Source organism: Chitinimonas sp. (genome assembly GCF_041904975.1).
Classification (GTDB): Bacteria; Pseudomonadota; Gammaproteobacteria; order Burkholderiales; family Chitinimonadaceae; genus Chitinimonas.
In genome coordinates this window covers 1-43,411 of the sequence record NZ_JAYRLZ010000003.1, presented here as the reverse complement: position 1 = coordinate 43,411, position 43,411 = coordinate 1, and the positions used below count along the sequence as shown (strand labels likewise).

Sequence of the window (43,411 nt, the reverse complement as noted above, 5' to 3'; positions counted from 1 at the left end):
CGCCGGTCGAAAAGAAGAACATGTTCTGGTTTTGGGGCAGTCTGGCCACATCGCCTTACCGTGCCGAAAAGGCGACACAGCACATGCCCTCTTCCCGTCTATCCAGGTTGCCGACTCCTGCGCTCGGCAAAAAACAAAACGCCCGGCTTGGCCGGGCGTTTGAGCGAAGCAAATCCGGTATCAGTGGTGATGGCCGTGCGGGCCATGTACATGGCCGTGCGACAATTCTTCTGCCGATGCGGCGCGTACTTCCAGCACCGAGGCGGCGAAGCGGATGCGCTTGCCGGCCAGTGGGTGATTGCCATCCACCACCACCTTGCCGTCGGCAATTTCGGTGACGGTAAACAGCATGACATCGCCGCTTTCCGGATCATCGGCTTCGAACATCATGCCGACTTCGATTTCTTCGGGGAATACATCAAGCGGCTCGATACGAACCAGTTCGGCATCGTATTCGCCAAAGGCATCGTCAGGCTCCATGGTCACATCGATCTTGTCGCCAGCCGCCTTGCCATGCAGCGCCTCTTCCACCAGCGGGAAGATGCCGTCGTAGCCGCCGTGCAAATAAACCATCGGCTCGCCATCCTGCGTTTCGTCGAGCACTTCGCCGGCCGAGTCGTACATTTGGTATTGCAGCGATACGACCGTGTTCTTTGCGATTTCCATTGGGTTTCCTAGCGTGAGGCAGCCACGTCGGCCTCACGGGCCTCGGCGTGCAGTTGTTGAACCAGTTGAAGAACATCCGCCGCATGCCCGCGGGGGCTTACGTTGTACAGCGCATGGCGCAAGGTGCCGGCGTAATCGACAACGAAGGTGGAACGGATGAGTGCCAATTTTACCACGCCATCGCGTTCCATTTCGCGCAGGGTGTGATACTGGCGCGATACCGCCGTGTCGGTATCGGACAAGAGCCGCACCAACAGGCCATGCCGGTCACGAAAGTCTTCATGGCAGAACGGGTCATCAAGGCTGACGCCCAGCACCACCGCATCGGCCTTGGCATAGCCATCGGCCAGATCGGAAAACTCGATGGCCTCGCGGGTGCAGCCCGGGTCGTTGTCGCGATGGTAGAAGTACAGGACGACAATCTTCTGACCGCGATAGTCCGACAGGCTGACCGGATCCATTGCAGCGTCCGGCAGTTCGAAATCGGGTGCCACGATTCCTGGCTCCAGCATCAGTCGCCTCCTTTGCTCACCGTGCTCCCCCTGCCGCCCTCGGCATCGTGGTGCCTCGGTGCCCTGGCGCCGTCGTGCGATAATCGGGCCAAATTAACGCGACTATAGATCAACGATGTCTTATCCGCCGCTTGGCAATATCACGCCGCAACAGTTCCTCGCCGAATACTGGCAGAAAAAACCCCTGCTGATCCGCCAGGCGGTCACCCAATTCGACTGGCTACCGAGCCTTGGCGACCTGACCGATCTCGCTTGCCAGGACGATGTCGAGTCGCGCCTGGTCGAAGTCAAGGCGGGCAAATGGTCGTGTGAATCCGGCCCGTTCCGGCCATCGCGCTTCAAGAAGCTGGGCAATGCCGACTGGACCGTGCTGGTGCAGAACATGAATCACCACGTGCCTTTCTGTGCCGAGCTACTGTATCGCTTCGACTTTATCCCGCATGTGCGCCTTGATGACCTGATGATTTCCTGGGCGCCAGCCGGTGGCGGCGTCGGGCCGCATTTCGACAGTTATGATGTGTTCTTGCTACAGGTAGGCGGCAAGAAACGCTGGCGCATTTCCTCGCAGACCGATCTGGCCCTGGTGCCCGACTCACCGCTCAAGGTGCTGCAGCGCTTCGAGCCAGAGCAGGAATGGGTGCTCGAGCACGGCGATATGCTCTATCTGCCGCCCAAATATGCCCATGAAGGCGTGTCGCTCGAAGAAGGCATGACCTGGTCGGTCGGCTTTCGCGCCCCGACAGCACAGGAACTCGGCGGTGCCTTTCTCGATTACCTGCGTGACCATATCGAACTGGACGGCATGTACCGCGACCCCGACTTAGCGGCAACCAGCAATCCGGCGCGCCTGCCAGACGACTTCGTCGCCCGCGTCCAGACCATGCTGCAAGGCATACAGTGGGACAAGGACACGGTGGCCGATTTTGTCGGGCGCTACTTCAGCGAACCCAAGTCCCATGTGTTCTACGACAGCCCGCAAGATGATCTGGACGAGGCAGCCTTTGCCCGCCAGCTCGCCAAACACGGCGTGATGCTCGATCTGAAAACGGTAATGCTGTTTGACGATGCACACATCTATATCAATGGCGACACGCTAGACGCCGATCCGGCCTGCCATGGCCAGCTGCGCCAGCTCGCCAATGAGCGCCGCCTGCCGGCCGGTCAATACAGCGCGGCACTGCTCGATGCCTTGTTCGACTGCTACGAATGCGGCTACCTGCATCCGGGCAGTACGGCTGCTTGAGCAAGGCCACGGCACACCAACCCTCTACCTGAAACGCGCCCCACATGTCCAAACACGCCTTCCCCTCTGACTGCCCCTGCGGCTCCGGCAAACCGTATAAGGATTGCTGCTATCTCTACCATATGGAAAAGGAAGGCCCGCCCACTGCCGAAGCGCTGATGCGCTCGCGCTATGCCGCCTTTGTCCTGAAAAAAGCCGACTACCTGCTGTTCAGCTGGCATCCCGATACCCGCCCCGCCAGCCTCGACTTCGATGGCGACACCGCCAAATGGGTGGGCCTGACCATTGTTGGCTGCGAAGGCGGCGGCGTCGATGACGACGAAGGCACGGTGGAGTTCGTCGCCAAATTCAAGATCGGCGGCAAGGCAGCCAAATTGTCGGAAAAAAGCCGCTTCAGCCGGGTAAAGGGCTGGTGGAAATACCGTGATGGCGAGGTCGAAGAGTAAGCAGCCGCTTCACAGGCGTAGCGACTTGTAGACCTTCACACGAGCCGTCGGGGCCGTCGCGCCTTTGCGCGCAATCCCGGCACCAGCAACAAAAAGTTCACCGCATGCGAATTCAGCAACTCCACCAATCGCTGACCGAGATCGGCGCCCTGCCCTGCCATATCGGCCGGATCAATCGCGCCTGGCTCAAGGGTTTGCCGCTCGATAGCGGCACCCGCCATCAGAAGAGCGAGGACTACTTCCCGCTCACCGTCCGGCAGGGCATTGCCGCCATTGCGGCGCAACTGGAGGACCTGGCGCGCATACACAGCCAGCACGAGGCTGGCGATGGCTCGATCCGCCTGTTGGTGGCGCTGAGTGATGGCCAGATGGTGGAAAGCGTGCTGCTGCCGCGCGATGGCCTGTGCGTATCCAGCCAGGTGGGCTGTGCGGTTGGCTGCACCTTTTGCATGACCGGCAAATCCGGCCTGCTGCGCCAGCTCGATAGTGGCGAAATTGTCGCCCAGGTGGTGCTGGCGCGACGTATCCGCCCGGTGAAGAAGGTGGTGTTCATGGGCATGGGCGAGCCTGCGCACAACCTCGACAATGTGGTCGAAGCCATCGAGCTCTTGGGCAGCGATGGCAATATCGGCCACAAGAATCTGGTGTTCTCCACCGTGGGCGATCGGCGCGTCTTCGAGCGCCTGCCCGCGCTGCGAGTCAAGCCGGCGCTGGCTCTGTCGCTGCACTCAAGCCAAGCGGACCTGCGCAGCCAGTTGCTGCCACGTGCACCGCAAATTTCGCCAGACGAACTGGTGGCGCTGGGCGAGGACTATGCGCGCAGGGTGGGCTACCCGATCCAGTATCAATGGACTTTGCTGGCCGGCATCAATGACAGCGAGGCCGAACTGGCCGGTATTTTGCAGCTGCTACGCGGCAAGTTCGGCGTGCTCAACCTGATCCCCTACAACAGCCTGGAATCGGATGAATTCCAGCGTCCATCCGCCCAGCGTATCGACGAGATCAAACGCTATCTGCACAGCCATGGCGTGCTGACCAAGGTACGCAATTCAGCCGGCCAGGATATCGATGGCGGCTGCGGCCAATTGCGCGCACGTGCCAGCGGCCTCATCGATACCAGCCGCCTGCGCCGCCGCCAAGGCAGGCCCGGACAGAACGGCAGCCCGGCCGCTTGATATGCGCCAGCGCACGCTGCTGTCACGTCGTCTTGCAGGCAAGATCCGATGGCAAGGCAAAAAATGTGCGCGAAATCGCGCACGACAAACGGTAAAATGCGCGCCGCAAACTGTTACCCGCCAATCATCAACCCGAGGGAGGAAATGCAGTGACCCAGACCAAAGCATCCAAAGCCCGCACTGGCAGCGAACCAGATACCAGCGTGGCATTGAGCAAGTTGATGAAGGAAGCCCCCACCACGCGCGAGCAGCATAGCGAGCGCATGATCAAACGCGGTGATGTACGCCGCAAGGTGGAAGATTTGCTGCTGGAGAAGTCGACCGCCGACCTCTGGTAGCCGGTGATTCAGACCGGGCCGCTACGCTAGCCCGACTTGACCCGTATTGCCCCTGCTACGCAGGCCAGCAATACGGGTCTTTTCATTTCTGGACTGTCAGTTTCCGCCGCCCAGGAGCGATACCCCACCCGGTATTTGCGGCAAGGATGCGACACTTTTCGACATGGGCAAAACGGCATTTTTCAGTGAATGGCGAAGGCAGAACGCCGCAAGCGCCTGTACTGCGGCCATTTTGCTCGACAGGCGCCTGGCTGCGGCGTAACTTACCTTGATCTGCGCAAGATGTGGCGCAGGCCGACAGTGCGCGGCGGTGCACACTGTCACCTGAACGTCGCATTGGACTGGCATCTTTACTGCCGGAGCAGATCAACCCAGGAGTAAAGCGACATGTCCAAGACCACCAAGGCCCGTGCCGGCGGTGAGCCCGACTCGGCAGCAGCACTCAGTCGTCTGATGAAAGATGCCCCCAGCACCCGCGAGCAGCACACCAAGTGCATGGTGAAACGCGGAGCCGTGCGGCGGCGGATCGAAGACCATCTGCTGGAAAAGGCCAGCAACGATCTGTGGTAAGCAGTACCGAACACTCACTTACGGCCAGCCTTGCTGGCCGTATCGCTATACTTGGCGGCTGTCATTCGTGCCAAAGTCATGAAACCCGCCATCATCCATTTTTCCGATCTCGACCGGCTGGGCAGCTGGATCAAATACCGCAACGGCCTGTGCGACGATTGCCAGGCTACCTGCTGCACCATGCCGGTCGAGGTAAAGCTGGTCGATCTCGTCAGGCTGGGCGTGGTCGACCCGTTCGAAGCCGAGCATGAGCCGGCCAAGAATATTGCCAAGCGTTTGATCAAGGCGCGCATCGTCGGCCAGTTCAACCACAAACACAGCATCTTTACCCTGGCACGGCGCGCCAATGGCGACTGCCTGTATCTGGATGCCGACAGCCGCCGCTGCACCGTTTACGAGCAGCGGCCCAATACCTGCCGCAAGCACCCGCAGGTCGGCCCACGACCAGGCTATTGCGCCTATCGCAACAAATAGCCCAAGGCACGCCCATGCATCCCGCCTTCGACACCGTGAAATTGCGCACCGAACGCTTGCTGCTGCGCCCGATGCGGCCCAGCGATGCAGATGACCTGTTCGCCGTGTTTTCCGACCCAGAGGTGATGCGTTACTGGAGCACGCCGCCCTGGACCAGCCGCGAGCAAGCGGAGCAGCTGATCGCGCGCGATCTGCAAACCCTGGCGAGCGGCGAGCACCTGCGTCTCGGCCTGATCCGCAAGGCCGATGAGCGACTGATCGGCAATTGCTCCTTGTTCAATTTCATGCCGCAGTGCCGGCGCGCCGAAATCGGTTATGGCCTGGCCAGCAATGCCTGGGGCCAGGGCTTGATGCATGAAGCCCTGTCTGCCTTGCTGCACTTTGCTTTTGATACGCTGCAACTGCACCGGCTGGAAGCCGATATCGATCCGCGCAACGCCGCATCAGCCAAGGCATTGACCCGTCTCGGGTTTGAGCAGGAAGGCCTGCTGCGCGAGCGGTGGATAGTTGATGACGAGGTATCGGACAGCGCGCTGTATGGCCTGCTGCGCCGTGACTGGCGCGCGCGCCGCTGAGCCATTGACAGTGTGGATTCGGCAGCCGCGCCGCCATCAGGCAAAATAGCGGCCTGCAATCGCGATTGTTTGCGTTCTCCGAAAGCCGCCATGTCTGCCCGCCCGTTCCGCGTGCTGTCGCTCATCCCGCCGATGACCCAGCTCAATACGCCCTATCCGTCCACCGCCTATCTGACCGGCTTCTTGCGATCGCGCGGCTTCGATGCGGTACAGGAAGATCTGGCACTGGCACTGGTGTTGACGCTGTTTTCCCGCGAGGGCTTGACCGGGGTACGCGATGCCATCGTCAACATACCCAAGCGCGAGCGCAGCGCACTGGCGCACGATTTTGTCGAACACTTCGATCTGTATGCCGGCACCATCGATGCCACCATCGCCTTTCTGCAAGGGCGCGATGCCACCCTGGCACATCGCATCTGCAGCCGCCGCTTCCTGCCGGAAGGGCCGCGATTTGATGCACTGGATGTGTATGTGGACCCGGACGACCCGGATGGCGGCGACCCGCTGGGCTGGGCGTTTGGCGCCCTTGGCAGCTATGACCGTGCCCGCCACCTTGCCACCCTGTATCTGAACGATATCGCCGATGTCGTGCGCGATGCGATCGACCCACGCTTCGAGTTTGTTCGCTATGCCGAATCGCTCGCCATGGCGCAACCGACGTTCGAGCCACTCGCCAGCGCACTGGCCGCGCCACATGGCCTGGTCGATGCCTGCCTGCATCAGCTGACCCTTGCCGCCATCAAGCGCCACCAGCCCGATCTGGTGCTGCTGTCGGTGCCGTTTCCCGGCGCCATGTATGCGGCACTGCGCATCGGCCAGACCATCAAGGCGCATTACCCGGACATCCGTATCTCACTCGGTGGCGGCTTTCCCAATACCGAACTGCGCGAATTGAAAGAGCCACGGGTATTCGACTATGTCGACTTCATCACCCTGGACTCCGGCGAGCGGCCACTGCTGGCGCTGATCGACCATCTGCAGGGCAAGCGTAGCGCGCAGCGCCTGGTGCGTTGCTTTGTGCGCGAAGACGGCGTGGTGCGTTACCACAATTTCATGGAAGCAGATATTCCGTTCGAGGACTGGGGCACGCCAACCTGGGATGGCTTGCCGCTTGATCGCTATCTGTCGCTGCTGGACATGCTCAACCCGATGCACCGGCTGTGGTCGGATGGGCGCTGGAACAAACTGACGGTGGCACACGGCTGCTACTGGAAGAAATGCAGTTTTTGCGACGTCACACTCGACTATATCTCGCGCTACGAAACTGCCAGCGCCACCACCTTGGTCGATCGCATCGAAGCGATCATCGCCGAGACTGGCCAGACCGGCTTTCACTTTGTCGACGAGGCTGCGCCACCGAAAATGTTGCGCGCGCTGGCCGAGGAGCTGATACGCCGCAATGTCGCGATTTCCTGGTGGGGAAATATCCGCTTCGAGAAATCGTTCAACCCGGAGCTGTGCCAGCTGCTGGCCGACTCGGGCTGCATTGCCATTTCGGGCGGGCTGGAAGTGGCGTCCGACCGGCTGCTCAAGCTGATGAAAAAAGGCGTGTCGGTGGAACAGGTGGCGCGCGTCACCCGCGGCTTTGCCGAGGCCGGCATTCTGGTACATGCTTATCTGATGTATGGCTTTCCCACCCAGACGGTGCAGGACACCGTCGATGCGCTGGAATATGTGCGCCAGCTGTTCGCCGCCGGCTGCATCCAGTCCGGCTATTTTCACCGCTTTGTCTGCACCGTGCACTCGCCGGTTGGCCAGAACCCGGAAGAATACGGCGTCACCCTCAAACCGCTGCCACCGGTCAGCTTTGCCAAGAACGATGTCGGTTTTCACGACCCGAGCGGCGTCGACCACGACACCTTGGGTGTGGCACTGAACAAGGCGCTGTACAACTATATGCACGGCATCGGGCTCGACGATGAAGTGCGGCGCTGGTTCCACGGCAAAGTACCGCGCAGCCAGGTGCCCAAGCACTTCATTGAGCGGGCGCTGCAATTTGCTGAACGCTAGCCTTATGAAAGATTTACAACAAATCAAGCAGTTGTAAGGTTAAAATGCTGCTCGCATTTTTTGGGCGCCAGATCGGGCCCGACCGTCAAGTCAGGTTTTCCTATGTCCGCATTATCCAGATTGTTTGCCCGCTTTAGCGGCCTGTTCAAACGCAGCGCGCCTGTCGCCACCCGCGACACCGCGCGTAAATCCGATTCCCGCAGCGGGCGCAGTTCGCGCAGCCGCAGCGCGGGAAGTAGCGGCAGCGCCAATGGCACAAGCGCCAGTGGTAGCAGTCAACCGCGCCGCAACCTGATGGGCAAGGCCACCATCCAGGCCTTGCCGACCTTCCAGGGTTTTGAAATCGACGATATCGAAGTCGTCCAGGGCGAACAGGCAGTGGCCGAAGCCTGCGCCGTGCTGCGCGCTGCCGGCACGCTGGGCTTTGATACCGAATCGCGCCCCACCTTCAAAAAGGGCGAGGCGCCGCAAGGCCCGCATCTGGTCCAGCTGTGTACCAATCAGCGTGCCTATCTGTTCCCGCTGCGCATTACCATGCCTGCGGCACTGCGCGAATTGCTGGCAGATCGCTCGATTCGGAAAGTGGGTTTTGATCTGCGCTCTGATCTTGCCTTGCTCGACGCCAACTTCGGCTTGCGCTGTGGCGGCGTGGAAGACCTGGTACCGCTATTTCGCCGCGCCGGCTATCGCAATACCGTAGGCGCAGTGCAAGCCGTTGCCATTTTGTTCCGCCAGCACTATCGCAAATCCAAGAGCGCAAAAATGTCCAATTGGGCGGCAGCGCAGCTCAATGACAGCCAGCAGCGCTATGCCGCCAATGATGCCTACGTGGCCCTGCGCGCCTATCAGGCACTACGCGAGCGGGCACGGCGGCCAGCCGCCACCGAAGCGGTGGCCGATTCTGCCGTGAACAAATAACAGGCCGCCAACTTGCGTTGCGGCCTGGTAGGCGAAACTATGCAGGGTTGATTCAAGCGCTGGTATTGATACGACTGCCGACTTTCTGACCCTGGCTGTTTACCGAGGGTTTGAGCTCTTGCTGTGGCTCGGCCCGTTTCGGTTTGGGCGCTTCTTCAATCTCGGCACTTTTGCGCCGTCCCTGTGCTGGTGTAGCCTCCTGCAACTGGCGCGACAGGGAGCTGCTGGGTGATACCGAACTCGCTTGCATGTTTTCCTCCTTGGTATGCGCAATGGCTGTCATGTGCAGACCGTTGTATTGAGTCGTAAATCTGCCCGGCTGCCAAGTTCAGACGGACGAACGGCCTGCCCCTGCCTCCCCTGAGTTGCCGCAATTGTGGACCGCCATGCACGAACTTCCCTATTTGCGCGCCTACCCGACCGAACTGCAAGATCAGGTGCGCACCTTGATCGCACGCGAACAATTGGGCGCCCATCTGGCGCGCAAATATCCGGGCCGCCACGATATCCAGACCGATCGCGCCCTGTATGACTATGTCTGCGCCATCAAGCAAGACTGGCTGCGTAATGCCGCACCGATCAACAAGGTGGTGTACGACAGCAAGCTTGATGTCGTTCACCAGGCGCTGGGTTTGCATACTGCCATTTCGCGGGTGCAGGGCGGCAAGTTGAAAGCCAAGAAAGAAATCCGAATTGCGACGCTATTCAAGGATGCCCCGCCGGAATTTCTGCGCATGATCGTCGTTCACGAGTTGGCACATCTGAAAGAGCGCGATCACAACAAAGCGTTCTACCAGCTGTGCGACTACATGCAGCCTGGCTACCATCAGCTGGAATTCGACTTGCGCATGTATCTTACCTGGCGGGAACTGATGCGAAGGACCTGAGCAGGCCTTTCGACAAGATTATTTTGGCAGAACTCTTGGCCTACCCTTGTCATCGCAATATCGCGGCAAAACGCTTCTGCGCAGAGTAATTTCGCAAAATCTTCCGCGTCATATTTATCGCAAACACACTTAAATACATACAATATATAATATTCAAACAATCAATTGAATTGATTGCATAAACAATGGTTTAACACCATCAGTAGTTACCCGAACCGGCAACATATATTGCTTGCGCGCAATGCAAAAATTATTCCGTCAGGACAATGGCGCACCTTAGAAAGGTGGTCACACTGCATCAATCATCGACTGCCATCTTCCCTTTGACAAAGTTGGCAAACAGAGGTTGAACCAAGCTGTTTCCAGTTGCTCAACATGGCCCTGCGTGCAAAAGCACCACTCCCTCACGCAATGAGAGGAGCGGAGAGGAAAGAATAAAGCAGCAACGAATCAATGACATGCTTGCATTAATTTGACTACCCATCTCTCCGAACCGGCTGCATTGACTGAATGCTCGCTTCGCCCAGCACTTCCCGATAAGTAAACAGGACAAGTCAAAAAACCTGTTTGATCAGCAATCCCCTTGCCGAACCATATTCTTTAGCTTGATTTACTAAATATGAATGAGATCTTCACCTCAACAGCACTGAAATCAACCAGCGGTCCGCCCCTGTATCGGAAGGTCTACCAAAGATTCATACGTGCCATTCGTCAGGGCACCCTGGCCCCGGGCCAGCGCGTGCCATCGATTCGTGCCTTGGCTAGCGAATTGCAGATTTCACGCAATACCGTCGAAGTCGCATACGACTTGTTGATAGGAGATGGCTACCTGGAGGCGCGCGGCCAAGCCGGTACGGTCGTATCGCCCACGCTAAACCTGAATCGCGTGGATGCCCAGCCGCCAAGGCCAAGCACCCACGATATGGTGCTACATGAAAAGACTTTACCCTTTCAACTTGGCTTGCCAGCGCTCGATTTGTTTCCGAAAAAACTATGGGCAAGCCTGAACAGCCGGCAGTTACGACTGCAAAGCAAGATGCTGACCTACCCTTCGCCGGCTGGCTATCCACCGCTGCGCGAGGCTATCGCCGGCTACCTGCACCTATCGCGAGGCGTTGATTGCTCTGCGCAGCAGGTATTTGTAACTGCCGGCTATCGCGGGGCGATGGCCTTGTTGTGCCGCACGCTACTGCGACCGATGGACGAAGTGTGGATCGAAGACCCATGCTTTCCACCTGCGCGTCATCTTCTCGCCGGCATGGGGGCACAGCTGGTACCAGTGCCGGTCGATGCGGACGGCATGCAAGTAGACGCCGGCAAAGCCAAGGCCCCCCATGCGCGCTTTGCCCTGGTGACACCAGCGCATCAGAGTCCGCTAGGTGTGTCCCTATCACTGACCCGACGCCTCGCCCTGCTCGCCTGGGCCGCCAGTCACAATGCCTTCGTAATTGAAGATGACTACGACAGCGAATACCGCTACGACGGCCAGCCACTTCCCTCGCTATCCAGCCTCGACGCCAACGACAACGTGCTGTACATCGGCACCTTCAGCAAGGTGCTCAGCCCTTCGCTTCGGCTCGCCTATCTGGTCGTACCGAAGCGTTTGGTTCCACGCTTTAACGACGCCAGCAATACCATCAACGATGGTTGCCCCTTGCTGAATCAAGGGGTGATCGTGGACTTTATCAAGGAAGGTCATTTCACTCGCCACCTACGCCGAATGCGAGCCGCCTACGCGCAGCGCAGGCAAATGGTACTGAACAGCCTGCTCGACGAATTTGGCAGCCGCCTGCATTTCGATGCGCCGGCCAGTGGCCTGCACCTACTTGCCCGACTTTCCGAGGACGAAGACGACCAGCTACTAGCCCACCGCGCGCGCGAACATCACCTGGGCGTCGCAGCGCTATCAGCGCGTAGCGTCGAGCACCACTGCGGCAAAGGCCTGCTGCTCGGTTTTGCCAATATTGTCTCGCCCGAGCAGGCTGCAATACATGCCCGCGATCTTCGCCGCGCCATGTCGGCAATATGACGCCGCGCAGGCGCCAGCGCAGCAGCGCTCGGCGCCTGCGGCACTGAAACCATCGCAACCAGGACCAATCTGCCTTGCCGCCAATCAGGCCAACTGCTTGCCGAGCCGCCTGACCGATTGAGCACAAATTGATATTCAGTCAGGTATCACAGCTGTCGCTTCGATCTGGACCTTAGCCCCCTCCACCATCAAGGATTTGACCTCGAAGGCGCTCATTGCCGGGTAGTGGCCGATCAGATCGCGATAGGCACGTCCGACTTCGCGCGCATCGGCAAAATAGGCTTCTCGATCGCTGACATACCAAGTCAGCCGTACCAGATGCTCGGGTCGCGCCCCAGCCTCGGCCAGCACCGCCACGATATTGTGCAGAGCCTGTATCGCCTGGTCGGCATAGCGCTCACTGCGCAATTGCTCGTCCGCATCCCATCCTAGTTGGCCCGAAGTAAACACCAGCGTGCCGCGCGCTGCGATACCATTTGCATAGCCGCGCGGTCGCGCCCAGTGTGGTGGCTGCAGCAGCTTCATACCAGTATCTCCAGGTCGACCGGTAAGGCTTGCAGGGCATGACGGATGTCGGGCGGTATATCAACCGAGCAGCCATTGTCAAGCGAAGTCTGAACCATCACTTGGCGGCAACGCATGCGCAGCGCACCCGCCACGTGTGCATCGATATCCACTGTCAGTGAGCGTCGACCCAGACGAACCAGTCGCAGATCCATGGTCAGCATGTCGCCCTGGCGAGAGGGGGATGCAAACTCGCATTCCAGCTTGACCAAGGGCAAGCCCAGCCGGCGCGGGCCGATCATGTCAGAAAATGAGACGTCCAGGCCTTCGGTAAACCAATCTTCCACCAGCCAGTTGCTGATCACCAAATACTGCGGAAAGTAGACAATGCCCGCCGGATCGCAGTGCGAAAAACGAACGAGATATTGCTTACTGAAATGCGGTTCTTGCATAGGTACTCCTGCAGGCGGGCAAAACCGCCTTCGCAATGGTGGGTAGTGCTCTATTTGAGGTCCGGCGGTAGACGCCAACGCTTGCGCGCACCTGATCGAAATTGAATAGATCACGGGGATGCGCTGACTGCCGCCGCCCAAGCCCTGATCCTCGCGGGGCCGGTGATGCACCGTGGCAGGGCGCATATACCTAGGCTGCCTTAGGCATAGGCGGCTACATCCTGGCGAACCAGGCTCAGATAATTGGCGAGCATCGCCATCCCGCGTTCAGTCAATACAGACTCTGGATGGAACTGCACGCCAAAGATGGGCAGCTCGCGATGGCGCAAGGCCATGATTTCTCCCAGGCCACCTTGTGCGTCAAGCACATGAGCGGTTGCCTGCAAATCAACCGGCAGGCGGTCGGCCACCAGGGAGTGATAACGTGCGACCTGCACCCCATCGGGCAAGCCGGCAAACATGTCCTGGCCATGATGGCGCATACGCGATACTTTGCCATGCATGACTTCGGATGCACGACGGATCTCGGCGCCAAACGCTGCTGCAATGCTTTGATGGCCTAGGCAGATGCCAAGCATAGGTAAGCGCCCAGCGAAGCGATGTATAGCCGCCAAGGAAATGCCAGCCTCGGCTGGCGAACAAGGTCCCGGTGAAATAATCAGCGACTCGGGTGCCAACGCCTCGATCTGTGCCAGGCTGATCTGGTCATTGCGCCTGACCACAATATCGGCGCCCAGCATGCCTAGGTACTGCACAATGTTGTAGGTAAACGAATCGTAGTTGTCGATCATCAGGTGCATGCCAGCGCCTCCTCGCAGCGTGCGGCAGCCAGGCGGATTACCCGACTTTTTTCCATGGTTTCTTCCCATTCGCGGGCGGCGAGCGAGTCGCGCACCACGCCGGCACCGGCCTGTATATGCAGCCGCCCAGCGCAAAGCAACGCAGTTCGGATGGCAATCGCCAGATCAGCGCACCCGCACCAATCCATCCAGCCAATGGCCCCCCCATACACGCCGCGTCCGTGCGGCTCCAGTTCCGCAATCACCTCCAACGCCCGTATCTTCGACGCACCGCTCAAGGTGCCCGCCGGGAAAGTGCTCCTAAGCAGATCCAAGCCACTTACCGTGTCGGGCATACGCCCGGTTACCGTCGACACGATATGCATCACATGGGAAAAGTACTCCACCTTGAGCAGGCGCTCGACCTGCACACTGCCCTTGTCAGCCAGGCGGCCCAGGTCATTGCGTGCCAGATCAACCAGCATCATGTGCTCGGCAATCTCTTTCGGATCAGCCAACAATTGGTCGCGCAGCCACTCATCCTCGGCAGCCCCCGCGCCGCGACGCCGTGTACCAGCCATCGGGCGGCTGGTCACCAGCTCGTTCTCCTGTCGAAAAAGCATCTCCGGCGAGGCGCCCACGATCTGACAATCGCCCAGGTTCAATAGATACCGGTATGGGGTAGGCCCGAGGCTGCACAATGCTCGATAGAGCGACAGAGCGCTGCCTTCGTAGTCCATATTCATGCGTTGCGACAGAACGACCTGCATGACGTCACCTGCCGCAATGTATTCCTTGATGCGGGCTACTGCTTGCTCGTAGTCCTCACGAGGAAAATCAAATTGCGGCATCGAGGGCTCCTGCTGCGACCACGCGCGGCTCGCGGTTGCAGGCACCAATACAGGCGAAAGTTGCGCACCAAGGCGCTGCAAGCGTGCTAAGCCCCGTGAGTAGTCGCTGCAAGATTGCGGTTGCTCGTGCACGATACAAAAGGCCAGGCCTCGTTCATGATCCAGCACGATCAGCGCGGTACTAAGCCATTGCCATACGTCAGGCATATCCAATCCGGACGGCTTAGGTTCGGCGCGGCGCAAGCGTGGTTCAATCAGTCTGGTGGTCTCAAAGCCGAAATACCCGAACAAACCGCCGCTGAACTGCGGCAGCTCGGCAAACTCCGGCACCCGGAAGCCTTGCTGAAAGCTCGCTAGCTCCGCCAAAGGGTCTTCGCAAGCCAGCTCACGCAAAATCTGGCCATCACGGTAGTGACGAAAAAGACCTGCATCCAGTTCAACGTGCTCGCTACAGGGCAGACCAATCACCGAATAGCAGGGGCAAAATACACCGTCATGCCATTGGCCGGTCTCAAACAGATAGTCCTGTCCTTCATTTGCCAGCGCTTGGTAAATATCGGCCGCTTCCACGCCTGGCGGTAGCACGAAGGTTTGCCACAGTGGCACATGCGTGTAGCCAAGCCTGCCATAGTCCATAAATGCATCCAGACTCAACATGGTTGCATCTCCGACTGGCTGCACAGCAATACACCAGCCTGCTTCGATAGCGCGCGCCGATCAGGCTTGCCATTGCGATTAAGAGGAAGCTCTGCCAGCACTGCAATCCGCTGCGGACGTTTGTAGCTCTCCAAATGCGCCTCCAGCGTGGCGCGAACCAAGCGGACCAGTGCATCGCCAGCCACTGCTCCACGCACAAACAGTACAGGCCGTAATTCGCCATCTCGATCCGAGCCCGGCACCAGATAGCATTCGTTGACTTCCGGCAACAGATTGCCCAGCAGGTTTTCGATCTCTACCGGCACAACCCAACGCCCGTTTACCTTGAAACGATCGTCCTCGCGGCCGTGGAAGGTCAGCATCCCGTCGCTATCCTGACTGAATAGATCACCCGTGCGATACCAGCCATCGACAAAACGGGCCGCCTGATCTTGCGGCCTCTCCCAATACCCCAGCGCCATGCTCGGAGACTTGACCAACAATACGCCATACTCGCCATCCGCAACCGGTAAGCCATCGGCATTCACAATGCGGGCCTCCCAGCCAGGCAACATGCGCCCCACCTTGCCAGGCTGCACGGCATCCGGATAGCTGGTGGCGAAGACATGGCACATTTCGGTGGCGCCGATGCCGTCATGCAGGTCGACGCCGAAGCGTTCCCGCCAGCGGCTGGCTATTGCCGGAGGCAGGGGCGCGCCAGCCGAAAATGCCAATCTGACTGAGAGTTCGCTGCCATCGATATCTTCGTCCAGCAGCATGCGATATAGAGCAGGCACTGCGAATAGCACTGTGGGCTGGTATTGACGCAGTAGTGCTCGCACCCGCTCGAGTGACGGCCATTGCGAATCAAGCAAGGCGCAAGCGCCAAGGTGAAGCGGAAAAAACAGGCTATTGCCCATGCCATAACCAAAGAAGGACTTCGGCACCGAATACAAGATGTCGGTTTCGGCGAGGCCAAGCTGACCTGCTGCAAAATGCTCGCATGCAGCCAACACCGAGCGGGCACTGTGTACAACCCCCTTGGGCAGGCCGGTGCTACCGGAGGTGTACTGGATCAGGATTGGCGCCTCAACGGACTGGTAGACAAAGTCATCCCACGCATCGTCCGGGTGAGCGTCCCCCAGCCAATCCAAATGGGCATCGGCATCCAGGCAATGCAAGGTCGGTGTCACAGGCCACAACGCAGCTTGCGCTGAGTCGGCAAAGCACAGTACCGGGCGTGCATCCGCCAACAACTGTGCGATCGCGGCACTATCGAGCCGTGGGTTCACTACGACCGGCAGCGCACCGAGCGCCAACGCCGCAAAAAATGTTGCGAGCAGCTCCGGCCCGTCATTCAGCGCGATCAGTACACGTTCGCCAGGTTTGGCGCCGGATCGCGCCATCCAGGCGGCCTGGCGGCGCACTACCCGATCCAACTCACGATAGCTGAGCCGAAAGCCCGGCCCACAGAAACTGGTGCGATCACAGTTGCGGCGCGTCGCAATCAGGCGTTCAGTCAGATTTATCTGCTCTGGCGCGGCGGCCGCCATGCCAAGTCCATCGATCAATGTACGGGCCAATGCCTGGGCCTGGGCAGGGTTGAGTCGCGGATCACAGGCGGTTAGATAGGCCCGGCCCAGATCGCGTTCATCAAGGCCCTCGGGCCCGCCAAGACATTCGGTCACCGATTCACCACTCAGCTCCAGGTGCACACCTCCGGCATGGGTAGCGCATTGGCGATGCGCCGCGATAAAGCCCTGGATTTCCGCTGCGATATCGTCGTAACGCCGTGTCTTGATACCTCCATCCGTTACCACACCATTGCCATGCATGGGATCGCATAGCCATAAGGGCTGACGGCCGGCATCGCGTACCGCCGCCAGCAGCATCGGCAATTGCTCGATAGCACGCCGGCCCATACGCACAATCAGAGTCAGGCGGCCTGGAATATTGTCCGGATCGAGCAGGGCAATCAGGGCCAATAGCGTCGCCGGCTCGATATTGGGTCCTATCTTGATGCCGATTGGATTCTGTATGCCGCGTACGAATTCGATATGGGCGCTGTCAAGCTGGCGGGTGCGCTCCCCCACCCACAGAAAATGCCCGGAACCGCCATACCACAGCCCATCATCGCCACGCAGCAGCGCGGCCTGTTCATAAGGCAGGAGCAAGGCCTCATGACTGGTGAAATAGCGCCCCTCCCTTTCTGCCCCGCTGCGCTCCAGACTACGCAGGTAGTTCAGGCTGGCAGCTGCATGGAAGTAGGCTTGCTCCATACGGGCCGGATCGGGGCGGCGCGTCGCTGCGTCAAACCGGCTGCCATTAATGATGTCACCGCGGTAGCTTGGCAAACTCAAGCCAGCACGGGTTTCCTCCGCCTGGCTACGCGGCTTGGCGTACTGGCCCGCGATGCGGCCCAAGCACAGTACCGGCAAACCCGTACCGAGCTGCAATTGCTCAGCCATGCTGCCAAGCAACTGGTAATGTGCCGTCAGTACCGCAGGGCGCAAGCCTTCAAATTGTTCCGCACAATCACCCGCCTGAATAACCAGCGCCTGGCCCAGGGCAGCACGGGCTAGTTGGTCGCGCAGTTCGCGGATTTCCGCCACGCTGACTAGCGCAGGGTAGGCGGACAGCCGTGCCAACACGGCATCTGCCTCGGCATCATCATGGTAGGCCGGCATATGGGATTGCTGCCTGGATGCCCAGCTGTCGGGCGTCCAGCTTGATAGGGAAGTCAGCATGGTCTCGTTCTCGGTCTTGTCTGCTGTCGATATAGGGCTGCGCCCGGCATCCGGGCGATGCGGCGGGCGCAGCGGATCAGGCGCTCGTCACGCCGAGTTCCTCGCGCAAGGCGATGCCGCCAAGGTTTTGCAATAGCGGGGCGTTTTCACAGGCCAGGTACACCGCCTCACCCGCACCGGTATTGACATGTTGGTGCTCAGCCCACACCGGCACATAAATGGCATCTCCCGCGCGCCAGGGAACCTTGCGCTCGCCGATGCGCGAGTAGCCTTCGCCCTGCATCACATAGATCATCGTTTCGTAGTTATGCCGATGCAGGCGGGTACCTTCGGCCTCGTCCAAGCGGCCAATGGTCATGCTGATGGTGTTGCTGGGCAGATCAACGATATGTACTTTGTGTTTGCGCTCGGACGAGAACCGCTGATCTCCGCCCTGACTAGCCTGCATCACCTGGCTGTGGCTGAGCCTGTCCGGCACATTGGCACGCAGGCGGCTCGGCACACGCCAGAAGTCAGCCGAACTGAATCGGCCGTCTCCAGACGCTGGTAATGTCTGCGCCTGACTGCGCGCCCAGATTGCGTCGAACATCGCTATGCGCCGCGCGATCAGTTCGCTACCGATGCGGGCCGCCAACGAGCGCCGTGCATCATCGCCCTGGGTGAGGCGCTGCATGATGGTCAACATGGTCAGCGCATGGTCTTCATCCTCTTCAATATGCAGACTGAAGAATTCGGTCGCCTCCTTGCCGTAGCCGAAGTGCTGCAGGGCTTGCAGGATGGGGCGATAGATCAGCGGCACGATCGCCTCGGCACCCAGACACATGGCAGCCAGACCACACAGGGCATCGCGGTCCTGGCAGTGGGCCATCATGGTATCAACCATGGCCAGCGTTTCCGGTAACGGCGCTTCATCAACAGGGGCAAGGCCAAGCATGCTCAAGGTGCGCTGGAACATCTCGGCGTGGGTAACCCGGCTCACGCCATCCACGCCCATTTCTTCGCGCATATTTTCCATTAGCGCCAATACATCGTCCGCCTCGTCCAGCTGGCCCATCAGTGCGCACAGATAGCGAGTGAAATGTCGTGAATAGTGGCTGTGTTGCAGCAAGAGCGACTTCAGCGTGGCAAGGCAGGCCTCGCCGTTCGCCAGTGCCTGCAGCAGGGGATGCTCAAGCAACCCAAGTAGATCCTGCTCCTTCAGCCAATCTGCCCAGATCAGGCTGATACCGGCCACCAACGGGGTCTTGCGGTTCTTCATTGCAACTGCGGTCATTTCTCGCTCCTGAGTGGATGTTTCCGGGTAAGTAGGTATGCGTCCCTGGCGTACTGATCGAATGGTCAGACCTTGGCCAGTTTCGCGGCGCTACCGGGCAGATGCAGTAAAGCGATGCCTGCACCTGCACACAGCAGCGGAAACAGATACATGCCAGCCCAGCCCAGATGGTGGATGGTGACGCCACCCAACCAGGAGCCAATGGCGGCACCAAAGAAAAACACCGTCATATACAAACTGTTAAGGCGGGATGCAGCGGGCGGGTCGATGTCCAGCACCCGGCTCTGCGTCAAGGCCTGGACCGAGCGCACCCCGATATCGGTGAAGATCAAAAAGGCAATGATCATGGGCAGGCTTGCACCCTCAACCATGCCCAGCAGCGATACCAGTGCCATCGCCATGCCAAGCAAGATCACCGCGTTTTGCCATCGCATGCGCTGTTGCATCCACATGGCCAACTTTGGTGAACGCAGTGCAAACAAGGAGGTGAAAGCGAGCAGACCGGTCTGGCCAGCGCTCCAATGCAGGGTGGCGAAAGTCAGCGAGCCTAGGTTTGCCCAGATTCCATTCGATGCAGCAAAGAAGCAGGCAGCAATCAGGGCGTAACGACGCAGCTCGGCATGGTCGAGCCAGCGTTGCGCCTGCTGCCCGAGCATGCGGACGTAGCCAACGGACGCAGCCGGCGGTAGCGCGCGAATTGCGCGGCGCATGGCTAAGCCAAGCAGAACGGTCAGCGCGCCTACCGTCATATAGACACCACGCCAGCCAATCTGCACGCTGCCCCAGCCAGCCAGCACTCGCGCCAGTAGCAGGCCGGCAAACAAGGACGACAGCAGGCTACCGATCACCGCCGGACGCTCTGCCGCCGAGCAGGTTCTGGCGCAATAGGCGATTACCAGCTGGCCGCCAATCGATAGCAAGCCGGCCAATACGCCGAACACAATCATTACCGGCAGCGATGGCGCGACGGCGAGCAACATCAGTACCCCACCGAGGCCAGACATCACTGCAGGTATCAGCCGTCGTGGTGACAGGGAATCACCCAGCGGTAAACCAAAAATCAGTCCCGCGCCATAGCCGGACTGAGTGGCGACCGACAAGCCCCACAAAGCACCGGAAGGCAGGCCGAAGGAGGCCGCGATCATCTGCGTCATCGACTGGTGGTAGACAACGGCGGCGACTGAAAAGCCGACTGCCAGGCAATACAGGGCCAACGCCCAACGCGAAAGCGGGGTTGCGGTTTGCATAAACGGTCCAGGTAGTAGTGAGAGCGCGCCGCTCAGTCGAGCGCCAACTCAAGATGCTGGCTGCGCGCACGACTGCGGCAGCTAAGCACATAGCCGGCGGCAACCTCCGCCGGGTCCAGGGCATGTGGCTCGTACATTTCCACATCTCCGGCCAGCACCTTGCAGCGGCAGGTGGCGCAGACACCAGCCTTGCAGGAATAACGCGGTGCCAACCCAGCCTTGAGCATGGCATCGAGCAAGGTATCGCCACTGGGAGGCAGGCTCAGGCGTCGCCGAGCGCCCTCTTGCTGCACCAGCAAATCGACGCTGCCACTCGCCGCTGGGGTACGCGCTTCGCAGCTAGCCGGGCGAGGCGCCGATGCGGCAAACCGCTCGCGCCGGATCTGCTCGGCACCCAGGCCTGCTGCCTGCAAGGCGGCAGCCACTGAATCCATCATGCCGGCCGGGCCACATAGATAGGCGTGGTCGATCTGCGTGGCCGGCAAACAGCTGGCGATTAGCGCGGCGCAGCGGGCTTGATCCAATCGGCCACCGAACAGGTCGACATCCTGTGTCTCTTTGCTGAACAGGTAGAGCACTCGGAAACGGTCGAGGTAACGGTCTTTCAGCTCCCACAAGTGTTCGCGAAACTGCACCGATGCGAGATCACGATTGCAGTAGACCAGGGTAAATCGACTGTGACGCTCGTCACGCAGGGTGCTTTCCAGCACCGACATGACCGGCGCTATCCCACTGCCCGCGGCGAAAGCTGCATAGTGGCGACGCGCCTGTGGCACAACCGGCAATGCAAAGTTGCCCGTCGGTGGCGCGGCTTGCAGCCAATCTCCCTCGCGCAGCTGACTATGCACCCAGCTGGAAAACCGGCCACCTGGCACCCGCTTGATCGCCAGCTGCAGCATGGCGGTGCCGCTGGCATTGCATAGTGAATAGCTGCGCCTGATCTCGTCGCCGCTCAGCTCTGCGCGCAGGGTGAGATGCTGGCCTGGCTGATGCACGAAACGCGCACGGTGTTCATCCGGCACAGTCAGCGTGAGCACCAGACTGTCCGGCGTATCGCGGCGCAGCATGGCCAGCTGTAGCGGAAAAAACTGCGACATTGATGCCTCCTCGTGCTCGCCTCAAATGGCTTTGAAATATTCAAACGGATTCGTGCAGGCTTCGCACCGATACAGAGCTTTGCAGCTGGTGCCGGCAAATTCATTGCACAGCTGAGTCTGCAAGGCGCCACAACGCGGACAAGCCGGGCGCGGCGCTACGTATTCGCGCGGAATGAAGCGCAGGGTTTGCCGGGCCGCTTGCGTCGCTAGCGGCGGCGCCACACCGGCAGCACGCATGCGTGCCTTGCCCGCTGCGCTGATCCATTCGCTGGTCCATGCCGGGTAGAGCTGCGTTTCGAGCTGCACGCCATCCAGTCCACGGTCCTGCAGCGCCAGCACAATGCTTTGTTCGATGTGCAGCCGGGCCGGACAGCCGCTGTAAGTGGGCGTCAGCACCACCTTTAGGCGTTCCGCCTGCCAGCGCACATCGCGCACAATGCCCAGATCGACGATCGAGATGTAGGGCATCTCCGGGTCTGGAATGGCCGCCAGCCACTCCCAGATGTGTTCAGTGCCTGGCTGCACCCCAATGCCATGTACGCGCGTCACCATTGCGCTCCAGGATGGGTTCGCGGCAGGTACTGCATTTCCATCAACAGGCTGACAAGGGCCTCGCCATGCTGGCCACGCTTGCCACCGGTCAGGTAGGGCGGGCTGTCCGGCAGCTGCAAATTGGCAGCTGCCAGCACTTCCTGCACATAGCGCAGCCACTCGCCATGGAGAGCCGCCTGGTCACAGCCTATGCGTAGCCCCAGCATGCGTTGATCAAGCGCATCCATCTCGAACAATTCGCCGATATGGTTCCAGCAGTGATCCAGCGCATTCTGGGCATACCCATGGCTGAGCGCGCTGCCATCCCCGAGCCTTACTACCCATTCGCTGCTGCGGCGCAAGTGGTAGCTGGCTTCCTTGCGTGCCTTCGCCGCTATCGCAGCAATCTGCTTGTCAGCCGAGTCGGACAGGTCGCGCAGCAACAGGCAGTGCCAGCTATCGAATAGGAACTGGCGCACCTGCGTATCGGCAAAGTTGCCATTGGGCTGCTCAACCAAAAGTACATTGCGAAACGACTGGGCATCGCGCCAATACGCCAATTCATCCTCGCTGCGTGGCGGTACGCTTTGGCTGCCAGCGTATTGCAGCCACAGGCGTGCCTGCCCAAGCAGATCCAGCGCGACATTGCTCAGCGCCAGGTCTTCTTCGAGTGTCGGCGCGTGGCCACACCAGGCGCACAACTGCTGTGACAGGATTAGGGCATTGTCAGCCAGGCGTAGTACATAGTCGGCCAGCTGCTGCACCGGTTTGCTATCGGTGATCACAGGTGCTGCACTCCCTCGGGAACCGGGTAGTAGGTTGCGTGGCGAAAGGCTTTGTCCCGCGCCGTACCGAACCATGCCTCCTTATCCTGGCCGGCACTGCTGATCACCTGATCCGACGCCACCAGCCACAGGCTGACAAAGTCGTCACGCCGCGTGTAGACATCGCGCGCATATTGCATGGCCATTGCTGCATCGCTAGCCATGACACTGCCGATATGGCGGTGGGCAATGCCGTTCTGACTACGCACAAACACCTCCCATGATTTCCACTCATTCATGCTGCTCTCCTTGGTGAGCCGCCTTGCCGGCGGCGACTTTGGCGGCATGGCATGCGGCTGCGTCGCGAACCCAAGCCCCTTGCTCCCAGGCGCGACGGCGGCTGGAGATCCGCTGGCGATTACACTGCCCCTCGCCCTGAACCACCCGATTGAATTCATCCCAGTCGATCCGTCCAATCTCATAGTGGCCTGTCGCTTGGTTGAAGCGCAGCTCAGGATCGGGCACCGTCAACCCTAGGTGGTGTATCTGTGGAACGGTCTGGTCAATGAACTTCTGTCGCAGGGTGTCGTTGGAATAAAGCTTGATGCCCCACTGCATTGATTGCCGCGAATGCGGCGACTGCTCATCTGGCGGGCCGAATACCATAACGGTTGGCCACCACCAGCGATTGAGCGCATCCTGTGCCATCTGACGCTGGGCGGCGCTACCTTCGACCAGTGCGCGCACCAGATCAAAGCCCTGTCGATGATGGAAGCTTTCCTCCTGGCAGATACGCACCATGGCGCGGGCATATGGACCGTAGGAGCTTCGCGATAGCGGCACTTGGTTCACGATGGCTGCGCCATCGGTCAGCCAGCCGATCATGCCGACATCAGCCCAGGTCAGCGCAGGATAGTTGAATATATTCAGATACTTGGCCTGGCCACTCAGCAATTGCTGGTAGACCTCGTCACGCGAGGTGCCAAGGCTCTCAAGCGCGCTATACAAGTACTGCGCATGACCGGCCTCATCCTGAATCTTTGCCAGCAATACGCATTTGCGATGCAGGCTCGGGGCGCGGCTTAGCCAAAAGCCCTCCGGCAACATCCCCACATATTCCGAATGGGCATGCTGGGACATTTGCCGAAGCAGGAGCTGGCGATAACGCTCGGGCATCCAGTCTTGCGGCTCTATCTTGTCGCCACGCACTATCCTCTGTTGAAAATCTGCCTCGTGCTGGCCCATGTCGCGCGTCACAACGGCCGCCTTATCCATGCAGATAGTCCAGTAAGCCCTGGCTGACCGCGGCGGCCTGCGGCGGTGTCGGAAGCTGCTGGTTCCACACCAGCCCGGCCAGCATTTCGCGATCGCCCTCGTCATAGTCGCGCTGCCAGGTCCAGAACTGATCACGAATCAAACGCTTGAGCACCTTGCCGGTAGAGCCGGCTGGCAATTCGCCATTGGGCGACAGCAGGGCCACGCACACCGTGTAGTCCGGTAAGGCATCACGACCGCGGAAGGGGTAACACTGCAGGGCATGCTGCAAGACGGTCTTCGCATCGAGCGAGGCACCCGCCTGCGGTTGCGCCAGGATCAGCACAGCCTCTTCGCGGGTAGGCCCGCGCGGCACGCCCACAACGGTGACATCGAACACGCCGGGCAGCGTCAAAAGGTGCTCTTCCAGCAGCAAGGTGTAGGCTTGCACACCAAGATTGCTTTGCACCGTGTCGACGATGCGATCCAGATGGACGAACTCGCCATTTTCCAGTCGCAAGCCGACATCGCCGGTCAGCCAGTAGCCATTCAAGGTGGTTAACGCCGTCAGATGCGGCTGGCCAAAATAGCCGGGCGTGACTGTCGGCGAACGTACGCCGAAATACCCCGGCTGGCCGTCAGGCATCAAGTCGCCCTGGGGCGACAAAATGTCGCACACCGCATAGCTGGCCGCATGACCAACGGTGCGCTTGCTGGCCACATCGCCCCTGCTAGACACCTTTAAGAATTGCGACATGCCTAACTCGGACGCGCCAAACATATCGGTAAACCTTGCCTGCGGAGCAAGTCGCAACAGCTGTCGGATATGCGCCTCATGCGCGGTATCGCCGGTGTTGTAGAAGCGGCGCACGCTGGCGAAATACCCGTCTGGCAGGTTTTGCCCGGCAAACGATGCATAGCTCTGCGAAAACGCCGTGACAATGCTGGGCCGAAAGCTAGCGATCAAATTGGCCGCAACCGGCCCGGTCTGGGTGGTCAGCGCCAGGGTCGGGAGCTGCAGCATGGTTGCCGTCATCAGATAGCTGATACCTGCCGCATGGGTAGGCGGCATGGCGGTTGCCAGCGTATCGCCGTCCTGCTCGACAAAACTGCGCAAACGCTCCCGCTTGCCATTGAAGAATTGCGCATGACCGAACAACACCGCCTTCGGAATACCGGTGGTACCTGAGCTATGACAAACCATAATGATGTCGTCGTCGTGGCGAGCCACTGGCCAATCCGACGCGGGCAAAGCACTGACCTCGGCCGGCGCACCTTCTATAAAGCCGGCGTTCAGGGCAGTCAGGCCCTTGAGCGCGCCAGCCAGATCCCAGCGGGCATCGGTTTGCTGATCGAACACAAATACATCGAAGCGATTGCGCTGGGCATACAGTGCAGCGATATCGGCGCGCAGATGCCCATTGATCAGCACCGGAATGCAGCCCAGGCTGCCCAAGGCCAAAAAATGCAGAAAGGAAGGAATGCCATCGCCCAAATACAAGCAGACGTGGCGCCCGCGCTCAATGCCCTGGCGGCGATACCAGCCGGCGAGCGACATTACTTGGCGATGCAGGCTGGCCAAAGAAAATGCCTGATAGGCACGTCCGGAGGGACCAATATAGGGCTGCTCCAGAAACAGGAAATCTTCTTCAATTGCGCCATAGGCATGCAGCGCCTTGAACAGAAAATTGCCGGCGCCGAGTTCAGGGTCGGCAAATAATGTGTCCCAGGCTTGTTTGCGAATGGTGAAGTCCATATCGGTGCTTTCTGCTTTGGAAATAGGAAACTTAGCCAGGCTGTACATCCGCTTGCGCCACGCTGGCCAGGTAAACCAGATAGGCACAGGCACTGCAGGTGAGCACACTGAAATTCAGCGACAGCTTTACGCTCTGGAAAGCCGCCATGCTGATGGCGAATAGCAGTAGCAAGGCGGCACTAAGCCAGGCGCTACGGCGCAGCTGTATGCCTAGCAGCAGACAGATGCCCAATGCAGCCTCGAGTAGATCAACCAACCACGCCACCGCCGGAACAAGTGATGCCGGCAGCCAGGGGGCCAGCTTGGCGGTGTGACGATAGAAGTGCTCCATATCGCCCCACGACACGCCGGTATCGCCCATCTTTCCCCACAGCCCCAGGCGATCAGCAACGGCAGACAGGAACGCGGCGGCCAGGGCAAAGCGGGCGAACAGCAATACCGACTGCCAGGATTTTTGCTGGCGCATTTCAACCTCCCTCAGGGTGAAACAGCGAGGAGCAAGCCCCGCCGTGAATGTGCAGCAAATGTAGCGAGGGAAGCCTTGGCACTTAAGGGCCAAGAATCGACTGTTGAACCATGACAAGCCACGCTTGAACTTGCCATGGTTGGCCACGCATCTGCCCGGCCCAACGCTTGCATCGAGCGGAACATGTCATGCTTCGGCTAGCCGTTTTTGCCCCTTCAAGCCGACTCGTCTGCGGCGCTACAGTGCGCACTCAGCCGTCATCGCGGCGCACTGTCAGTAACCAACCGCCAGGAGAATTGAATGTCTGAAAAAGTATTTGTCGCCGGTGCATCCGGCGTAATCGGCCGGGCCTTGGTGCCCATGTTGCTTGATGCCGGCTATCAGGTGTACGGCGGGAGCCGCCGCGCCGAACATGGTCAAGCCTTGAAAGCCTTGGGTGCAGTACCGGTGCTGGTCGATGTCTACGATGCTGAGGCATTGCAACAAGCACTGGTGAAAATCCAGCCGGCGGCGGTGATTCACCAGCTGACCGACCTGCCGCGTGGACTTGATCCAAGCTTGATGGCGCAGGCAGTCGTCAATAACGCGCGGATACGCGACGAGGGCACTCGCAATCTGGTCAACGCTGCGGTGGCCGGTGGCGCCAGCCGCCTGATTGCGCAGAGCATTGCCTGGGCCTACCAGGCCGGTGATAAACCGTATCGGGAATCGCAGCCGCTGGATTTCGATGCCGAAGGCAATCGGCGTATCAGCGTTCGCGGCGTCGCCGCGCTGGAACAGCATGTGCTGGGCGAACCGGCCTTGGTGGGCACGGTACTGCGCTATGGGCAGCTTTACGGGCCGGGCACCGGTAGCGAACACGCCACGGGCACCAGCCCCGTTCATGTCGACGCCGCGGCTTATGCGGCGCTACTGGCCTTGCAGCAATCAGCAGCCGACATCTTCAACATCACCGAAGACAATACCGATGTGAGCAATGAAAAAGCCAAGACCGTGCTGGGCTGGACACCCGCATACCGGCGCGCCTTGGAAACGGCATAAGACAGCAGCCGTCGCTGCGCTGGCTAACCGGTCAAGATTCCGGCGAGCGCGTTAGCACGCGTCGCCTTATCGACTTGGCGCAAACCGGCGTCGCGCAGTCAGGTAAATCGCCAGACATTAAGCACGAAATAAAACAGGGCCAGACGCTGCAAGCGTTTGGCCCTGTTTCGGGTGTTTCCTGGTGCCGATGATCGGAATCGAACTGACGACCTTCGCATTACGAATGCGCTGCTCTACCAACTGAGCTACATCGGCACATTGTGATGGTTCAATCACAACAGCCCGACATTATAACGACCGATCCGGCGCTTGCAAAGCCGAAGCCGGATTTATTCCGGCATTGCGACAAAGCCTGGTGTATTCCAGGCGCCAAGGTATAGGTGTATGGCAGCTGCCCTGCTCGACAAATTGCAAGGCAACACCGGTCAGACAATACCTGTGCTCGTCCCGATGCATTGTAGTGCAGGCCGCCGACGCTTGACGTGACCGGTGCTGTAAGCGATACCTAAGCCTGTATGTCGGCGCCAACATGCCACAGCGCCCCGCCGTGCCAGTCTTCTGATCGAGGAGGCAATGTGCTTAGTCCAACCGCAATCGGCAAATCATTGCGACCAGTCGACCCACCGTGCAACACAGGCCGCAAGGTGTGGCTGGCCGGCCTGCTGCTCGCTGCAGCGGCTGCAACTGCCGGCGAAACGCAGCTGCGCCTCGCCTCGGACGACTGGTGCCCCTTTGTGTGCAGCGATGGCAAAGCGGTACGCGATGGCTATCTGGTGGAACTGACGCAGCTGGCGCTATCCAGATCGGGCTACCGCACCCAGCCCCTGCTCCTGCCGTTCAATCGCGCCATCAATGACACCGTGCAAGGCAAGATAGAGGGCGTGTACGCCCCGCCACGCGATGCTCGTCTGCTGATAAGCCATGCCTTGGGTGAATCACGAGCCTGCTTCTACACTCGCCGCAGCAGCAACTGGCAATATCAGGGCCTCAAGTCACTGGAGTCGGTCAAGCTGGGGGTGATTGCCGACTATGGCTATGACGATGCCAGCGGCGACGCCTATATCGCCGATCATGCACGGGACGAGCGGCGTATAGCTATTTCCTATGGCGAGGTCGCCGGCGTCGACAATCTGCGCAAGCTGAACGCCGGGTTTTATCCGGTGATGCTTGAGCATGAGGCCGTGGTTGAGCGTTTGGCCAAAAAGCTGGGCATGGATGGTGCGATCCGCCAGGCAGGCTGCCTGGAGCAAGCCATACCGCTGACCATCGGCTTCTCGCGCCAGCACGCCCAAGCGAGCATCTGGGCTAACGCCCTGATTCAGGGGTTTCGTGAACTCGACCCAGCCCTGATCAAGGCACTGCAGGCCAAATACGGCATTCAGCCGGCCCCGTGAGCCACGGCATCAGCTGTAGGCAGTCGGCTTGACCGCCAGCAGATGCCCCACTGCAGATCGAGACCCCCATTCAACCCTCGCGGTTACGCATGAAGTCCGCCGTGCGCAAGAAGGCCTGCTCCAGTTCTTCCTTCAGCGCCACATCATGCGCACAGACCTGCTCCAGAGCCTGGTACATGCAGTACAGCCACTCATCGCGCATACGCTCATTGATCGGGAACGGCAGGTGCCGCGCCCGCAGCATCGGGTGGCCATATTTCTCCACATACAGCGATGGGCCGCCCAGCCAGCCGCTCAGGAACAGGAACAGCTTCTCGCTGGCGCTCGCAAGGCTCGCATCATGTACCGCCCGCACCCCGGCCGCGACCGGGTCTTGATCCATTACCTGGTAAAAACGGTCCACCAGCGCCCGTACCGCCGTTTCGCCCCCCAAACGCTCATACGGCGTTGCTTCGCTTGCTTGCATCGTGTTGCTGCCTGTCAGTAGTCGGTTTGATCGGCCGGCAGATCGGGCAGGCCGTGCCGGCGCCTTGCCCGGTTGCAGGCCGGAGAAAAAATGCCCAGCTCGGCCAGCGGTGCGAATTCACGGCAAGGCCCGGGGCGTTCGGCATAAATGGCGCAGGAAACCCGCTCACCAACCTTGCCCTGCAGCGCGACGCAGCGTGGCTGGGCGTAGTCGGTGCCGCGCATGCGGCAAAGGCTTGCCGTTTCGGTATCCGCGAGCCCATCAGGCACCTTGCCGCCTTCACTGTCGAGCTCACTGCGGTCAAAGCTGACCCGGAAAGCAGCACAACAGGCACCGCAGCGGAGGCAGATTGTGTCAGCCAAGGAGTTTGTCATTATTGCGCCTGATCAAGAGACTGGCTGGGCAATGGCGGCAAGCGATGCCGGGCGCGCGCTCGCCTGCATTGCTCATCGCCCGGCTGGACTTCACGACACGGCGACGGACGCTGCAGATACACGCTGCAACGGGTGGCGCCACCGACTTCGCCTTGCAGCGCCGCGCAACGCGGCTGGGGTGCCCAGCTGCCACGCATGCAACTCATCAAGCCATTCACCTGCTCGGTCAGAGCCAGGGGCAAACCACGCTGCTCGGCCTCCGCCCAATAGAAGGACACACGAAATGCAGCGCAACAGGCGCCGCACTGCAAGCAGGGCTCACTGTGGGCAACAGATAGCGGGGCCGACATAACACCAGAATGAATTGCCTACACCACCAGCGCAGCAATCTGCTGCTGTTGGCGAATTTCACGAAACAGGCCATGCGCCTCGGGATACCCCAGGCGCAGATAGCCCAGCCATTGTTTGAGGCGACCCGGCGCATAGGTCTGGGCGCCAAGGCCGGCGATGCTGTGCTGGAACTGCGCCAGCACCGGCAAAATATCGGCCCAGTCGAGCCGGTCGGACGGCAAGCCGGCAACAGCCGCGCGGATCTGCCGGGCCAGATCGGGCCGCGCCACCAGGCCGCGCCCCAGCATCACATCGTCGCAGCCTGACTCGGCACGACAGCGGAAGTAGTCCTCAACCGACCAGATCTCGCCATTGGCCACCACATCCGCCTTGACCACTTCCTTGATGCGAGCGATCCAGTGCCAGTGCGCCGGCGGCTTGTAGCCATCGAGCTTGGTCCGCGCATGCACCACCAGTTCGCTGGCGCCGCCACTATCAAGCGCCCGCGCACAGTCCAGCGCCAGCGCCGTGTCCTCGTAACCGAGGCGCATCTTGGCAGTTACCGGAATATCGGCCGGCACCGCCGCACGCACCGCCTTGACGATGGCGTGCAATAGCACAGGTTCGCCCAGGAGCACCGCACCGCCGCGATGGCGGTTTACCGACTTGGCCGGGCAGCCGAAATTCAGATCGATGCCGGGCGCACCAAGCTCGGCCGCGCGGGCCGCATTGTCGGCAAGACAAGCCGGGTCCGAGCCCAGTAGTTGCAGCTTGAGCAATACGCCGGCCGGCGTGCGCCAGCCCTGATCGGCCTCTGGCGCCAAGCGCTTGAAAAAACGTGCCGGCAACAAGGTGGAAGTGACGCGGACAAACTCGGTCACGCACCAATCCACCCCGCCTATGCCGGTCAGGGCTGCTCGCAAAGGCGCGTCAACCAGGCCTTCCATCGGGGCCAGTGCTATGCGCACATTGCACTCCAGATCGCTGAAAAGGCGCGGATTTTACCAAACACACCGTATCGCAGGGAGGGCCATCGATACATGGCCGACCGCAAAGGGCTGAGGGCAATGGCATCAGGCGGCAGGGGACTTACTGGCTGTTGCAGAATGCCTCAATTCTCAGGCTTTGCCGCCATGAATCAGGAATGCAGCAGATTTTTTCCTATAGTAGCTGCACGCCCGATTATTCCTGGATGCTCTCATCAAGGTCGACCCATGGAAAACATTTCGTTCACAGCACGCATTGCCGGCGGCTTCGGCATTCTGATCTTGCTGATCTGCCTGATGGCCGGCATTGGCTGCTACGGTGTCAATAGCCAGTACAACTCGGTAAAAGTGATGCTGGAAAGCGATATCGCCGTCAATATGGCCGTTGGCGAAACGCGCTACCAGATCGGCAATTTACGGCGATTCGAGAAAGACAGTTTTCTCAATGTCGCCAAAGCAGAAAAAGTGAAGGAATATCGGGAAAAATGGAGCGCGGCTTTCAAGGCTGCAAACGACAGCCTGAGCCTCGCAGCCAGCAAGGCCGACCCGAGCACCCGGACGCAAATTGATGATTTGCTGGGCAAGATCAAGCAGTACGGCAGCGGGTTTGAAAGTGTCAGCGGCAAGCTGGGGCAGGACTTGACCACACCGGACGCTGCCAATGAAGCCATGGCGGCACACAAGGAGTTTGTTCGGGCCATGGAAGGACAGCTGACCGAACTCAGCAAAGCCACCATGGCGCGGGCCAAACAGGTCGAAACAGAGCTAACGGCAGTGCGCGCTGCCACCCTGCAAAGCTTGCTTGGCCTTGCCGCCGTGGCCCTGCTGGCGGCAAGCGTCACCGCCTTCAGTGTCTCATTGTCGATTCGTCGCCCGCTGGACCAAGCGCGCCGTTCGGCACAGCAAATTGCCGATGGCAACAACCTGACCATCGCCTTGCCGCAAACCGGTCAAAACGAAATCGGCCATACCATCAATGCCTTCCGCCGCGTGCTCGACAGCTTGCGCAACCTGGTACGCAATGCCGGAAGCGGCGCCAACGAGGTCGCCAGTTCGGCACTGGAAATGGAACATATCTCACAACAAGTTGCGCTGGCTTCGTCAATGCAAGCGGAAGCATCAGCCGCAGTAGCTGCCGCCATCGAGCAGCTCTCCACCAGCATCTCGGTGGTCTCCAATGACACCGACAGCGTGCGCAGTGACGCCAAGGCCGCCGAGGCCCAGGCGCTCGGTGGCGAAAAGCTGGCGGTACAGGCTGCCGGCGAAATCGGCCGGATTGCCGATGCACTGGCGGCTGCCAGCGTAGCCATCGACGCACTCAATGCCCGCTCCGACGAAATTGGCGGCATCGTCAATGTCATCAAGGAAATCGCCGATCAAACCAATCTGCTGGCGCTCAATGCCGCCATTGAAGCAGCGCGCGCCGGCGAAACCGGCCGGGGCTTCGCCGTGGTGGCAGACGAGGTGCGCAAACTGGCCGAGCGCACCACCCAGGCCACTACTGATATTTCCGGCAAGATCGAAACCGTCCAGCGCGACACCATCAGTGCGCACGACCGGATGAGCGAAGCGCAGCAAATGATCGATGCCGGTGTCGCCTGCACCCGGGCGGTGGAGGAATCATTGGTGCAAATCCGCACCGGATCGGCCACCACCGCCGGCACTCTCAGCCATCTGGCCGATGCGATGCGCATGCAGCGCAATGCGGCGACCGAAATCACCCGCAATGTGGAAAAAATCGCGCAGATGAGCGAGGAAAACCATGCGGCAGTCGAGTCCGCTCGCGATGTCGCCAAGCGGCTCGGCCAGCTCTCGGCCGGGCTGAATGAGCAAATCAACCGTTTTGTGGTGAATTGAGCTGGCCACGAGCGCGCTCTCGCCATCCGAGCCATGCCGCGAGGTCAGGCATACGCCGGGCCACCCCTGACAAGGCAAGCTCGCGGCGTTTGGGCGCGCCCAACACGGCGCCTACTCAGGCCTCCAGGCTGCGCACCATCCAGACACAGCCCTGATCGCGCCACATTGGCGTAAAGCCGAAGCGCGGATACCAGGCCAGCGCCCGCTCATTGCGCGGATCCACGCCCAGATGCACGCCACGCACGCCCGCAGCGCCTAGGGCATCGAGCAGCGTCCGCATCAAGACGCCACCAAGGCCCTGGCCTTGGGCGCGCGGCAATAAATCCACATGCAGATGCGCCGGCCATTCGCCAAGGCGGGGGTCGCATTGCGGTTTGGCATGAAGTTGCGCGAGCAGGGCCGCATCATCAGGGTGAGCCTGATCGCCATAGCGCGCGCGCAAGGGCGGCAGCCAGCTTTGCGCCATCGCCGCATAAAAGCTGGCAGTGTCAGGCACCGCCAGGGCATAAGCGCACACGCCCAGGCTATCTTCCGCCACCCAGGCCCATTGCGGCGCGAGGGCCAGATAGGGCCCGGCATACAGATGCCCGAGCAAGTCAGGATCACGCCCCGCCGCACTGGCATCCTCGCCGGCATTGCCGGTGGCGCGACAGATCGCATACAGGGCGTCGCGATCACTCGCGCGGGCCGGACGCACCACAGGCGCGCTCATGGCGCCAAACCTGCGCCGATATGGGCCGGTGATTTGCGTTGCCGCTCATAGCGCACCTGCAACAAGCCTGAATCGAACGACTCCACCGAAGCGAGGCGCAAGCGGCGGCTGGTTTCATTGCCGGCGAACCAGGAAATACCGCTACCGAGCATCAAGGGATGGATGGAGACGATGAATTCGTCGATCAAGTCCGCCTCAAGGCAGGTCTGGATCAAGGCGGCCCCGCCTACCAGCCACAAGGGGCCACCCTCGCCTTGCTTGAGCCGGCTGATAAAGCTGGCAGCCGGCTCGCTGACCGCCTCGATGGACGCATCGGACCAGGACAGCGGCCTGGCCGAAAACACATAGGTGCGCTTGCCGGCATAGGGGTAGTCGCCAGCGCTCAATACCTGATCAAATGTGCGGCGACCAACCAACAATGCGTCCACCGAATCGTAAAGTGTCTGGTAACCATAATCCTGATCGGTGAACAGCCAGTCCACGCTACCATCCGGTCGGGCAATATAGCCATCCAGGCTGGTCGCAATGAATAGCACGAGTTTGCGCATTATTTGAATCCAGGTTGAACAAGGTTGGCAACAGGCGATTCAGGCGGTTCCATACACCGGGCCGCCATCGTAGCGCGTGAGAGCCGGACTTTGAAATGGCTGTCCGACGGCGCCGAATGGCGCCACCCACTGCCACCCGGACGCTACTTGAATTGCTGGACCTGTTTCTTGTAATCAGCCGACTCTCGCACCTGGGCGACCGCATCCCAGATCTGCCGGGAAAAGTCGCCATATTTGCCCACGAAAGCCTTTGAAAGCATCAGGAAATAGGGCTTCTCGACCAAGGGCGGGGACATGCGTTCTATTTTTGTGGCGAATTCAGACTTGGCCGCGATACTGGCGTCACCCTCCTGGGTCTGCAGCGCGACAGCCGCCACCCGCCCAAGCAATAATTTGTGCAGATTTTCATCTGCGCTGCGCGTGCCATCGTCCACCCGCACGCCCAGGCCTTTGAGCTGATCAACCACCGAAAATCCTGATTGGGCCCCCACCGCGCCATCGGCATTCTTGATCGCCTTGCCATCCCAATCAATGCGGCCACCTTTCAGGCGATACAGGCTATAGCTGTCATCAAGCATGCGCCGACTGGCATCCGGCTTGTCGCCATTCATCGGGTAATGACCGATCTCCATTCTTTCCGGCTTGAAGCTGATCTTGAACAGACCGTCCATTGTGCCGGCCTTGACTTCTTCCATGCATCGCTTCCACGGCAGCGGCTTTACCTCGACTTTCACGCCCAACGACTTTTCTACCGCGCGCATCATGATCATGGTAAGTCCTGGCCGATCCTTGAGTAACCAAGGATACGATTCTTCATTTTCAGTACACAATGCCAGAGCTGCCGGCTTGTCACCGGCCAGCCCCTCGGTAGCCACCAGCAGTGACAGCATACCGACCATATGACCGAGCTTGAATGGCTTCATGATTTAAGCTCCCCTTGGACAAAGGCAGGTGCGACGCGCACCGGCCTAATTGCAAGCCTAGAACACGCAGCCGGCTTTGCCATCGCGGAGCCCACCCGGCCATCCGTGCAATCGGCGCTTGAACCCGGAACGGCACGCAGGGACAATGCGCGCCTTGTTTCGCCCAGAAAGACCCTCTGCCATGCTGCTGGCACTGAAAATCGATATCGACACCGTAGCAGCTGCCCGTAGCAGCACGCCCAAGCTGATCGAGCTGCTACAACACCACCAGGCTCAGGCCAGCTTCTATTTCGCTCTGGGCCCCGATCGCAGCGGCCGCAGCAACGGTCCCCTGTTTCGCATCGGTGAACACCGCAGCCAGCAGACGATCAATCGGCGCCTGAGCGGGCCACGCGGCCTGGCGCGCCTGTATGGCAATGTGCTGCCCGCACCCTTGCTGGCCAGACAGGCACAGGCGGAGATGAAACAGGTTCAGCAAGCCGGCTTCGAGCTCGGCTTCACCGCCTGGGACAGGGTGAACTGGGTCAAGCTGGCGCAGCAAGCCGATGAAGCCTGGTACCAGCAGGAAATCGCCACCGCCAATGCCGCGTTCGCCAGCCTGTTCGGTCATCCGGCCCGTTCCATGGCGGCGCCGCTATGGCGGGCCAGCCGCCCCTTGTTCCGGCTGCAGCAGCGCATGGGCATGCGCTTTGGCAGCGATTGCCGCGGCCACGGGCCATTCTTGCCGGTGGTCGATGGCGAACCGGTGGCCATTGCGCAGCTGCCCACCACCCTGCCCTTGCTGCAAGAACTGATCGGCGCCGATGGCCTGACCGAGCAGGATGCAGTGCAGCAGCTGTTGCGTTTGAGCCGTACCACACCGCCATACGGTCATGTGTTCACCATCCATGCCGGCAGCGATTGCGGCAAGCGCTTGCCGCTACTGCAAGCCTTGCTTGCCGGCTGGCAGGAGCAAGGCTATCGCCTGGTTTCGCTGCAGCAGCTGTTCGACACCCTCGATGCAAGCACCCTGCCCTGGCACACGCTGGAACAACAGTCATGGGAGGGCTTTGCCGGCAAGCTGGCCAGCCAGGGGCAGCCCTTTCCACCTACCTAGCCCACTCTGGCATGGCACTTGCTCAAAGCTTGGCACTATCGTGCGGGAGCCTTGCCATGAATACCCTGTTTCGCGAAGCCCAGTCCGGTCACTGTGCAGCCGAACCCGATGCCAAGACCTTGCCCGGCCCGTTACCGCTTGGCTTTCCCGCCAGTTTTTCCGAGCGGCTGCACAATCTGCTCCGGCATCCGGAGGTCAGCGACGCAGCCCTTGCCCATGTGTATTTCGATCTGGTGCTATGCCCGCAATGGCATGCCGCCATGTGCCGCATGGGGCCGGCCTCGGTATGCACGCGCAGCATGCCCAGCAGCGGCACCATCTTTCTCGACCCTTTGTTCAGCTGGGCTCGCCATATCGATGAACGGCTGTGCCAGCGCTGGCGCGACTGCCTGAAGCGCGATCACGACAATCAGGATCTCGGTCAGGCCATCGCCTTGCTGTCGGGCTTTCGGGTGCTGGCAGAGCACCTGCATTGATCTCCAGCTGGCTACCGCCGCGACACGATAGCCGCACCGGCATGGCCGGGCTCAAGCACTCTGCCGCTGTACCAGTGCGGCATCGCCGCCTTGACTGGACAACCAGTGCTCCATCTCGTCGGCAGTGCGCAGCAGCACATTGACCGCACGCTCGAACATCGGCTCCGCCTCCAGAAAGCGGATCTGCCCATGCACCCACAGGCGCTGGAATAGACCCAGGCTGACCGCCGTTGGCATGCTGACTTCCTCGATCGTCAGCAAGATGCTGGCGGCGCGGGTGCTGATCCAGTTCAGACGCGCCCGGCGCGGGATGCCCTCCAGCATGAATTCGATCATGATGCCGGTTCGCAGCCGCGCCATCACCTTGGCGGTGTAGTGCTCGTCTGGCAGCGGCTCTTCCAGGTCAGGCAACTCGCCATCGCCAACTGGCGCCAGTTGTCGGTCAAGCAAGGCCAGATGGGCATTGAGTTCCTGCGCCAGCTCGCCGACCAGGGATGCGTCGAAGGGCAGATTGTCAAGCCGCGAGACGGTATCACCGCTGTCGCGGACAAAGCTGTCGAAATGCGCTTCGATCGACTGCAGGCTGGCCCCGTCGCGCGCATTGCCATCGCGCATGGCAACGACATGGGCATTGACCAGCTCGTCAAGAAAGGCGCGGCAATCGGGCTGGCTCCAGCGACTCAGCGCCAGGCCCTCGGACAGCACCCCGACCATCTCGGGCAATAGTTTCAGCAGCTGTACCCGGCTTTCATTGCTGGCCTTGGGCTGAACCGTCCAGATCAGGCGCGGCACCACCTGGCGCAAGGCCGGCAGCTTGTCCGGGCACTCCCGCCCGGCGCGTTCCAGCACCTGCGCCCAGGTATTGACCAGGAAGGCTGCCAGCTCACGATCTACATCGATGCCGCGTATCAGTTCGCCGATCTCGTTGGAGATGCGGACATAGCCAAGCGCCCGTCCCTCCGCCCCTTCCAGCACCCGCACCGCCCGCCCCACGGCCGGATCGGCCCAGCGCAAGGTGGTATCGACAAAGGCATCGAACTTGCCAAGCACATCGGCAAACAAGGCGGCATCAATGGTGCTGGCGGCGAGCAACTGATCGACGGTGCTGCTGATCTCCTTGCGAATGGCCAGCGTAACCGGGTCAGCCGGGGTAAAGCCCATCGCCACCGAAGCGATGCGGTTCAGCAGGCGCCGTGCCGGATGCTCGGCCTGCGAAAACACCTGCGGATCAAATAGCGCATGCTTGAGAATGACGAACTGCGTGCGCCCGAGGTCCGACCGCACGCTGCCCGGCACCTGCCCATCGCGCAAGATGAACTCGAACAGCATGGCCACCACATCGATCACCAGCTTCTCTTCAGTGGACTTGCTCATGCCAGCCAGCCGGCTGCGGTTCTCGAACACGATATTGCGCAATCCCGCCGCAGCGCTTGCGCCCGCCGCCGGCAATGCCTCGCGCTCCAGTTCGCTGATGGCGGATGCCAGCAAGGTGCTGCCAGAAAACGTGCTGGCTGCCGATGCAGCGCGCCTGGGGCCCGGGCTCTCGAATATGCCGCGCAACAGAGCCGGCAATGGCGAGTTACGCAGGGTATCGGAGGGCGGCGCGATCGTGCTGTCCTTAGCCAGCAAGGCTGCCGGTCGGGTCTTCATCTGCACCCAACGGGCCAGCAGGCCGTCCATGCTGACAGTGGACAAGCTCTGCGGCGCAATCAAGTCCGCCCCGACCCCGCCAAAACCGGCGTCCGCCCTGGCGGGCCGCGCTGCACGCAATCGCGGCAAGGCAGCGTTGATATCATGGCTGGCCAGCAGATCATTCAGCGCGCCATACATCGAGCTGACTTCCTCCTCCAGCGATTCGACCAGCTCGCGCGACAGCAGCGAGCCAAGCTCCTGCACCAAACCCAGCGAGGCGACAGCGCTGATCAAGGCATTGACCATCACATAGGGGCGAAACGGGTTTTCGCGCTCGCGCACATCGGCCTGCTGATACAAGCGGGCAATGCGGGCATTGAAGTCCGGCAGCTGCGACTCGGCAGCGTTGCGCAACAAGCTGGTCAGCATTTCCAGCGCCAGCTTGGCCTCGATGACCGAGGTATCCAGCAGGCTCAGCTCGCCACTGTCTGCCGCCCGGCCAAATACCGGGCGCTCATAGCGGTAGGCGGTATACAGCGCACGGTCAAGCAAGCGGTGACATTGCAGCCGCACTTCAAGGCTGAGTTGCACGCCATGGCTAACCAGCACCGCCCGCGCATCGAGCAGATTGCCCGCCTCCACGCTGGAGCGGGCCGCATCGGCCTTGGCCAGCAAACGTTCGGCGGCACGCACAAACAGGGGTTCCACGGCACCAAGAAACAGGTGCTCGAAGGTTTCCCTCAAGGCAGCAAGCAGGGCTGGATTATCCACAGGACAGGGAGCGCGGCGCGCCGTAAGCCGGACGAATGGGTATGACAACAGTATAGGGACACATAGCCCAGCACAACAATCGCAAGCGGCATTGCGTACAAGTGGTAACGAGAAAGCGCTCAGCCACCATGCAGTCCATGGCTCAGATAGGCATCGAGCATGATCTTGAGTCGCTGCTGTCGCCTCAGCCGCGCGATGCCCTCATCCAGATCCCGCAGCAGGCGCTCGGACTGGGCATCATTGCGGCTGATGCCAAAGCTGGCCTTGACCGGCGGTATTTCCGAAAGAGGATGGAACAGCAGGGCGTTGGCAGCAACGCCGGCCACACCAAGCTTGAGCCGCCCGGCCAGCACCTCGCGCATTTCCAGGCCAAGCTCGCAGCGCCCCGCCGCGAGCTTGGCCATCAGGGAGGGATAGTCCATGGCGCCGGTATCGATTGCGGCGCCGGGCAGCCCGCTATAGTCGTAATTGAAACCCAGCAGGCCACACACCCGAAACCGCGACAGATCGGCAAGCGATTGCAGCGGCACGCCATCAGGCCGGCGCTCGCGCCAATAAAAATAACCGGGCTGAAAGGCCTGATACGGTTCGCTGAAGCGGTAAACGCGGGTGCGAGCCTCGTTGGCAATCAGCCCCATGGCAATCTGGTAGCGCTTGCCATATTCGACTTCCTTGAGGCAGCGCAGCCAGGGCATCAGGTTGACTTCCAATCGGTAATCGGCAGGCAGCGCCGCGCGCAATACATCAACCGAGTACCCGGTCACCCGCTCAGTCTTTCGGCCCTGCTCCCGCACGAAAAAACTGGATGGCACCCATTCAGCATCGCCGCCACAGGCGCGAACCAGTCGTTCTGCCCGCACCGGCAAGGCAACAGACAGCCAGGCCGCCGAAAAAGCGACAAGCAGCCACGCCCGACTCGAAGGCCGCTGTTTGCAGCAAAAGGGGTTCATCGCGGTGCACCGGGTTGCCAGCTGTCATTCTAGGCACGATTGCTGGAAGGTACCGCGCGCCTGGTCGCGGAGATCCACCCTGATTTCCGGCCAGTTATCGCCGCTACTGCATCTAGAATGAAACAGTTGGCCGGCACACTGTTGTGTTACTGCGAATCAATGGAGGCCTGGATGCGCCAGCGCGAGCTGCCCGAACTGATCGAACTGGAACGGCTGATGGAAGAAGGCCGCGACCATTTTGTCTCGCGCCAGCTATGTGAGGTCGAAGCCTCCGGACAACGCCTTCCGGTGCATGTGGTATGCCTTGGCAGTAACGACCCGCAAGCGCCGGCAGTAGGCTTTTTTGGCGGCATACATGGTTTGGAGCGCATCGGCACCCAGGTGCTGCTCGCCTTTATGCGCAGCCTGCTGGCGCGGCTGGGCTGGGATCGCGCACTGCACCATCAGCTTGAATCGATCCGCCTCGTGTTCATGCCCTTGATCAACCCCGGCGGCATGAAGTTGCATACGCGCAGCAATCCGCGCGGTGTGGACTTGATGCGCAATGCCCCGGTCGACGCACGGGAAAGGGTTCCTTTCCTGGTTGGCGGACAGCGCTGGAGTGCACGACTACCCTGGTATCGCGGTGCCGCCGGCGCCGCCATGGAGGCCGAAAGCCAGGCGCTGGCCAAGGTGGTGCGCGATGAATTGCTCAGCCGCAAATTCAGCCTGGCGCTCGATTGCCATTCCGGCTTCGGGCTGCGCGACCGCATCTGGTTTCCCTATGCCCACAGCCGCATGCCGTTTGCCCAGCTGGCTGAGGTGTATGCACTCAAATCCCTGCTGGATCGCACCTATCCGCACCATCCTTATCTGTTCGAACCGCAATCGCACCAGTATCTGACACATGGCGATCTGTGGGACTACCTGTGCGAATCGCAGCAAGCCGACGCCGGCCAGGTATTCCTGCCACTGACGCTGGAGCTGGGTTCGTGGTTATGGATCAAGAAGAATCCGCGACAGATGTTCTCGCTCAGCGGCATGTTCAACCCCTTGGTGCCGCATCGGCAACAGCGGGTGTTGCGCAGCCATCTTCTGTGGCTGGACTTCCTCACCCGCGCCGCCAGCGCCTATCAGCACTGGCTGCCCAATGGCGAGAACCGGCCCAGCCATTATCAGGATGCCTGCGCCAGCTGGTATCAGGGAGTGGTACGTTGAACCGTTGGGTGCTGCTGCGCGGATTGATACGCGAGCAGCGCCACTGGGGTGACTTTCCCGCGCTCTTCAGCGCAGCGCTGGACGGCGCCGGCGTCTACACCCCGGACTTGCCCGGCAATGGACAACGGTTTCGCAAAACCAGCCCGACCCGCATCGAAACCATGGTCGATATCTGCCGCGCCGATCTGGCCGCGCAAAGCGTAGCGCCACCCTATGGCCTGCTCGCCCTATCGCTCGGCGCCATGGTGGCCAGCAACTGGGCGATGCGCTATCCGCAGGAAGTGGGCGCCTGTGTGCTGGTCAATACCAGCTTGCGGCCATTCAGCCCATTCTGGCAGCGACTGCGGCCAGCCAACTACCCTGCCCTGCTGTATCGCGCCCTGGCGGGCAACCCTGCCAAGCTGGAGGCGCTGATACTGCAGCTTACCAGCCAGCGTGCCGACCCCGCCGTATTGTCGAGCTGGCTCGGCTATCGGCAGCAATGCCCGGTCAGCACCATCAATGCCCTGCGCCAATTGCTCGCCGCCGCACGCTACCGCGCCCCCCGCGTGGCGCCACCTGTCCCTTGCCTGGTCGTCGCCGGCGAGCGCGACCGCTTGGTCAACCCGCAGTGCTCACACACCCTGGCCCGCGCCTGGCAAGCGACACTGATCAGCCACCCCGATGCCGGCCATGATCTGCCGCTCGATGATGGGCTGTGGCTGGCACAACAAATACAGCGCTGGCTGCCGGGAAAGCGGTGAACGAATCGGGCACGCATTCACCTCGACCTCTCCCTGGATAGCCGATGCCAAGGGGGAAAATGGCATGCAATTGATCCAATACGGCTGATATCCTCCCGCCGCGGCAGAACCGCATGGTTGCTGCAATTGGCATCGTTCAGCCCGACCATGGGCAAAAAGCCATCATGTCGGCAGCGCCAGCTTGATCGCCAGCACCGGCTAGCTACAGCAAGCGCCTGTACCGGCGTGGCGATGTACCCGATGGTGAAACGCGCGGCAGCCGCCACTTCCCTGAGAATTGCCAGACACCAGCGCCATTCGGCGAATTTGCCTGCCAGCCCCCACCAGCTGTAGCAAGTGGCACACACAAGACGAGGTTTTCTTACAAATCCATTACTGGCAATTGCAAATCGCGAAATACAGCGGTTAGTATCGGCGCCGAATCGCGCTTGAAGGTGCTCAAACACCATCAAACGCGAACAAGACCAGCAGGTCGGCACCCGCCCTTACCGGCAAGATGCGCAGACTGTTACGGTTCGCTATCGGGGAGATCCTCTCGCAGAGAGTGATGAAAAGCGCTTGTCCAATCGGCCAGCATGGCTGCACGGATTTGGCGCCCTTTACTCACTTCTGGGGAGATTGTTCCGATGAAAATGAAGCAACTTGCCTATGCAATCGGCCTGATTGGCGTTGCCGGCATTACCGCAGTACACGCCGAAGAACAAAAAGCGGAAAAGATCGAAGTAACTGGTTCGAGCATCAAGCGCACCGCCAAGGAAGGCGCCCTGCCGGTTACCACCATTACCAAGGAAGACCTGGTTCGTACCGGCGCAACCACCGCGCAAGATCTGGTCAGCCTGATTCCATCCAACTTTGGCGGTACGGTCGCCGCACAGAATGTCGGCGCCACTGGTGTCGCCTCCACCGCTGGTTTGCGTGGACTCCCATCCAAGTACACGCTGGTCCTGCTCAATGGCCGACGCGTTGCCAACTACGCCAGCGGCAACCAAGTTGTTGACTTGAATTCCATCCCCTTGTCGGCAGTCGAACGCGTCGAAATCCTGCGTGATGGCGCGTCGGCCGTTTATGGCGCCGATGCAATCGCCGGTGTGATCAACTTCATTCTGAAGAAAGACTATCAGGGAGCCGAAGTCAGCGCCTATGGCACCAAGACCGATCAAGGCGGTGGCGATGTCCGGACCTACACCGTTTCCGCCGGTTATGGCGATCTCGCCACCCAGCGTTTCAATGTCTTCGCCACGATTGGTCATGAAGAAGACGATGTATTGAAATCGGTAGATAGAAAATTTGCCGGAACAGCGGTTCGCGACGACCTCGGTATCAACAAGGCCTCGCCGCGCAACGGCGTTCCGAATTTCAGCTTTACCGACTCGATGGGCAATCTGATCGAGGGCGTCAACCCTTATCGCTACAAGGGCTGTGATTTCCCGGAATTTGCATTGGTAAAAACCGGCGATGCCAACGCAACAACGTGTGGCACCGATTACGTCAAGTTCATCGACATCATTCCCAAGCAAAAGCACGATAATGCAATGGGGCGCCTTGTATTTCAGTTAAATGAAGAAAATCAATTCTTCGCTGAAGCAATGCACGTCAAGGACAATACGGTGGCACGCTATTCTCCGGCCCCGTATACCCAGACCATGATTTATCCTACATCTGGCCGCTTTTATCCATCCTCAGTCACCTTGCCGAAGGGCATGATCCTGCCTGCC

45 protein-coding genes and 1 tRNA gene are annotated in these 43,411 nt (G+C 60.5%); 19 read left to right on the top strand and 27 right to left on the bottom strand.

The annotated features are described in order from the left end of the window. Positions 1-180 precede the first annotated feature (180 nt). Positions 181-666, bottom strand: a complete 486-nt coding sequence (locus ACE3OH_RS00620; RefSeq protein ID WP_374347149.1) for a peptidylprolyl isomerase — start codon at positions 664-666, stop codon at positions 181-183. An 8-nt stretch (positions 667-674) separates the two neighbouring features. Further along, on the bottom strand, positions 675-1,178 hold the full coding sequence (locus ACE3OH_RS00615; RefSeq protein ID WP_374347147.1) for a peroxiredoxin: 504 nt from the start codon (positions 1,176-1,178) through the stop codon (positions 675-677). Positions 1,179-1,293: 115 nt separating this feature from the next. Here ACE3OH_RS00615 and ACE3OH_RS00610 point away from each other — a divergent pair, with 115 nt between their 5' ends. From ACE3OH_RS00610 to ACE3OH_RS00570, 9 genes are all read left to right on the top strand, one after another. Then, positions 1,294-2,421, top strand: a complete 1,128-nt coding sequence (locus ACE3OH_RS00610; RefSeq protein WP_374347145.1) for a JmjC domain-containing protein — start codon at positions 1,294-1,296, stop codon at positions 2,419-2,421. 44 nt (positions 2,422-2,465) lie between these two features. After that, entirely contained in the window at positions 2,466-2,867 is a 402-nt protein-coding gene (locus tag ACE3OH_RS00605) for a YchJ family protein (protein WP_374347143.1), read from the top strand. Positions 2,868-2,971: 104 nt separating this feature from the next. Continuing rightward, a complete protein-coding gene (locus ACE3OH_RS00600) occupies positions 2,972-4,042 on the top strand; it encodes an RNA methyltransferase (protein ID WP_374347141.1) in 1,071 nt (356 codons plus the stop codon). Between the two features lie 149 nt (positions 4,043-4,191). Then, a complete protein-coding gene (locus ACE3OH_RS00595) occupies positions 4,192-4,380 on the top strand; it encodes a hypothetical protein (protein ID WP_374347139.1) in 189 nt (62 codons plus the stop codon). Positions 4,381-4,767: 387 nt separating this feature from the next. Next, on the top strand, positions 4,768-4,950 hold the full coding sequence (locus ACE3OH_RS00590; protein ID WP_374347137.1) for a hypothetical protein: 183 nt from the start codon (positions 4,768-4,770) through the stop codon (positions 4,948-4,950). Between the two features lie 78 nt (positions 4,951-5,028). Continuing rightward, the gene (locus ACE3OH_RS00585) at positions 5,029-5,424 is read left to right on the top strand and encodes a YkgJ family cysteine cluster protein (RefSeq protein ID WP_374347135.1); all 396 of its coding nucleotides are present in this window, start codon (positions 5,029-5,031) and stop codon (positions 5,422-5,424) included. 14 nt (positions 5,425-5,438) lie between these two features. After that, positions 5,439-5,999, top strand: coding sequence for a GNAT family N-acetyltransferase (locus ACE3OH_RS00580; RefSeq protein WP_374347133.1), 561 nt, complete (start codon positions 5,439-5,441; stop codon positions 5,997-5,999). Positions 6,000-6,089: 90 nt separating this feature from the next. Next, complete coding sequence (locus ACE3OH_RS00575; RefSeq protein ID WP_374347130.1) at positions 6,090-8,009, top strand: radical SAM protein; 1,920 nt, start codon at positions 6,090-6,092, stop codon at positions 8,007-8,009. A gap of 102 nt (positions 8,010-8,111) precedes the next feature. Next, on the top strand, positions 8,112-8,927 hold the full coding sequence (locus tag ACE3OH_RS00570; RefSeq protein ID WP_374347128.1) for a 3'-5' exonuclease: 816 nt from the start codon (positions 8,112-8,114) through the stop codon (positions 8,925-8,927). 52 nt (positions 8,928-8,979) lie between these two features. Here ACE3OH_RS00570 and ACE3OH_RS00565 read toward each other — a convergent pair whose 3' ends face one another. Beyond that, positions 8,980-9,177: a hypothetical protein gene (locus ACE3OH_RS00565; RefSeq protein ID WP_374347126.1), complete on the bottom strand. Its 198-nt coding sequence runs from the start codon at positions 9,175-9,177 to the stop codon at positions 8,980-8,982. Positions 9,178-9,313: 136 nt separating this feature from the next. Between ACE3OH_RS00565 and ACE3OH_RS00560 the strand changes: the two genes are divergently transcribed. Both ACE3OH_RS00560 and ACE3OH_RS00555 read left to right on the top strand, forming a co-directional pair. Then, entirely contained in the window at positions 9,314-9,814 is a 501-nt protein-coding gene (locus tag ACE3OH_RS00560; RefSeq protein WP_374347124.1) for a M48 family metallopeptidase, read from the top strand. 619 nt (positions 9,815-10,433) lie between these two features. Next, a complete protein-coding gene (locus tag ACE3OH_RS00555; protein ID WP_374347122.1) occupies positions 10,434-11,843 on the top strand; it encodes a PLP-dependent aminotransferase family protein in 1,410 nt (469 codons plus the stop codon). A gap of 135 nt (positions 11,844-11,978) precedes the next feature. On the opposite strand, the gene ACE3OH_RS00550 is transcribed toward ACE3OH_RS00555, so the two are convergent. From ACE3OH_RS00550 to ACE3OH_RS00485, 14 genes are all read right to left on the bottom strand, one after another. Beyond that, positions 11,979-12,368, bottom strand: a complete 390-nt coding sequence (locus ACE3OH_RS00550; protein ID WP_374347120.1) for a RidA family protein — start codon at positions 12,366-12,368, stop codon at positions 11,979-11,981. Beyond that, positions 12,365-12,799 (bottom strand): acyl-CoA thioesterase, encoded by a 435-nt coding sequence (locus tag ACE3OH_RS00545; protein ID WP_374347117.1) that lies wholly within the window; start codon positions 12,797-12,799, stop codon positions 12,365-12,367. The genes ACE3OH_RS00550 and ACE3OH_RS00545 overlap by 4 nt, the downstream gene beginning before the upstream one ends. Before the next feature lie 200 nt (positions 12,800-12,999). Next, on the bottom strand, positions 13,000-13,599 hold the full coding sequence (locus ACE3OH_RS00540) for an aminodeoxychorismate/anthranilate synthase component II (protein WP_374347115.1): 600 nt from the start codon (positions 13,597-13,599) through the stop codon (positions 13,000-13,002). Then, positions 13,590-15,086, bottom strand: coding sequence for an anthranilate synthase component I family protein (locus ACE3OH_RS00535; RefSeq protein WP_374347113.1), 1,497 nt, complete (start codon positions 15,084-15,086; stop codon positions 13,590-13,592). The genes ACE3OH_RS00540 and ACE3OH_RS00535 overlap by 10 nt, the downstream gene beginning before the upstream one ends. Continuing rightward, positions 15,080-17,812 carry a 3-deoxy-7-phosphoheptulonate synthase gene (locus ACE3OH_RS00530; RefSeq protein WP_374347111.1) on the bottom strand — a complete coding sequence of 911 codons (2,733 nt, stop codon included), beginning with the start codon at positions 17,810-17,812 and terminating at the stop codon, positions 15,080-15,082. Before ACE3OH_RS00530 ends, ACE3OH_RS00535 begins: the two co-directional genes overlap by 7 nt. A 76-nt stretch (positions 17,813-17,888) precedes the next feature. Next, complete coding sequence (locus tag ACE3OH_RS00525; RefSeq protein WP_374347109.1) at positions 17,889-19,085, bottom strand: iron-containing redox enzyme family protein; 1,197 nt, start codon at positions 19,083-19,085, stop codon at positions 17,889-17,891. Between the two features lie 65 nt (positions 19,086-19,150). After that, complete coding sequence (locus ACE3OH_RS00520) at positions 19,151-20,332, bottom strand: MFS transporter (RefSeq protein WP_374347107.1); 1,182 nt, start codon at positions 20,330-20,332, stop codon at positions 19,151-19,153. A gap of 32 nt (positions 20,333-20,364) precedes the next feature. Continuing rightward, entirely contained in the window at positions 20,365-21,429 is a 1,065-nt protein-coding gene (locus ACE3OH_RS00515) for a 2Fe-2S iron-sulfur cluster-binding protein (RefSeq protein WP_374347105.1), read from the bottom strand. A gap of 21 nt (positions 21,430-21,450) precedes the next feature. Further along, positions 21,451-21,981 carry a 1,2-phenylacetyl-CoA epoxidase subunit PaaD gene (gene paaD, locus ACE3OH_RS00510; protein WP_374347103.1) on the bottom strand — a complete coding sequence of 177 codons (531 nt, stop codon included), beginning with the start codon at positions 21,979-21,981 and terminating at the stop codon, positions 21,451-21,453. Beyond that, the gene (gene paaC / locus ACE3OH_RS00505; protein WP_374347101.1) at positions 21,975-22,745 is read right to left on the bottom strand and encodes a 1,2-phenylacetyl-CoA epoxidase subunit PaaC; all 771 of its coding nucleotides are present in this window, start codon (positions 22,743-22,745) and stop codon (positions 21,975-21,977) included. Before paaC ends, paaD begins: the two co-directional genes overlap by 7 nt. Further along, positions 22,742-23,023, bottom strand: a complete 282-nt coding sequence (gene paaB / locus ACE3OH_RS00500) for a 1,2-phenylacetyl-CoA epoxidase subunit PaaB (protein ID WP_374347099.1) — start codon at positions 23,021-23,023, stop codon at positions 22,742-22,744. The genes paaC and paaB overlap by 4 nt, the downstream gene beginning before the upstream one ends. Beyond that, a complete protein-coding gene (gene paaA, locus ACE3OH_RS00495) occupies positions 23,016-23,999 on the bottom strand; it encodes a 1,2-phenylacetyl-CoA epoxidase subunit PaaA (RefSeq protein WP_374347097.1) in 984 nt (327 codons plus the stop codon). The genes paaB and paaA overlap by 8 nt, the downstream gene beginning before the upstream one ends. Next, a complete protein-coding gene (locus tag ACE3OH_RS00490; protein WP_374347095.1) occupies positions 23,992-25,734 on the bottom strand; it encodes a class I adenylate-forming enzyme family protein in 1,743 nt (580 codons plus the stop codon). The genes paaA and ACE3OH_RS00490 overlap by 8 nt, the downstream gene beginning before the upstream one ends. A 31-nt stretch (positions 25,735-25,765) precedes the next feature. Further along, positions 25,766-26,200, bottom strand: a complete 435-nt coding sequence (locus ACE3OH_RS00485; protein WP_374347093.1) for a MauE/DoxX family redox-associated membrane protein — start codon at positions 26,198-26,200, stop codon at positions 25,766-25,768. Between the two features lie 300 nt (positions 26,201-26,500). Between ACE3OH_RS00485 and ACE3OH_RS00480 the strand changes: the two genes are divergently transcribed. Next, entirely contained in the window at positions 26,501-27,241 is a 741-nt protein-coding gene (locus ACE3OH_RS00480; protein WP_374347091.1) for an NAD-dependent epimerase/dehydratase family protein, read from the top strand. A gap of 179 nt (positions 27,242-27,420) precedes the next feature. Here ACE3OH_RS00480 and ACE3OH_RS00475 read toward each other — a convergent pair. Beyond that, positions 27,421-27,496 (bottom strand) — tRNA-Thr (locus tag ACE3OH_RS00475). A 320-nt stretch (positions 27,497-27,816) separates the two neighbouring features. Between ACE3OH_RS00475 and ACE3OH_RS00470 the strand changes: the two genes are divergently transcribed. Further along, positions 27,817-28,635, top strand: coding sequence for a substrate-binding periplasmic protein (locus ACE3OH_RS00470; RefSeq protein WP_374347089.1), 819 nt, complete (start codon positions 27,817-27,819; stop codon positions 28,633-28,635). A gap of 70 nt (positions 28,636-28,705) precedes the next feature. On the opposite strand, the gene ACE3OH_RS00465 is transcribed toward ACE3OH_RS00470, so the two are convergent. Genes ACE3OH_RS00465 through ACE3OH_RS00450 form a run of 4 tightly spaced genes read right to left on the bottom strand, consistent with a single transcriptional unit; the run spans position 28,706 to position 30,773 of the window. Next, positions 28,706-29,101 carry a group II truncated hemoglobin gene (locus ACE3OH_RS00465; protein WP_374347087.1) on the bottom strand — a complete coding sequence of 132 codons (396 nt, stop codon included), beginning with the start codon at positions 29,099-29,101 and terminating at the stop codon, positions 28,706-28,708. A 14-nt stretch (positions 29,102-29,115) separates the two neighbouring features. After that, positions 29,116-29,475 carry a YkgJ family cysteine cluster protein gene (locus ACE3OH_RS00460; protein ID WP_374347085.1) on the bottom strand — a complete coding sequence of 120 codons (360 nt, stop codon included), beginning with the start codon at positions 29,473-29,475 and terminating at the stop codon, positions 29,116-29,118. Further along, on the bottom strand, positions 29,475-29,825 hold the full coding sequence (locus ACE3OH_RS00455) for a YkgJ family cysteine cluster protein (protein WP_374347083.1): 351 nt from the start codon (positions 29,823-29,825) through the stop codon (positions 29,475-29,477). The genes ACE3OH_RS00460 and ACE3OH_RS00455 overlap by 1 nt, the downstream gene beginning before the upstream one ends. Positions 29,826-29,843: 18 nt before the next feature. Next, entirely contained in the window at positions 29,844-30,773 is a 930-nt protein-coding gene (locus tag ACE3OH_RS00450) for a tRNA dihydrouridine synthase (protein WP_374347079.1), read from the bottom strand. 246 nt (positions 30,774-31,019) lie between these two features. Here ACE3OH_RS00450 and ACE3OH_RS00445 point away from each other — a divergent pair, with 246 nt between their 5' ends. After that, positions 31,020-32,648 (top strand): methyl-accepting chemotaxis protein, encoded by a 1,629-nt coding sequence (locus ACE3OH_RS00445; RefSeq protein ID WP_374347077.1) that lies wholly within the window; start codon positions 31,020-31,022, stop codon positions 32,646-32,648. Between the two features lie 115 nt (positions 32,649-32,763). Here ACE3OH_RS00445 and ACE3OH_RS00440 read toward each other — a convergent pair whose 3' ends face one another. The 3 genes from ACE3OH_RS00440 to ACE3OH_RS00430 all read right to left on the bottom strand — a co-directional run bounded on the left by ACE3OH_RS00440 (position 32,764) and on the right by ACE3OH_RS00430 (position 34,831). Then, positions 32,764-33,360, bottom strand: coding sequence for a GNAT family N-acetyltransferase (locus tag ACE3OH_RS00440; protein WP_374347074.1), 597 nt, complete (start codon positions 33,358-33,360; stop codon positions 32,764-32,766). Further along, the gene (locus ACE3OH_RS00435; RefSeq protein WP_374347072.1) at positions 33,357-33,908 is read right to left on the bottom strand and encodes a dihydrofolate reductase family protein; all 552 of its coding nucleotides are present in this window, start codon (positions 33,906-33,908) and stop codon (positions 33,357-33,359) included. The genes ACE3OH_RS00440 and ACE3OH_RS00435 overlap by 4 nt, the downstream gene beginning before the upstream one ends. A gap of 143 nt (positions 33,909-34,051) precedes the next feature. Continuing rightward, on the bottom strand, positions 34,052-34,831 hold the full coding sequence (locus ACE3OH_RS00430) for a substrate-binding periplasmic protein (protein ID WP_374347070.1): 780 nt from the start codon (positions 34,829-34,831) through the stop codon (positions 34,052-34,054). A 181-nt stretch (positions 34,832-35,012) separates the two neighbouring features. Between ACE3OH_RS00430 and ACE3OH_RS00425 the strand changes: the two genes are divergently transcribed. Both ACE3OH_RS00425 and ACE3OH_RS00420 read left to right on the top strand, forming a co-directional pair. Beyond that, positions 35,013-35,927 (top strand): polysaccharide deacetylase family protein, encoded by a 915-nt coding sequence (locus tag ACE3OH_RS00425; RefSeq protein ID WP_374347068.1) that lies wholly within the window; start codon positions 35,013-35,015, stop codon positions 35,925-35,927. A 56-nt stretch (positions 35,928-35,983) separates the two neighbouring features. Further along, entirely contained in the window at positions 35,984-36,403 is a 420-nt protein-coding gene (locus ACE3OH_RS00420) for a hypothetical protein (protein ID WP_374347066.1), read from the top strand. A 51-nt stretch (positions 36,404-36,454) separates the two neighbouring features. Here ACE3OH_RS00420 and ACE3OH_RS00415 read toward each other — a convergent pair whose 3' ends face one another. Then, entirely contained in the window at positions 36,455-38,806 is a 2,352-nt protein-coding gene (locus ACE3OH_RS00415) for a DUF1631 family protein (RefSeq protein WP_374347064.1), read from the bottom strand. A 119-nt stretch (positions 38,807-38,925) separates the two neighbouring features. Then, positions 38,926-39,756 (bottom strand): substrate-binding periplasmic protein, encoded by an 831-nt coding sequence (locus ACE3OH_RS00410; protein WP_374347062.1) that lies wholly within the window; start codon positions 39,754-39,756, stop codon positions 38,926-38,928. A 171-nt stretch (positions 39,757-39,927) separates the two neighbouring features. Between ACE3OH_RS00410 and ACE3OH_RS00405 the strand changes: the two genes are divergently transcribed. The 3 genes from ACE3OH_RS00405 to ACE3OH_RS00395 form a co-directional block, all read left to right on the top strand. Next, the gene (locus tag ACE3OH_RS00405; protein WP_374347060.1) at positions 39,928-40,953 is read left to right on the top strand and encodes a M14 family zinc carboxypeptidase; all 1,026 of its coding nucleotides are present in this window, start codon (positions 39,928-39,930) and stop codon (positions 40,951-40,953) included. Further along, entirely contained in the window at positions 40,950-41,696 is a 747-nt protein-coding gene (locus tag ACE3OH_RS00400; protein WP_374347057.1) for an alpha/beta fold hydrolase, read from the top strand. The genes ACE3OH_RS00405 and ACE3OH_RS00400 overlap by 4 nt, the downstream gene beginning before the upstream one ends. Positions 41,697-42,328: 632 nt before the next feature. Next, on the top strand, positions 42,329-43,411 hold a 1,083-nt coding region (locus ACE3OH_RS00395), incomplete at its 3' end, for a TonB-dependent receptor plug domain-containing protein (RefSeq protein ID WP_374347055.1).

Coding starts and splice junctions, on each gene's coding strand:
- ACE3OH_RS00515 (WP_374347105.1), bottom strand. CDS start 21,429: ATGTCGCAGTTTTTTCCGCTACAGCTGGCCATGCTGCGCCGCGATACG.
- ACE3OH_RS00440 (WP_374347074.1), bottom strand. CDS start 33,360: ATGAGCGCGCCTGTGGTGCGTCCGGCCCGCGCGAGTGATCGCGACGCC.
- ACE3OH_RS00620 (WP_374347149.1), bottom strand. CDS start 666: ATGGAAATCGCAAAGAACACGGTCGTATCGCTGCAATACCAAATGTAC.
- ACE3OH_RS00425 (WP_374347068.1), top strand. CDS start 35,013: ATGCTGCTGGCACTGAAAATCGATATCGACACCGTAGCAGCTGCCCGT.
- ACE3OH_RS00545 (WP_374347117.1), bottom strand. CDS start 12,799: ATGCAAGAACCGCATTTCAGTAAGCAATATCTCGTTCGTTTTTCGCAC.
- ACE3OH_RS00430 (WP_374347070.1), bottom strand. CDS start 34,831: ATGAAGCCATTCAAGCTCGGTCATATGGTCGGTATGCTGTCACTGCTG.
- paaD (WP_374347103.1), bottom strand. CDS start 21,981: ATGGTGACGCGCGTACATGGCATTGGGGTGCAGCCAGGCACTGAACAC.
- ACE3OH_RS00610 (WP_374347145.1), top strand. CDS start 1,294: ATGTCTTATCCGCCGCTTGGCAATATCACGCCGCAACAGTTCCTCGCC.
- ACE3OH_RS00410 (WP_374347062.1), bottom strand. CDS start 39,756: ATGAACCCCTTTTGCTGCAAACAGCGGCCTTCGAGTCGGGCGTGGCTG.
- ACE3OH_RS00520 (WP_374347107.1), bottom strand. CDS start 20,332: ATGCAAACCGCAACCCCGCTTTCGCGTTGGGCGTTGGCCCTGTATTGC.
- ACE3OH_RS00570 (WP_374347128.1), top strand. CDS start 8,112: ATGTCCGCATTATCCAGATTGTTTGCCCGCTTTAGCGGCCTGTTCAAA.
- ACE3OH_RS00435 (WP_374347072.1), bottom strand. CDS start 33,908: ATGCGCAAACTCGTGCTATTCATTGCGACCAGCCTGGATGGCTATATT.
- paaA (WP_374347097.1), bottom strand. CDS start 23,999: ATGGATAAGGCGGCCGTTGTGACGCGCGACATGGGCCAGCACGAGGCA.
- ACE3OH_RS00615 (WP_374347147.1), bottom strand. CDS start 1,178: ATGCTGGAGCCAGGAATCGTGGCACCCGATTTCGAACTGCCGGACGCT.
- ACE3OH_RS00560 (WP_374347124.1), top strand. CDS start 9,314: ATGCACGAACTTCCCTATTTGCGCGCCTACCCGACCGAACTGCAAGAT.
- ACE3OH_RS00550 (WP_374347120.1), bottom strand. CDS start 12,368: ATGAAGCTGCTGCAGCCACCACACTGGGCGCGACCGCGCGGCTATGCA.
- ACE3OH_RS00540 (WP_374347115.1), bottom strand. CDS start 13,599: ATGCACCTGATGATCGACAACTACGATTCGTTTACCTACAACATTGTG.
- ACE3OH_RS00600 (WP_374347141.1), top strand. CDS start 2,972: ATGCGAATTCAGCAACTCCACCAATCGCTGACCGAGATCGGCGCCCTG.
- ACE3OH_RS00485 (WP_374347093.1), bottom strand. CDS start 26,200: ATGCGCCAGCAAAAATCCTGGCAGTCGGTATTGCTGTTCGCCCGCTTT.
- ACE3OH_RS00605 (WP_374347143.1), top strand. CDS start 2,466: ATGTCCAAACACGCCTTCCCCTCTGACTGCCCCTGCGGCTCCGGCAAA.
- ACE3OH_RS00580 (WP_374347133.1), top strand. CDS start 5,439: ATGCATCCCGCCTTCGACACCGTGAAATTGCGCACCGAACGCTTGCTG.
- ACE3OH_RS00490 (WP_374347095.1), bottom strand. CDS start 25,734: ATGGACTTCACCATTCGCAAACAAGCCTGGGACACATTATTTGCCGAC.
- ACE3OH_RS00535 (WP_374347113.1), bottom strand. CDS start 15,086: ATGTTGAGTCTGGATGCATTTATGGACTATGGCAGGCTTGGCTACACG.
- ACE3OH_RS00465 (WP_374347087.1), bottom strand. CDS start 29,101: ATGCAAGCAAGCGAAGCAACGCCGTATGAGCGTTTGGGGGGCGAAACG.
- ACE3OH_RS00420 (WP_374347066.1), top strand. CDS start 35,984: ATGAATACCCTGTTTCGCGAAGCCCAGTCCGGTCACTGTGCAGCCGAA.
- ACE3OH_RS00445 (WP_374347077.1), top strand. CDS start 31,020: ATGGAAAACATTTCGTTCACAGCACGCATTGCCGGCGGCTTCGGCATT.
- ACE3OH_RS00480 (WP_374347091.1), top strand. CDS start 26,501: ATGTCTGAAAAAGTATTTGTCGCCGGTGCATCCGGCGTAATCGGCCGG.
- ACE3OH_RS00555 (WP_374347122.1), top strand. CDS start 10,434: ATGAATGAGATCTTCACCTCAACAGCACTGAAATCAACCAGCGGTCCG.
- paaB (WP_374347099.1), bottom strand. CDS start 23,023: ATGAATGAGTGGAAATCATGGGAGGTGTTTGTGCGTAGTCAGAACGGC.
- ACE3OH_RS00575 (WP_374347130.1), top strand. CDS start 6,090: ATGTCTGCCCGCCCGTTCCGCGTGCTGTCGCTCATCCCGCCGATGACC.
- ACE3OH_RS00590 (WP_374347137.1), top strand. CDS start 4,768: ATGTCCAAGACCACCAAGGCCCGTGCCGGCGGTGAGCCCGACTCGGCA.
- ACE3OH_RS00585 (WP_374347135.1), top strand. CDS start 5,029: ATGAAACCCGCCATCATCCATTTTTCCGATCTCGACCGGCTGGGCAGC.
- ACE3OH_RS00405 (WP_374347060.1), top strand. CDS start 39,928: ATGCGCCAGCGCGAGCTGCCCGAACTGATCGAACTGGAACGGCTGATG.
- ACE3OH_RS00525 (WP_374347109.1), bottom strand. CDS start 19,085: ATGACCGCAGTTGCAATGAAGAACCGCAAGACCCCGTTGGTGGCCGGT.
- ACE3OH_RS00460 (WP_374347085.1), bottom strand. CDS start 29,475: ATGACAAACTCCTTGGCTGACACAATCTGCCTCCGCTGCGGTGCCTGT.
- ACE3OH_RS00455 (WP_374347083.1), bottom strand. CDS start 29,825: ATGTCGGCCCCGCTATCTGTTGCCCACAGTGAGCCCTGCTTGCAGTGC.
- ACE3OH_RS00565 (WP_374347126.1), bottom strand. CDS start 9,177: ATGCAAGCGAGTTCGGTATCACCCAGCAGCTCCCTGTCGCGCCAGTTG.
- ACE3OH_RS00530 (WP_374347111.1), bottom strand. CDS start 17,812: ATGCTGACTTCCCTATCAAGCTGGACGCCCGACAGCTGGGCATCCAGG.